This window comes from Massilia sp. YIM B02443 (assembly GCF_030411955.1).
Classification (GTDB): Bacteria; Pseudomonadota; Gammaproteobacteria; order Burkholderiales; family Burkholderiaceae_D; genus Telluria.
Genome location: NZ_JASNRA010000020.1, coordinates 1 through 56522 on the forward strand (window position 1 = coordinate 1; position 56522 = coordinate 56522).

A 56522-nucleotide genomic window follows, 5' to 3' on the forward strand; every position below is an offset into this window, starting at 1 on the left:
GCGCCGGCCACCGACATCGATGGCAAGGCGCGCGGCGGCGCGATCGACCTCGGCGCGTATCAACACTAAGCAACACCAGCACCGCCAGCCGGGCAGGCGCCCGGCGACAATCGACTGACTGATGGGCCGACGCCCGTACGTGAACAACGTACGGGCGTTTGCTATTCGGTCTCGGCGTCGTCCTCGAGCGGCTGCGCGATCTCGGGTCCGCCGCTGCCGGCGCGGTTCACGCGCGTGCTGACCTTGTGCCACTCGAAGGCGTCGGCGGGCAGGGCGCTGCGGCGCGCCAGCTCGAGGGCCGCGTCGGGCGTCAGCGAAGGATCGAGCCACAGCTCGGCGTCGCGCGCTTCGAGCACGACCGGGCGCCGGTCGTGGATGTCGAGCATGCCGCCGGTGGCGTCGTCGGTCACCAGCACGAAACCGGCCTCGGCGCGGTTCTCGGTGAAGCCGCCGAAATTGGCCAGCGCCAGCATGTACAGCGGCGCGCGGTCCTTGCGGTGGATGTGCCAGGGTTGCTTGTGACCCTTTTCGCCGGTCCATTCATACCAGCCCTCGGCCGGCACGATGGCGCGGCCCGACTTGAGCAGGCCGCGCCAGTAGCGGTTGGCGAGCTTGTCCATCCGGGCATTGATCGTCACCGGCACCTTGTCCCTGGCCCAGCGCGCCTGATAGCTCCAGTACACGTCGTCCACCCGGCGTTCGCCGTCCTGGATGTGCATTACCGGGCGATAAGTCCCTGGCGGCACATTGAAAGCCGGTTCGGACTCGCTGTCGTACAGCGCGTCGGCCCAGCCGAATACGCTGGCGTAGTAGCGAGCCGTCTGGCTCTGGTCAAATCGTCCACACATGATTCGATGGTAGCGCAAGGACCCGAACAACGGCACGCGGCTGGACGCTGTGGTGCTGATGTTTCGTTCAGGAAAATAATTTGTTCAAATGCTTTTCTTGAATCGGTAACAATGATACTGTGCCGATCAAATAATCCCGCAAAACCAACTCCGCGACTGCCTGCCGCCGGACCCGCCACGCCATGCAAACAAAACTCAGCCGCTCATCCATCGCCCGACTGCTGCGCCCGCTGGCGCTATTCCCGGTGCTGCTCATGGTGCTGGCGCTCGGCTTCGCCCGTCCGGCAGCGGCGGCGTGCACGACCACCGGCGCCTGCCTGTCCGCCGGCCCGCGCTTGCTGAGCGTCGACAGCACCCAGAGCGTGCTCCTGAATTCGCTGCTGGGCGGCCTGCTCGGCACCAGCCTGAACCTGACGGCGGCGGACTGGAACACGCTGGCCCAGGGCAACGTCAACCTGCTGTCCTTCCTGACCCAGCTGCAACTGCAGACCGGCGTCTCGAGTCCGTCCCAGGCCCTGAACGCCAACGTCACGCTGGGCCAGGTCACCGCCGCCCTCGGCGTACAGGCGCAGGCGCAGGCGAACCTCAGCCTGCGCAGTGCGCTGAACGCCCTCGGCGCCCAGCTGGGCGCCGCCGGCGCCAGCGTGCGCCTGGGCGATCTGGTGAAAGTGTCGGCCGACGCCGGCGCGCTGGCCAGGACCACGGTGAACTCGCTCGACATGCTCACCGGCCTGATCCAGCTGTACAACCGCCGCAACGTGCTGAGCACACCAATGCCGATCGGCGTTTCCGGCGGGCTGCTGGGCGCGCTGGGCGTGGTCAACAACCTGCAGCTGTACGCCCAGGTGATCGAACCGACCGTGTACATCTGCGGTCCGGCCGGTTCCACCTTCCACAGCGCCGCCATGCGCGTCAAGCTCAAGCTCGACCTGGTCACGCTGGCGCCGGTGACTTCGCTCCTGACCGCGCTGCTGGGCGAGACCTCGATCGCGATCGGCCAGCTCGATGTGTATGCCGAAGTGGCGCGCGGCGAGGGCGTGCTGCAGGCGGTCGACGGCATCAGCCGCGCCGTGACGCTGCAGGCGCTGCCGGGCGTGGCCGACATCTACCTGGGCGCGATCGACGACGGCGTGTTCTTCAACCGTTCGCGCGCGATCGACCCGGCACGCGACCTGGCCTACGGCAAGATCGGTTCGCTGACGCTGGCCGGCCTGTCGGTGCTCGACATCGAGGTCAAGAGCTGGGCTCGCGGCCAGTCGCCGTTCGCCAGCACGGTGACGATGTCGGGCAACTTCCCGCAGACACGCACGGTGAGCACCAGCACCGCCTTCGTGAGCACGCTGGCGAACGACCTGGTGTCGAACCTGAGCCTGCGCATCCCGCTGCTCGACCTTGGCCTGCTGAACCTGGTGACCGACGTCGTGGTCGGGCTGGTCAAGACCATCGTCACCGGCGCGCTGTCGCCCGTGCTCACGCCGGTCCTCACCGGCCTGGTCGACCCGCTGCTGCAACTGCTCGGCATCGGGCTGGGGCAGGTGGTGGTGACGGTCAAGGGCATCTGCGAAACCTGCGACGCGTTCAGCCTGAGCACCGCGGTGGACAAGCTCGACGCCATGCCGTCGACCGTGCTGACCTACACCATCACGTATGCCAACACCGGCAGCACCACGCTCACGGACGTGAAGATCGTGAATCCGACGCCGGCCTACACCAGCTTCGTGGCCGGCGCCTGCGGCAAGCTGGCGCCGGGGCTGAGCGATTGCGCCGTGAAGAGCAGTCCAGAGCCCGGCACCACCGGGACGGTGACGATGGACGTGCTGGTCGAATAGCCTGCTCGCCTGCTGGCCGCGCGCGTGCGCCGTTTGGTCATGTTGTCCCGCAATGGTATGCTCCGGGATAACATTAAACGGTTAACGAAACGACAAGGAGCAGGTATGGCAGCAGGCTGGTGGAGTGTATTGAAAACCGTCCCTTGGAGCGAAGTGATCCACGCCGCGCCCCAGGTCGCGAGCGGCGCGCGCCGCCTGTGGGACACGGTCAACCGCAAGCAGGGCGCGATGCCGGCCGACGACATGGCGCCGGAAGCCTACGCCCGTGAAGAAGACGTGTTCGGCGCCGTGGTGGCGCGCATGGAACACAACGAAGCGGTGCTGATCGACCTGCACAACCAGATGCGCTCGGCCTCGGAACTGATCGCCAACCTGGCCGACCAGAACGCGCAGTTGATCGCCAAGGTCGATGTTCAGCGCACCAGGATCGCCTGGCTGGGCGCGGCCGCCGGCCTGTCGTCGCTGCTGGCGCTGGTGGCGCTGGTGCTGGTGTCGGTGCGCACCTGAGTGCGCATTGCAGTAGCTGAAGGAAGTCAATGAAAGCAGTACTGATTGTCGCGACCCTGTTCATTTTCGTATCGATGCTGATGAACGGGGCGCGCCGGCGCGGCAAGCTCAACGAGCAAGCCAACCGCGCCGTGACCGGCCTGGCCAACTCGATGCGGTATTTCGTCTACGGCCTGCTGGTCTTTGTCGGCATCGTCTGCCTGGCGATGGCGTGGCATATGCTGGGGCCGTTCTAGGGTCTGCCATGCTACTGGCAATTCCGGAGAATTCCGGTATCATCCGAATAGTTTCCTAAAATCAATTTATTGATCTCACTTCAATAAGTTGGCCAATTATTCGCGATCCGTGATTTCAACCATCCAAGAATCTCTCGGGCTCTCCGACCGTGTCCTGAACCTGCTCGATTGCGGCGTGATCGTGCTCGACGCCGAAGCGCGCATCGTGGTCTGGAACGGTTGGCTGACGCCGCGTTCGGGCCGCGGCGCCGCGCGCGTGCAGGGCCAGCCCCTACTCGACGTGTTTCCCAACCTGCGCGGTTCGCGGGTCGAGGCCGCCGTGCTGGCGGCGCTGACCGAGGGCAGCATCACCAATGTCCCGCCATCGTCGGGCCGCTCGCCGTTTCCGCTGCGCCAGGCCGGCAGCTTCGACGGTGCGCCGATCGAGCAGGCGGTGACGGTGACGCCGTTCCGCGAGGACGGCGAGTGCTATTGCCTGGTCGAGATCCGCGACGTCAGCGGAATCGCCGAGCGCGAGCGGCGCCTGCTCGACCATGCCGAATCGCTGCGCGCCCGTTCCTACGTCGACGGCCTGACCGGGATCGCCAACCGGCGCCACTTCGACGTGGCGCTCGAGCGCGAGCTGCGCCGCGCCCAGCGTGGGCATGGCGCGCTGGCCTTGCTGCTGGTGGATATCGATTCGTTCAAGGCGTATAACGACCACTTCGGCCACCAGCAGGGCGACAGTTGCCTGGCGACAGTGGCGCAGGCGGTCAGCACCATGCTGCGGCGGCCGGCCGACCTGGCGGCGAGATATGGCGGCGAGGAATTCGCGGCCATCTTGCCGGACACGACGTTGGCGCAGGCGCTGTCGGTTGCAGAAACCATCCGCGCCCACATCGCCGGCCTGAACCTCGAGCAGGCGCCGGCCGCCGTACACCGCCAGGTGACGCTGAGCATCGGCGTGGCCGCCTATGACCGCACGCGCCTGAGCGATCCGGCGGCCCTGATCGAGGCCGCCGACAAGGCCTTGTACGCGGCCAAGCGTGGCGGACGCAACCGTGTGGTGGCGGATGCGGATGCAACGATGCCGGCAGTGCCGGCGTTGTAAAAAACCGTTTGGACGCCGTCGGGAAGACGGCGCCATCCTCTCGTCAAACTGCGAGCGGCAGCTTGTCCAGCAGCTTGTCGAGCGTGACCGGATAGTCGCGCACGCGCACGCCGGTGGCGTTGTAGATCGCATTCGCCACCGCGGCGGCAACCCCGCACAAGCCCAGTTCGGCGATGCCCTTGGCTTTCATCGGCGACGAATACTCGTCGGCCTCGTCCAGGAAGATCACGTCCTGGTGCGGGATGTCGGCGTGCACCGGCACCTCGTAGGTGGCGAGGTCGTGGTTGGCGAAGAAGCCGCGTTGGGTGTCCACCGCCAGGTGTTCCATCAGCGCGGCGCCGACGCCCATCGTCATCGCTCCGATCACCTGGCTACGCGCCTGCTTCGGGTTCAGGATGCGGCCGGCCGCGCACACGGCCAGCATGCGCCGCACGCGGGTCTCGCCGGTGATGGGGTCCACCGCTACTTCGACGAAGTGGGCGCCGAAAGTCGACAGCTGGTGCTTTTTTTCCAGGTCGCCGAATTCGATCTTGTCCTCGGCCACCAGTTCGCCGCCGCTCGCGGCCTGCGCCAGCGGCTGGCTACGTCCACCGGCGCGCACATTGCCGTCGATGAATTCGGCCTCGCGTTCGTTGACGCCAAGCCTGGTGGCGATCTGCTCGCGCAGCTTGACGCAGGCAGCGTACACGCCGGCGGTCGCACTGTTGGCGCCGAACTGGCCGCCCGAGCCGGCCGAAACCGGGAAGTCGGAATCGCCCAGTTTCACCTGCACCCGCTCGAGCGGCACGCCCAGCATCTCGGCGGCGGTCTGGGCGATGATGGTGTAGCTGCCGGTGCCGATGTCGGTCATGTCGGTTTCCACCGTCACGGCGCCGTCGCGGCCAAGCCGCACGCGCGCGGCCGAGGTTTTCACCGGGCTGTTGCGGAAGGCGGCGGCCATGCCGTGGCCGATCAGCCAGCGGCCTTCGCGCCGCTGGCCCGGCTTCGGATTGCGCTCCTTCCAGCCGAAGCGTTCGGCGCCGGTGCGCAGGCACTCGATGAAGCGGCGCTCGGAAAACTTGCGGATCGGCTTTTCCGGATCGACCTTGGTGTCGTTCAGGATGCGCAGCTGCACCGGGTCGATGCCGAGCTTTTCGGCCATCTCGTCCATCGCGATCTCGAGCGCCATCATGCCCGGCGCTTCACCCGGCGCGCGCATCGAATTGCCTTCCGGCAGATCGAGCTCGGCCACGCGGGTCGCCGTCATGCGGTGCGCGCCGGCGTACAGCAGGCGGGTCTGCTGGGTCGCGACTTCCGGTTTGCCCTCCGGCAGGTTGCCGTTCCAGGTCTCATGGCCGATGGCAGTGATGCGGCCGTCGCGCCCGGCGCCGATGCGGATGCGCTGGATGGTGGCGGGACGGTGGGTGGTGTTGTTGAACACCTGGTGCCGGTGCAGGGCCACCTTGACCGGGCGCCCGGCGGCGCGCGCGCCCAGTGCCGCCAGCACGGCGTCGGCGCGCAGGAACAGCTTGCCGCCGAACCCGCCGCCGATGAAGGGCGACACCACGCGCACGTTTTCCTTGGGCATATTCAAGGTCTTGGCGAGGTCGGTGCGCCACCAGTCGATCATCTGGCTCGAGGTCCAGACCGTGAGCTTGTCGCCATTCCATGCAGCGGTGGAGGCGTGCGGCTCCATCATCGCGTGCGACTGGTCGGGCGTGGTGTAGGTGGCGTCGAGCTTGACGGGCGCCAGCTCGAAGTTGCGCTCGAACTGTCCGACGCGGGTATCCGGTTCGTCGCCTTCGGCTTCCGGCTTCCTGGCCCGGTCCTTGTTGGCGGCCAGGTCGAATTTGCCCTTTTCTTCGGCGTACTCGATCCTGACCAGGGTGGAGGCGGCGCGCGCCTGCTCGAAGGTGTCGGCCACCACCAGCGCGACCGCCTGGTGGTAGTGCTCGATCTTCGGTCCGCCGAGCAGGGTGGCGACGTTCTTTTCGCCCTTGCCGAGCTTGCCGGCGCTGTCGGCGCTGACGATCGCCAGCACGCCCGGTGCGCGGCGCGCCGCCTCGGCATCGATCCTGACGATGCGGCCTTTCGGGATCGCGGACCCGATCATGTAGCCGTGGGCGGCGTTCGGCACATCCTTGTGGTGCTCGTAGGCGTAGGTTGCGGTGCCGGTGACTTTCAGCGGACCGTCGATGCGGTCGTAGGGGCGGCCGACGTGGCGCTGGCGGTCGATGGGATTATTGGTGGCGGGTGGGGTGAATTTCATGGGATCAGCCTTTCTTGGCGTCCGCCATGGCGGCGGCCAGCGTGCGGTGCACCAGCGGCACCTTGAACGCGTTGTCTTCGGTGGTGCGGGCGCCGGCCATCAGGCGGTCGGCCACGGCTTTGGCGCCTTGCGTCCATTGCTGCTCGGCGGCCTCGACGCGCCACGGTTTATGCGCGACGCCGCCGACGGCGATGCGGCCCGTTCCGTCCGGCAGGATCACGGTGGCGACCGAGACCAGGGCGAACGCATAGGAGGAGCGGTCGCGGATCTTGCGGTAAGCGTGTACGCCGCCGAGCGGCTTGGGCAGCTTCACCGAGACGATCAGTTCGCCGGGCTCGAGGCCCGTCTCGATATGCGGCGTGTTGCCCGGCAGGCGGTGGAAATCGGCGATCGGGATGGTGCGCATGCTGCCGTTGGCGCGCACGGTCTCGACTTCGGCGTCGAGCAGGCGCATCGCGATCGCCATGTCGCTCGGGTGGGTGGCGATGCAGGCCTCGCTGGCGCCGACCACCGCGTGGTGGCGCGTGTAGCCGCCGAGCGCGGCGCAGCCGCTGCCCGGTTTGCGCTTGTTGCAGGGCTGGTTGGTGTCGTAGAAATAGGGGCAGCGGGTACGCTGCAGCAGGTTGCCGGCGGTGGTGGCTTTATTGCGCAGCTGGGTCGAGGCGCCGGCCAGCAGGGCGCGCGACAGCACCGCGTAATGCTTGCGCACGCGCTCGTCGGCGGCCAGGTCGGTATTGCGCACCAGGGCGCCGACGCGCAGGCCGCCATCATCGGTCGGTTCGATCTTGTCGAAGCCAAGACCGTTGACGTCGATCAGCGCGGCCGGTGTCTCGATTTCGAGCTTCATCAGGTCGAGCAGGTTGGTGCCGCCGGCGATGAAGCGCGCGTTCGGCGTGCGCGCCGCGGTGGCGGCCGCTTCGGCGGTCGAGCTGGCGCGTTGATAGGTGAATGCCTTCATGCCTTGCCTCCATTCTGCTGGCCGGCGACTTCGGTGATCGCTTCGACGATATTCGAGTAGGCGCCACAGCGACAGATGTTGCCGCTCATGCGCTCGCGGATCTCGTCGACGCTCAGCAGAGGTTTGACGTTCAGGTCGCCCGTGACGTGGCTCGGGATGCCCTGGCGGATCTCGTCGATGACGGAGACGGCCGAACAGATCTGGCCCGGGGTACAGTAGCCGCACTGGTAGCCGTCGTGCTTGACGAAGGCGGCCTGCATCGGGTGCAGCTTGTCGGGCGTGCCGAGGCCTTCGATGGTGGTGATCTGCGCGCCATCGTGCATTACCGCCAGCGACAGGCAGGAATTGATGCGGCGGCCGTCGACGATGACGGTGCAGGCGCCGCACTGGCCCTGGTCGCAGCCCTTCTTGGAGCCGGTCAGGTGCAGGTGCTCGCGCAGCGCGTCGAGCAGCGTGGTGCGGGTGTCGAGTTCGAGCTTGACCGGCTTGCCGTTGACGGTGAAATTGACGCTGCTGGTAACGGTCCCGGGGTGGGCGTCGGCCGGGGCGTTGGCGCCGTTGGCCGGCTGGGCGCCGGCGTGCGGCACTGACATGGTGGTGGCCGACACGGCGCCTGCGATCAGCAGGTCGCGCCGGGTGAGCTTGAGGTCGCGGATGGGTTCCATGCTGGACGATTCCTTCTCTTCGATTGCGTTGGTCCGCGTCCGGGCCCGGCGTCAATACCGCGGCGCCGGGACAGGCGGGAGCGTGATTCCATTGTCAATTTGATTCTAGTTCAGCATGGATAGGAGCCGCGTTCGCTTGAAGTCTGAACGGTCTGCGGCTGGATGACGAGGCGAAAAAAAAGACCAGCCGTGGCTGGTCCTGCGTTCATGCGATGCCTGCCATTGACTCAGGCATGCGTGCCGCCATCGACGTTCCGCATCGTCGCAATGATCTGCCGGGTCGCCGGGCCGCCGGGCTGCCGGTGCGGTTCATCGCGCGTGCCGCAGTCACGCCTGCAACACATAGTTGCCGGGCGCGGCCGGCGCATTGGCCGGCGGCGCCGGCGGCGCCACCTGCGCCCCGGCATGGCGCGCCAGCCAGCCTTCCCAGGCCGGCCACCAGCTGCCGTTCACCTGCGGCACGCGCGCCTGCCAGCTGTCCGGGTCGACGTAGGGTGAGTCATGTCCATGCACCGCCACCTGGTAGCTGCGCCGCATGCTTCCCGGCGGCGACACCACGCCGGCGTTGTGTCCGCCGCTGGTCAGGATGAACGTGATCTCGGTATCGGTCAGCGGAATGATCTTGTACACCGAACGCCAGGGCGCCACGTGGTCGGTGAGCGCGCCGACGGCGCACACCGGCACGTCGATGTCGCTGAGCGACACCGGCCGCCCGCCGACCAGGTAGCGCGCGCTGGCCAGGCTGTTCCTGAGGAACAGCCGGTGCAGATACTCGGCATGCATGCGGTAGGGCATGCGGGTGGCGTCGGCGTTCCACGACATCAGGTCGGTTTCCTGGTCGGGCAGGTCGAGCAGGTAGTGACGCAGCCGGCGCGACCACACCAGGTCGTTCGAGCGCAGCAGCTGGAAGGCGCCCGCCATCTGGCGCGTATCCAGGTAACCCTGCTGCCACATGGCCGCTTCCAGGAAGCTGACCTGGCTGTCGTCGATGAACAGCGACAGTTCGCCCGGCTCGGTAAAGTCGACCTGGGCCGCCAGCAGCGAGATGCTGGCCAGCCGGTGATCGTGGTCGCGCGCCATCGCCGCCGCCGCGATCGCCAGCAGCGTGCCGCCTAGACAGTAGCCGGCCGCATTCACCTGGCGCGCGCCGGTCTGCGCCAGGATGGCGTCGATGGATGACATGATGCCCAGCTGGCGGTAATCGTCCATGGTCAGGTCGCGGTCTTCGGCCTGTGGATTCTTCCACGACACCATGAACACCGTGTGCCCATGCTCGACCAGGTAGCGCACCAGCGAGTTCTGCGGAGAAAGGTCGAGGATGTAGTACTTCATGATCCAGGCCGGCACGATCAGGAGCGGCGTCGCGTGCACGGTCGGCGTGACCGGATCGTAGCGCAGCAGTTCCACCAGCCGGTTTGCCATCACCACCTTGCCGGGCGTTACGGCCACTTCGACCCCAGGCCGGTAGCCGACCGGTCGCGCCCGGCCCGCCAGCGCGTCGTGGGCGTCGCGCATGGCGCGCAGCGAGCCGCGCACCAGGTTCATGCCGCCGCTGGCGAGGGTGGCTTGCTGCACCACCGGATTGGTCGAGACGAAATTCGACGGCGCCACGCCGTCGAGCAATTGCCGCGCGACGAAGGTAACCACGTCGGCGTGATGCGGCGCCACTCCGCGCACGGTGGAGGTGGCGCGGTGCCACCATTGCTGGCCCATCAAAAAGGCTTGGCTCAGCTGGTGCCAGGGCCAGGCGTTCCAGGCCGGATCGCTGAAGCGTTTGTCCTGCGCCAGCGGGCGCACCGGATCGGCGCCGTGGTGGCTCGGATCGGTGACGTAGGTCCACCAGCGCTGCCAGCCCATCATGGCGTCAATGAACAACTCCTGCTGCTTGTCGGGCAACATCATCAGGTGACTGGCCCAGTCGAACCACGCCATGCCGAGCGCGGCCGGCGACAGGTGGCCGGTCATGCGCCCGAGCGCCGCCCACAGGATCAGGTCGGTGTGATGCTTGCCGCCCGCCACCCGTGCATGGCGGTGGATGCCGCCTTGCCAGGCGCTGCCTTCGAGCCGGCGTTCACTGTTGGCAGGGTCGGGACGCGCATCGGGACGCGCATCGGGACGCGAATCGGGACGCGAATCGGGACGCGAATCGGGCGCCATGATGCGGATCGCCTCAGTGCGCCAGCAACAGCGGCGTGCTGCTGGCGCCCAGCAGCGACCGTGTGACGCCGCCCAGCACGAATTCGCGGTAGCGGCTGTGGCCGAAGGCGCCGGCCACCAGCAGCCCGGCGCCTTCGCGCCGCGCCACGCCCATCAGCGCGTCGCCGGTGGCGCCGCGCGACTGCTCCAGCACCACCTCGACCTTCACGCCGTGGCGCGCCAGGTGCAGGGCCATGTCGGCGCCCGGCTCTTCGCCATGGACGTCGGCCATGGCGTCCGGATTGACCAGGGTGAGCTTGACCGCATCGGCCTGCAGCAGCAGCGGCAGCGCGGCCGAGATGGCGCGGATCGCCTGCATGCTGCCGTCCCAGCCGGCTACCACCGTGCCCGGGAAGTGCTGCGCTTGCCAGCCGGGCGGCACCACCAGGATCGGCCGCGCGCCGTGCAGGGCGATGTATTCCGGCAGCGCCCGGGCCTGCGCCGGCACGCCGAGGACGGCGACCGGTTCGGATTCGCGGCTCACTACCACCAAGTCGGCGTAGCGCGATTCGAGCAGCAGGGCGAAACGGGCATCGTCCTCGAGCATGCGGGTCTCGTACGAGGCCACGCCGCGGCGCTGCACCGCTGTGCCGAACTCGTCCAGGCGGGCCCGTACCGCGGCGCGCATGCCGCTGAAGTCGGACTCGGGCATCATCGGCGCGCCCATGGAGCCGATCAGCAGCGAATAGTCGAACCAGGAAATGCCGGTGGCCGCGCTGCCGATCAGGTGGGCGTCGAACAGATTGGCCAGCAGGGCGCCGGCGCGCACCCGCGATTCCTGTTCGGGACTGCCGTCGACGTGCACCACGATGGTCTTGTACATGCCGGTTCCTTTCGCCTGGATAAAGCGGCGCGTGGGCCAATGGCCGCGCAGGACGCGCGGGCGGCATGGCTACCTACTTGGATCGGTGCGCGGCTGCTTCATTCCCGGATGGGATCGGCGTTCGGGTTGAATTTGATGCGGATCAAAGGACTGTGGCTGCGTAACGCTACTGGGAAAGATTTCCAATGATCATATGACAAAGCAATATGTACGAATTTTCCGACGTGACGGCGCGATTCCGATTACCCGTCCCGGCACTTGTGCGCGGGGTCGATGGCCTCATACTAATAACCGTTACCGGCGATGTGGTCGGTTCTCTTGTGTCTCCATCTCAGCATGGCTGAGGATTCGGCCGCTGTCTGCTTCGTGCGACAGCGGCATTTTTTTTCGCGGAGTCAGGGAGCGGAGGTGAAGGGCAGGTAACGGTAGTGCCCGACCATCTTGAACGCGAACAGGATGTCCTCGACCTGGGTGCCGGCGCCGATATTGTGGATGACCAGCGGCGTGCCGTTGGCCGAGCGCTCGTCGGCCACGATCCCGATGTGCGGCAGGTGCGGCGGCAGCAGCCAGGTAACGATGTCGCCCGGCTTGTAGTCTCCCGCCCGCTCGCTGAGCGGCAGCGCGCTGCCATGGCGCCGGAAAAACACTTCCAGGTTGGGCACGCGGCGGTGGTCGATATTGGTGTCGGTCGACTTCAGGCCCCAATGCTTGGGATACGCCGACCATGCCGCGCGCATGTCGCGGTTCACCAGCGCCTGCAGGTCGATGCCGAGCTTGCGGTAAGCGCGGATCACGACGTCGGTACAGACGCCGCGGTCGGGCGGCACGTCGCCGCCGGGAAAGGCGAGCTTGCGGTAAGCAGGATCGTAGCCCGTCGTCACGCCGACCTGGGTGCGCGCAGCCTTGACCAGGTCTTTGGCAGATCGGGCATCCGCAAAAGGGACGCACAGGAATAGAAACACGGCAAGCAAAGGACGCATGAACACTCCGTAGCTGAAGTGAAACCGCCAGATTGACCGGTCGAACGTGAAACGGATTGATGAGCGTCAGTGCTGCGTAGACGCTCGGAACGAGCGTGCTGAAGATGGTGCCCGAAGCCGGGATCGAACCGGCACGCCATTGCTGGCACGGGATTTTAAGTCCCGGGTGTCTACCAGTTTCACCATTCGGGCAGCGGCAGAATTCTAGCACACGCATGCTGTTGCCGGAGCATAACTGCAATTTTGCTCTCCCGACATGCTTGATCATCGGCCACTGGGAAGGGCCAAGGTTTTGGCACCCCTGCCGGGATGGTGTAGCATGCCGGACGGCACCCCCGAACCCGAGGCGGTGCCCGTGAAGCACGAGGAAAAGAATTGAACATCATTATCAACGACGAACTGCGTTCCTTCGTCGATCCGCTGACCGACATCGAATACGCCGCCCTGGAGCGCAGCCTGCAGGCCGAAGGTTGCCGCGACGCGCTGGTGCTCTGGCAGGACACCCTGATCGACGGCCATAACCGCTACGAAATCTGCCGCAAGCACAATATCGAATTCCGCACCGTCCAGAACAACAGCTTCGCCTCGATCGAGGACGTGATGTTGTGGATGATCGACAACCACCTGGCGCGCCGCAGCGTGTCCGATTTCCAGCGCGGCCTGCTGGCCCTGCGCAAGAAAGAAATCGTGACCGCGCGCATGGCGCAGAAGATGGCCGAGGAGCCGCCCGAGCCAAGCCCGGACGACATCGATTCGCGCCCGCCGCCGCCGTGGAACACGCGCGAGGAGGTGGCCAAGGCGGCGCGGGTGTCGAGCAATACCATCAGCCAGATCGAACGCATCCAGAAGGCGGCCACGCCGCAGCTGGTGGAGGCGGTGCGCACCGGCGCCATCTCGATCAATGCCGCCGCGAATGTCGCCCAGCTGCCGCAGGAAGCGCAGATCGCGGCCGTGGCCGGCGGGCGCAAGGAATTGCAGCAGGCCGCGCGCCAGGTGCGCGAGCAGAAGATGGCGACCCGTCCGCGCAAGGAAAAGGAAGCGACCGAAGGCGGCGGCGACGACGTCGCCTCGCTGCGCAAGGAGATTGCCGCGCTCAAGGACCGCATGGCGACCTTGCTGACCGAGAACGAACGCCTCAAGCAGCGCCTGATCAACGCCGGTCTCGACGACGCCTGATCCGGCACGGCGCATAACACGGAGAAAAAAAGATGCCCCTGTCACGCTCGTCCATTGCACTCCTGACCGGCGCCATGCTGTTCGGCGCTACCGCCAGCGCGTCCCCGCAGGCCGTTGCGCCGAAGAAGACGCCGGTGGTTGCCGGCGCCGCCCAGAAACCGTTCAGCGCCGAAGAAATCGCGCGCTGGAAAAAGACGGCGGGGGCGGTGACGATCATGCGCGACAAATGGGGCATCCCGCACGTGTTCGGCAAGACCGACGCCGACGCCGTGTTCGGCATGCTGTACGCCCAGGCCGAGGACGATTTCAATCGCGTCGAACTCAACTACATCAATGCGATGGGACGCCTGGCCGAGGTCGAAGGCGAGGGTGAAATCTGGCGCGACCTGCGCATGAAGCTGTACATCCAGTCGGACGATATGCGCGCCAAATATGCCGCCAGCCCGGAATGGCTCAAGCAGCTGATGATCGGTTTCGCCGATGGCCTGAACTATTATCTGTACACCCATCCGGAAGTGAAGCCGAAGCTGATCACCCGTTTCGAGCCCTGGATGGCGCTGACCTTCAGCGAGGGCAGCATCGGCGGCGACATCGAGTCGATCGAACTGAAAGACCTGGAAGCCTTCTACGGCAAGCCGCAACACGCCGCCGCGCAAAAAGTGGCAGGGCTGGACAAGGGTTTCGACACCGAGCCGCGCGGCTCGAACGGCTTCGCGATCGCGCCCAGGCTGTCCGCCAGCGGCCACGCGCTCTTGATGATCAACCCTCACACCTCGTTCTACTTCCGCCCAGAAATCCACATGGTGAGCGAGCAGGGCCTGAACGCCTATGGCGCCGTGACCTGGGGCCAGTTCTTCATCTACCAGGGCTTCAACGACAAGCTGGGCTGGATGCATACCTCGGGCGGCGGTGACGTGATCGATGAGTACCTGGAAACGGTGACCGAGCGCGACGGCAAGTTCTTCTACCGGTACGGCAAGGAACAGCGCCCGCTGCGCGCGGTGCCGATCGCGCTGCCATATAAGAAGACTGACGGAACAATGTCCAGCCGCGTTGTCACAGCATACTTCACCCACCACGGCCCGGTGGTGCGCAGCCAGGACGGCAAATGGGTGTCGGTCAGGATGATGGACGAGCCGCTCAAGGCGCTGACCCAGTCGTATATCCGCACCAAGGCGCGCGACTTCGCCGCGTTTACCAAGGCGATGGAGCTGCGCACCAATTCGTCCAACAACACGGTATACGCCGATGCCAAGGGCAATATCGCCTATTTCCACGGCAATTTCATCCCGAAGCGTAACCCGGCCTATGACTGGACCCGTCCGGTCGATGGCAGCACCCCCGCCACCGAATGGCAGGGCCTGCACGCGATCCAGGACACCATCACCCTGTTCAACCCGGCCAGCGGCTACCTGCTGAACACGAATAACTGGCCGTGCACCGCCGCCGGCGCCAGCAGCCCGGTGTGCAAGAACTATCCGGCCTACATGTGGTCGCTGCCCGAGAACGCACGCGGGCGCAACGCGGCGCGCGTGTTCAAGGAAGTGCAGGCAAACAAGGGCGTGACCATCGACAGCCTGATCGCGGCGTCCTACGACACCCGCCTGCAAGCCTTCGAACCGCTGGTGCCGAAGGTGGTTGCCGACCACGAGGCGCTGCACGCGAGCGATCCGCGCCAGGCCAGACTGGCCGGGCAGATCGCCGCGCTGCGCGGCTGGAACATGCGCTACGCCGCCGACTCGGTCCCGACTTCGCTCGCGATTTACTGGGGCCAGGAAATGGTGAAGCAGCATGGTGCACGCGCGCGGGCCGAGCGCATTCCGGTCGTGGACTACATCGGCGAGCGCCTGAGCCCGGCTGAGCGCCTGGATGCGCTGGTGCGAGCGTCCGACAAGCTGACCGCCGACTTCGGCAGCTGGCGTACGCCATGGGGCGAGATCAACCGCTTCCAGCGCATCAGCGGCGACGTCGACCAGCAATACGACGACAGCAAGCCGAGCTGGCCGGTGGCTTTCCCGTCGGCCAACTGGGGCTCGCTGGCCTCGTTCGGCATGGTGGCCAAGCAAAAGACCAAGCGCATCTACGGCGATCGCGGCAACAGCTTCGTCGCTGCCGTCGAGTTCGGTCCGAAAGTGCGCGCCAAGAGTATCCTGGCCGGTGGCCAGAGCAGCGACCCCAAGTCGCCGCACTTCGACGACCAGGCCGCGATGTATGCGCGCGGCGAATTCAAGGACGTGCTGTTCTACAAGGAAGACATCGAACGCAAGCTGGAACGCAAGTACCATCCGGGAATGTAAAGGAAACCATGGATTTGACTGAAAAGCAGAAGATGCTGGCCGGGATGCAATACCACGCCAGCGATCCGGAACTGCGTGCCGAACAGGCCGCCACCGGCGCCTGGCTGGCGCGCTACAACGCGGCGCTGGGCGACCCCGCCAGCTGGCACACGCTGCTGCTCGAACGCATTGCGCGCGCCGGGCAGGGCGCCACGCTGCGTCCGCCGTTCCACTGCGACTATGGCTGGCACATCACGCTGGGCGCGCGCGTGTTCATCAACTTCGATTGCGTATTTCTCGACGTGGCGCCGATCACGATCGGCGACGATACCCGTATCGGTCCTGGCGTGCACATCTATACTGCCGAGCATCCGCGCGACCCGTCGCTGCGCCGTGCCGGCTTCGAATCGGGCAGGGCGGTGACGATCGGACGCAATGTCTGGATCGGCGGCGGCGCCATCATCCTGCCGGGCGTAACGATCGGCGACGACGCCATCGTCGGCGCCGGCAGCGTGGTCACGCACGATGTGGCGGCGGGCAGCCAGGTGGCGGGCAACCCGGCGCAGCCGATTGGCTGAACTGCGGCCTTGGCCCCGCATTCAGCGCTGGCGGCCACAGTTTCCTGCTTGATATAATCCCGCACTTCGTTTCACCATCTCACGCGGTTTTCACGCACTCGGCAAGGCAGGACAGGCAGTGGCCAAACTCTATTTCAGGTACTCGGCGATGAACGCCGGCAAATCGACCGCCTTGCTGCAGGTCGCGCACAACTATGAAGAGCAGGGCCAGCAGGTCAAGCTGTACACGGCCGCGATCGACAACCGCTACGGCGTCGGCCTGATCACCTCGCGCCTGGGCGCCCAGCGCAGCGCCGAGGTGTTCGATGCCGACACCAGCTTCCTCGAAACCGTGCCGGACGTCGCCTGCGTGCTGGTCGACGAATCGCAATTCCTCTCCACCGCCCAGGTCGGCCAGCTGCACCAGTTGGCCCAGGTGCGCGGCGTGCCGGTGATCTGCTACGGCCTGCGCAGCGATTTTCGCGGCGAACCGTTCCCCGGCTCGGCCTACCTGCTGGCGCTGGCCGACGACATCGAAGAGATCAAGAACATCTGCACCTGCGGCAAGAAGGCGACCATGAACATCCGCGTCGACGAACAGGGCCGCCGCATCCGCGAAGGCGAACAGGTCAGCATCGGCGGCAACGAAAGCTACCGCCAGGCCTGCGGGCGCTGCTTCTACGCCAAGTAACTCGCGATGGCGTCGCTGCTCTCCTGCAGCGCCTGGCTCCCGGCGCTGGCTTGCGCCCAGGCCCCATCGGTCCTCGACATGCTGCTGTACCTGGCGCCGTCGATGGCGCTGGCGCTGCTGCTATGGATCGGCGCCGCGGCCCATCCCGGCTTCTTCGTGTTCACCGCGGTCGGCACGCTGTTCCATGAACTGGCGCATTTCTCGGCCGGCCTGCTGACCAATGCCGAGCCGATCGGGATGAGCGTGATCCCGCGCCGCATCAAGCGTGCCAAGGGTGCGCAAGGGCGGGGGCATAACTGGGAGCTGGGCTCGGTCACCTTCGCCAACCTGCGCTGGTATAACGCTGCCCCGGCGGCGCTGGCGCCCTTGCTGGTGCTGCTGCTCCCGTTCGCCGTGGCCTGGTGGCGCACCCGCCACGGCTGGGTGTTCGAGCCGCTCGACCTGGCCTTGATGCTGGTGCTGGCGCCGCAGTTCCTGTCGTTCTGGCCGTCCCCGGTGGACTGGAAGCTGGCGGCGCGCTCGTGGCCGTGGGCGCCGCTGCTGGCGGGGCTTGGTGCGCTATGGACGTGCCGCGATGCGCTGCTCGGTCTCGTAAATGGATGAATCGAGGCGCACTAGCCGGTCGCGGCTGACTTACGCCAGCCTTAATATTTCGCTTTCGACCATATTCAACAGGGGTAAGCCGGCTCTGCACCGCTGCTTCATCCTGTAGAATGGACCGCAAAGCGCGGAACGTCGGGCTTGCCGCCCGCGTCCCGGAACCGCAACAGGATCCCCGTTCGGAGAAACATAGAATGAAGAAGCACGTGCTCATCGCCGCCGTGGCATTTGCCATGTCGGCCCATGTGGTGACCGCGCAGCCCGAGAAGACGGCTGCCGTCGTGCAGCCGGCGGCGCCCGCCAAGCCGGCCGAACCTGCCAAGCCCGCCAAGCCGAACCCGGGCGGCACGCCTGCCGCAGCCCAGATGAAGCCGATCGCCGCCCAGACCCAGGCCGCGCTGTGGGCCTCGCGCGTGCTGGGCCGCTACCACTACAAGGCGGTGCCGCTGGACGACGCGATGTCGGTCAAGATCTTCGACAACTACTTCGATTCGCTGGACAGCGAAAAGCTGTACTTCGTGCAGGGCGACCTGGATCGCTTCGCGCCGCAGCGCACCAGGATGGACGACGCGATCAACAACGAAGACCTGACGGTCCCGTTCGAGATCTACAACCTGTACCAGCAGCGCTTCGCCGAGCGCATGGCGTATGCGCGCGGCCTGCTCAAGACCAAGTTCGATTTCAATACCGACGAATCCCTGCAGCTCGACCGCGAAAAAGCCCCGTGGGCCAAGAGCGAGGACGAGATCCGCGACCTGTGGAGGAAGCGCGTCAAGAACGACTGGCTGCGCCTGAAACTGGCCGGCAAGGACGACAAGGCGATCCGCGAGACGCTGGATAAGCGCTACGAGAACTACGTCAGCCGCATCCGCAAGCTCAACAACGAAGACGTGTTCCAGATGTTCATGAACGCGTACGCCACCGCGATCGAGCCGCACACCAATTACCTGGGCCCGCGCTCGGCCGACAACTTCGACATCGCCATGCGCCTGTCGCTGGAAGGCATCGGCTGCGTGCTGCAATCGCGCGACGACTACACCGTGATCCGCGAAATCGTGCCGGGCAGCCCGGCCGACAAGTCGGGCAAGCTGAAGGTGGGCGACCGCATCGTCGGCGTGGCCCAGGGCAACGGCCCGTTCACCGACGTGCTGGGCTGGCGCCTGGACGACGTGGTGGCGCTGGTACGCGGCGAGAAAGGCTCGACCGTGCGCCTGGACGTGATCCCGGGCGACGGCGGCGTCGACGCCAAGCACGTGGCGGTGTCGATGGTGCGCAAGAAGATCAGCATGGAAGAGCAGGCCGCCAAGAAATCGATCATGAAGGTCAAGGAAGGCGGCGTCGAGCGCCGCATCGGCGTGATCTCGCTGCCGACCTTCTACCTCGACTTCGAGGCGCGGCGCCGCGGCGACAAGGACTTCCGCAGCGCCACCCGCGACGTCGAGCGCATCCTCACCGAACTCAAGAAAGAGAAGGTGGACAATGTTCTGATCGACTTGCGCAACAACGGCGGCGGTTCGCTGACCGAGGCAATTGAATTGACTGGTCTCTTCATCGACAAGGGCCCGGTGGTGATGCAGCGCACCGCCGAAGGCCGGGTCGAAGTCGAGAGCGACACCAGGGCCGGACTGGCCTGGGACGGTCCGATGGGCGTGCTGATCAACCGCGGTTCGGCCTCGGCTTCCGAGATCTTCGCGGCCGCGATCCAGGATTACGGCCGTGGCCTGGTGATCGGCGAACCGAGCTTCGGCAAGGGCACCGTGCAGACCCTGATCGACCTCGACCGCTTTGCACCGAACGAGAAGATGCGTTACGGCGAGCTGAAGATGACGATCGCCCAGTTCTTCCGTATCAATGGCGGCACCACCCAGCTGCGCGGCGTAACGCCGGACATCAAGCTGCCGGTGCTGGCCGACATCGAGAATTTCGGCGAATCGTCGTACGACAACGCGCTGCCGTGGGTGTCGATCAAGCCGGCGCAGTACATGCCGCTGGGCGACCTGAAGGAGCTGGTCGGTCCGCTGCAGAAGCGTCACGAAGCGCGTATCGCCAAGGACAAGGATTTCCAGTTCCTGCAGGAAGACATCGCCGAGGTGCTGAAACTGCGCAAGGAAAACGCGATCTCGCTGAACGAAGCGGTGCGCCGCAAGGAACGCGACGCCCAGGATGCCCGTTCCAAGATGCGCGAAGCGCGCCTGGCCGGCAATTCGGCCACGCCGGACGAGCCGGCTACCGGCCCGGGCAGCAAGGAAAAGCGCGCCGAGGCGCCGGATCCGACCAAGGCCGAGAAATCGGTGGTGGCCCTGCGCGGCACGCCGCGCCAGGACGACGGCCTGCAGGCGGACGAGCGCAACCTGGCGGCGGAACTGGCGGCCGAGAAGGCGGCCAAGGATGCCAAGGACGTGATCCTGCAGGAAGCGGCCAACATCCTGGCCGACGAGGCCGGCATGCTGAAGACCGATACCCGCCTGGCCCTGCGCGCCATGCCGTACATGACCAACGCGACGGCGAAAGCCAACTGATCGTGCAGCGAGGCCGGCGCATGGTGTGCCGGCCGGTGCTGTCGGCGGACGGCCGCATCCCCTTGGATGCGGCCGTTTTTCTTGGGATTGAGCGTCTGCACTGCGCTTGCTTTTCGGCATGCAGCGAAAATGCATCAAAAGCACCGTTCACGCGTAAAAAGTCTTGCAGGCGATTCCACGGACAACTGGATGGATGCTTTTCCGTGTCAGTACAAAATGCAAGATAAATATACTTCTTATAATATTTATTTGGCATGTCCATGCTATAACTCAACAATACGGGCGCACGCACGGTTCGACTCCTGAGAAAAGTTAAGGTTTTTGGCATTATGCTACGATTAATTGTAGTTGTAAAAAGAATAACGCCAACTTATCTTAGGAGTTTCTCCCATGTCAATTCGCCACCTTGTTGTTGCTGCTCTGCTGGCAAGCGCCGGCGCTGCCCAAGCGGATGTGGTCAGCACCGCGTCGCAACCCACTTTCGTCAACGGCTGGACCGCCAACGGCACCAACATCATCGGCTCGGGCGTGCTCGGCGCCGATGTCAGCCTCGTCGGCGGCATCGCTCACAGCACGGGTAACAGCGCCGCCCTGACCTCGACCCTGGTCGGCAACACCAGCGCCTACATGTCGTCGAGCGACGCCCAGAAACTGTTCGTCCAACAAGGCATCGACGCCAGCTACGTGCTGAGCGCCGGCAACGGCCTGCTGGCTGCACGCTACGGCAACTCGACCTCGGTCATCAACGACGGCGACGGCGTCAAGATCGTGGTTGGCGCCACCCCTGGCGCCGGTGCGGCAATCCCGGGCGCCGGGGGCGCAGTCGGTGGTGGCGGCGCAGTCGGTGGTGGCAGCGCAGTCGGTGGCGGTGGCGCCATCGGCGGCGGCGTCGTGATCGGCGGCGGCACTGGTGGCAACGCCGGCGGCAGCACCGGTGGCGGCAATGCGACCCAGCCGGGCACCGGTACCGGCGGCGGCAACGTCGCCCTGCCTGCGGCCGATCCGATCATCTCCCTGCCTGACCAGATCGCCGCCGTGCCGGAACCGGGCACCGTGGCTCTGATGCTGGCCGGCCTGGTTGGCGCCGGTTCGCTGAGCCGTCGTCGCAGCAAGCGCTGAGCGGCACTGCACGTCGTTCAGTACAGACGCAACGACTGTACTGACCACCGCGGGCGCCGTCATGGCAGGCGCCCGCGGGCACCCACCGCCTGGCTTGCTTGGCGGCGTACATCATTCAGGTACAATTCCGGGAACCATAGCTGCCACGCAGTGACTTTCCCGGATATGACATGGTCCTGAACTCCGGCGGGGACCCGGCTTTCGCCGGCCTGGTCCGCGTTTTTTCTTCTTCTCCCTCAGCGTTTTTGCCGAACCGTGCCGGGTGTCCGCACGGGGATCGTCGACGCCGTTCCGATTGGTGGCGCCGGGCTTCGCAATCCGCATGAGCACCACCACCATCGCGCTCGATGCGCTGGCGCCGCTGGTCGGCGCCGAGGTGGCGCTGTCCGGCTGGTTCGAGGTCGGCCAGGCGCGCATCGACGCCTTTGCCGACGCCACCGACGACCATCAATGGATCCACAACGATCCCGAACGCTGCCGCCGCGAGTCGCCCTGGGGCCGGCCGGTGGCGCACGGCTTCCTGACGCTGGCGCTGTTGCCGGCGATGCTGGCCGACGCCGTCACCATCGCGGGCATGCGCATGGGCGTCAACTATGGCCTGGACAAGGTGCGCTTCCCGGCGCCGCTGCCGGCCGGCAGCCGGGTGCGCGCGCTGGACGCTGCGCCGCGCCGAACCGGTCGCGGGCGGCTGGCAGCTGGCCTGGGAAGCGGCGCTGGAGGCCGAAGGCCAGCCGAAGCCGGTGTGCGTGGCCGAATTCCTGTTCCGCGCCTACGTATGAGGTGTCGTTGCCGCGTGCGTCCCGACGGCGTCAGCGCGCCGCGATGGACGCGGCGTCGTCCGCCATCCGGTACTGGTTGCGCCCGCCGGCCTTGGCCTGGTACAGCAGGGCGTCGGCCGCCGCGAACAGGGCCTCGTGCCCCTGTCCTTCGCGCGGCACCATGCTGCACAGGCCCATGCTGACCGTGATGTGCGGGGCGGTTGGCGAAGCCGCGTGCGGCAGATCGAGCTGGGCCAGCTCTTCCAGCAGGCGGTGCGCCACCCCTTCGGCGCCGAGCGTGTCGAGCTGCGGCAGCAGGATCGCGAACTCTTCGCCGCCGTAGCGCGTGACCAGGTCGTGGGTGCGGCCGGCGCCGCGCCGCAGCGCCGCCGCCACCTGCACCAGGCAGGCGTCGCCGCCCTGGTGGCCGTAATGGTCGTTGTAGGCCTTGAAGTGGTCGACGTCGACCAGGATCAGCGCCACCGGCAGCCCGGCGCGGGCGCAGCGGCGCCACTCCGCTTCCAGCCGTTCGTCGAAGGCGCGGCGGTTGGCCACGCCGGTGAGCGGATCGGTCAGGGTCAGGGCGCGCAGGGCGTCGGCCTGGCGCTTGACGGTGAGCTGGGTGCGCACGCGCGCGCGCACCACAGCGGCATTGACTGGCTTGGTGATGAAGTCGGCGGCGCCGGCTTCCAGCGCGCGGGTCTCGTCTTCCGGGGTTTTCAGGGCAGTGACGAAGATCACCGGGATGTCGCGCGTCTCGGGCGCGGCGCGCAGCAGCTGGCACACGGCGTAGCCGTCGATGTCGGGCATCACGGCGTCGACCAGGATCAGGTCGGGATGCTGGGTGCGGGCCAGCTCGAGCGCGCGCGCGCCGTCGAGCGCGAACAGCACTTCCTGCTCGTCCTGCAGCGCCGCGTGCAGGATCTGGACGTTTTCCATCGCATCGTCGACCACGAGGATGCGGCCGTTCAGGGCCATTTCGGTCCAGCTCATCACGTCTCCTTCATCAATCCATCCACCAGGCGCAGCGCTTCGCCGAAGCGCAGGGTGGCGACGGCGTCGAACAGCGCGTTCGCGGCCTCGGCGCCCGCTTCGGCCGCCAGCAGCGGCCGCAGGGCGTCGGCGTCGGCCAGCGCCTTCATATTGTTATTCTCCAGCAGGTGGCGCAGGCGTGCCAGCGATTCGTGCAGTGCGGCGCCGTCACCCGCGCCGGGTAAGCCGGCACCTGCTTCGGCAGCCATGTCCGCGACCGGACGCGCCAGCTGGCGCGCCGACCCGGCCAGCACCTCGAGCGCGCGCCCCAGCTCGGCCACGCGCAGCAGCACGGTGCCGGCATCGGCATCGTGCAGCGCGCCTTCCAGCGCCTGGGCGGCGCGCGCCGCGTCCAGCGCGCCGAGGTTGGCCGTGACCCCGCGCAGGCGGTGCGCCAGCTGCCAGGCGGCGTTGCGGTTGCCGGCTTCGGCTTCCTGGCGCAGTTCGGCGAAGGTCGCGCCCTGGCTGTCGGCGAAGCGCACGAACAGGTCGACGAAGCGCTCGACGCTGCCGGCGAAACGGGGCAGGGCCGAGGCCAGGTCGATGCCGGGGATGTCGACCGGGGCGTCGGCGGCCGCCGGCGCCGGCAGCAGGGGCGCCGGCAGGGCCGGAACCGGCGTGGCGCCAGGCTGCGCCGGCGGCGCCAGCCGCGACAGCGTGGCCACCAGCTCGTCGACGTCGATCGGCTTGGACAGGTGCGCCTGCATGCCGGCCGCCAGCGAGCGCCGGCGGTCCTCGTCCAGGGCGTTGGCGGTCATCGCCACGATCGGCAAGGTCAATCCGGCGGCGCGGATCGCGGCCGCCGCCTCGAAGCCGTTCATTACCGGCATCTGCAGGTCCATCAGCACCACGTCGTAGTCGGCATGCTCGCCCAGCATGGACAGCGCGGCCTGGCCGTTGCCAGCGATCGCCACCAGCGCGCCGGCGCGCGCCAGGATGTAGCTGGCCACTTCCTGGTTGATGGTGTTGTCCTCGACCAGCAGCACGCGCAGCCCGGGCAGGCTGCCGGCCAGCGGCGTGGCCGCCAGCGCCGGCGGTGGCATCCCCGGGGAGGCGCTGTCACCCTGCAGGCGCGCGGCCGCCGCCTGCAGGGTGGCGGCGGTGAACGGCTTGCCCAGCACCGTGGCCACGCCCAGCTCGGCGGCCAGTTCGGCGTAGTGCTCGAGTTCCGGATCGGCGGCCAGCAGGCACACGCGCGGCAGCGCGCCGCCGATCTGCCGGCGCGCGGCGGCGAGCAGCGCCACGCCGTCCAGGCCCGGCATCGCGCTGTCGAGGAAGGCGTAGTCGTAACGCGCCGCGCCCATGCGTTCGAGCGCGGCCTGGCCGCCGTCGGCCGTGTCGACGCGCCAGCCAAAAGCGGCGCAGGCGGCGGCCAGGGCCTGGCGCGCGCTGGCGTTGTCGTCGGCCACCAGCACCAGCGGCGCATCCGCGCCGGCAGCCACGGCGGGAGCATCTTCCAGCACCGGGAAATCGAGCTCGAAATGGAAGGTGGCGCCGGCGCCCGCTTCGCTCTCCAGCGCCAGGCTGCCGCCGCTGAGCTGCACCAGGCGGCGCGCGATCGACAGGCCCAGGCCGGCGCCGCCGTACTTGCGCACGGTGGAGCTGTCGGCCTGGGTAAAGACTTCGAAGATGCGCGCCTGGGCCTCGGGCGCGATGCCGATGCCGGTGTCGCGCACCGAGAAGCGCAGGCGCACCGTGTCGCCGTCACGGGCGGCGAGCGCGATGGCGAGCACGATCTCGCCGCGGTCGGTGAACTTGATGGCGTTGCCGAACAGGTTGAGCAGCACCTGTTCCAGGCGCAGGGCGTCGCCGCGCAGCAGCGCCGGCACGCCGGGGTCGAACGCGAACACCGGCTCCACGCCCTTGGCCCAGGCGCCCGGGGCGCTCAGCACGGCGACGCTGGAGAGCACGTCGTCGAGCCGGAACGGGATCGCTTCCAGCGTCAGCTGGCCGGCCTCGATGCGGGAAAAGTCGAGCAGGTCGCTCAGCATGCCCAGCAGCGAACGGGCGGCGGTGCGCATGCGCGCCACGTAGCTGCGCTCGCGCGGACCGAGCTGGCCTTCTTCGAGCAGGCGCGCCAGGCCGACGATGGCGTTCATCGGCGTGCGCAGCTCGTGGCTCATATTGGCCAGGAACTCGCCCTTGGCGCGGCTGGCCTGTTCCGCCTGGTGCAGGGCATCCTTGAGCTGCTCGCCGGTGGCGCGCAGCGCGGCTTCGGCCGCGACCCGGGTGCTGATGTCGCGGATCGTCACCTGCATCATGCCGACCCCGCCGATGTCGACCCGCGTGAGCAGCACGTCGGCATGGAACACGGCGCCGTCGACGCGCTGGTGCAGCCACTCGAAGGCGGCGCGGCCCTGTTCCAGCGCGCAGCGCATATAGTCGAGCGCCGCTTCGCTGCTGGGGCGGCCGTCCAGCTGCAGCAGCGGCGACAGGCTGGCCGGCGATTCGTCCTGCAGCGCCTGCGGATCGGCAAAGCCGAACAGGGTGGCCGCGGCCTGGTTGGCGCTGACGTAGCCGGCGCCGTAGGCCACCAGCAGGTGGGCGTCGCCCGAGGCTTCGAACAGGGCGCGGAACATCTCCTGGTGGTCGCGTTCGCGCTGCTGCAACAGCTTGCGCTCGGTGATGTCGAGCACCACCGCGCTGACCCCGACCAGGGTGGCGTCCGGGCCGTACACCGGGAAGTAGCTGGCGATCCAGTGGCGCATGTGGCCCGGCGCGCTGGGCGCCTCGGCGCTGGACTCGACTTCGACCATCGGCCGTCCGGTCTCGGCCACGCGCCGGTAGCACTGTTCGTATTCCTCGCCCAGCGGCCCCAGGATCTCGGACAGGGCGCGCCCGGCGTGCTCGCGCGCCGGCCGGCCGTTGATGTCGGCCAGGTAGTCGTTGACCATCACCACCCGCATCTCGGTGTCCATGAAGCACAGGCCGACCGGGGCCGAGGCGTACACCGTCTCGAGCTGGGCCTTGGAGCGTTCCAGCTCGCGGGTGCGCTCGGCCACCAGCGACTCCAGCCCGTTGCGGTAGTCCTGCAGCTCGGCGTCGACCTGGCGCAGGGCGTTGGCCACCGCATCGACTTCGCGGATGTCGCTCGGGGGCAGCACCAGCGGCTCGCCGCGCCCCAGGCGCTCGGCCGGCTCGGCCAGCGACTGCACCGAGCGCGCGATGTTCCCGCCCAGTGCCCAGGCCAGGCCAAGGCTGATCGCCAGCAGGGCGCCGACCACCGCCAGCGTGGCGCCGAGCGACTGCCCGAGCAGGGCACGCGCCGCGTCCTCGGGATAGCGGATCGCCACCACCCAGCCGTGCGCGGTGGAGCGGGCGAAGGCGGCGTAGCCGGGATTGCCGGCCGCGTCTTCCACGCGCACGCTGCCGGTGTCGTGGGTGCCGGCCGCCTCGTCGAGCGCGGCAATCATCGGCGCGCCCAGGTGCTTGCCGGCGTCGGCGCTGCGCGAGACCATCTGGTGGCGGCGGTCGTAGATCTCGGCCACCCAGCCCTCGGGCAGGTGCTGGCTGTCGAGCAGTCCGGCCATGCGGCGCGGGCGCAGGTGCACCGACAGCACGTAGCGCACCTTGCCGTCCTTCCACACCGGGACGTCGACCGACAGCGCGAACTGGCCGCCGGCGTCCAGCCGGTGCAGGCTGGAAGCGACCGTGTCGCCGGTGGCCCCGACGCGCCGGATGTCGTCTTCGTTGCCGCTGCGCGGCAGGCTGGAGCCGAACGGGTAGCGGGTATTCACCAGCGGGGTGCCGTCCGGCGCGCTCAGCACGAAGGCCTGGGCCGGGAATTCGGGGCGCAGCATGCGCCGCGTGACGCGGTGCACCGCCTCCAGGTCGCCGTTGTCGACCATCGCGGTACTGGCCAGCACGCGCGCGGCCGTCTCGCCGCTCTCGATGTCGCGGTCGACCGCCGCCGCCAGCACCTCGGCCACGGTCTGGGCGTCGCTGGCCACGTGGGCACGCTCGCGCAGCGCGGCGTCGCGCGCCAGAAAGAAGTAGCCGACCAGGATCGGCAGCGCGCATGCCAGCACCAGCACGTACAGCTTGGCGCGGATCGAGGGCAATGGCAGGCGGGCGAACGACAAGGGGGCTCCGGTAGAGGGTAAAGGTGCGGGACGGCAAAACGCGCCCACCCGTCATGGTAGCGAACCTTACCCTTGCCGCATAGCATTGTGGCGCCGCTGACGGTCGAGGCCGTCATTACGCCGCAACATGGCGGTTTGACATTTTTGGCGTCGGCTGCAGCGCCGGCGCGGCATGGCGGCAACACCAGTGCAAAGGATTGATGATGCCAAACGTTAATTTTGATGCTTTCTGGCATAAAATCGACCCCTCAAGAAACAACGGTAGGGGAAAGCATGGCAAGGCCAGAAAAAGTCCGCCTCGGCGAAGTGCTGATGCAGCAGAAACTCCTGAGCGAGGAGCAGCTCGAGCAGGCGCTGGCCGACCAGAAGCGTACCGGCCGCAAACTGGGGCGCGTCTTCGTCGAGAGCGGCTTCGTGACCGAAGACCAGATCTCGGGCGCGCTGGCGCGCCAGCTGAACATCCCCTACATCAACCTCAAGTTCTACAACATCAACGCCGACCTGGTGCGCCTGCTGCCGGAGACCGCGGCGCGGCGTTTCCGCGCGCTGGTGCTGGAAGACCGGCGCGAGACGCTGCTGGTGGGCGTGTCGGACCCGACCGACCTGTTCGCCTACGACGAGATCGCGCGCCTGCTCAAGAAGGCGGTCGAACTGGCGGTGGTCAACGAGACCGAAGTACTGGGCGCGATCGACCGCATCTACCGCCGCACCGGCGAGATCACCGGCCTGGCGCGCGAGGTCGAGGCCGACCTGGGCGACGCATCGATCGACTTCGGCGCGCTGGCCGCCAACCCCGGACTGGAAGAAGCGCCGATCGTGAAACTCCTGCAATCGGTGTTCGACGACGCGGCCCAGGTGCGCGCCTCGGACATCCACATCGAGCCGCAGGACGGCCGGCTGCAGATCCGCTTCCGCATCGACGGCGTGCTGCACCTGCAGACCGAGGCCGACCTCAAGGTCGCGACGCCGCTGGCGCTGCGCCTCAAGCTGATGGCCGACCTGGACATCTCGGAAAAGCGCCTGCCGCAGGACGGCCGCTTTGCGGTCAAGGTGCGCAACCAGCGCATCGACGTGCGTATCTCGACCATGCCGACCCAGTACGGTGAATCGGTGGTGATGCGTCTCTTGAACCAGGCCGGCGCCAACCTGCGCCTGGACGCGATCGGCATGCCGGCGCGCCTGGTCGAGCGCTTCCGCCAGATCGTGGCCCGTCCCAACGGGCTGGTGCTGGTCACCGGGCCCACCGGCAGCGGCAAGACCACCACCCTGTACAGCGCGTTGTCGGAACTGAACTCGGTCGAGAAGAAGCTGATCACGGTCGAAGACCCGGTCGAGTACCGGCTGTCGGGCATCAACCAGGTGCAGGTCAACGACAAGATCGATCTGAACTTCGCGCGCGTGCTGCGCTCGGCGCTGCGGCAAGACCCGGACATCGTGCTGGTGGGCGAGATGCGCGACCAGGAAACCGCCCAGATCGGCCTGCGCGCCGCCATGACCGGCCACCTGGTGCTGTCGACGCTGCACACCAACGACGCTGCCTCGACTCCCTTGCGCCTGATGGACATGGGCGTGCCGCGCTATATGGTGGGCGGCTCGCTGCAGGCGGTGCTGGCGCAGCGCCTGGTGCGCGTGATCTGCGAGAGCTGCAGCACCGAGTACGCGCCGGCCGCGAACGAGGTCGACTGGCTGCGCTCCGAACTGCGCGAGCATGCCGGGTCGACCCGTTTCTTCCACGGCAAGGGCTGCTCGCACTGCAACGGCACGGGGTATCGCGGCCGCACCGGGGTGTACGAACTGCTGGAGATGACGCGCCCCGTGACCGATGCGGTGAACCATCCCGACCCGTCGCATTTCCTGAAAGTGGCGCACGCCGAGATGGGCGGCGAGACGCTGCGCCGCCACGCGGTCAGCCTGGCGGTGCAGGGGCGCACCACGGTGGCCGAGGCGATGCGGGTCAGTAACCAGCTGGATGATTGAGACTTAGCTGATGCCGTTCTTCGCTTATAAGGGCCGCGACGCGCGCGGCGCCCTGATGCAGGGCGTGCTGGAAGGCGCCGACAGCGCGGCGGTGGCCGACCAGCTGTTCGGCGCCGGCGTGACGCCGGTCGAGATCACGCCGACGCGCAAGGCCAGCACCGGCGCCGGCGGCGCAGGCGGTGACCTGCGCGGCTGGCGCGAGCACCTGTTCGAGAAAAAGGTGACGTCGCTGGACGTGCAGCTGTTCAGCCGCCAGATCTACACGCTGTTGAAATCCGGCGTGCCGATCATGCGCGGACTGGCCGGGCTGCAGGAGTCGGCGATCAGCAAGTCGTTCGCGCGTGTGATCAAGGACCTGCGCGAGTCGCTCGACGCCGGGCGCGAGCTGTCGATCGCGATGGCGCGCCATCCGGCCGTGTTCACGCCGTTCTACCTGTCGATGGTGAAGGTGGGCGAGATGACCGGACGCCTGGAGGAAGTGTTCCTGCGCCTGTTCGACCACCTCGAGTTCGAGCGCGACATGCGGGAGCGGGTCAAGACGGCGCTGCGCTATCCGGGCTTCGTCGTGATCGCGATGGTCATTGCGATGACGGTGGTGAACGTCTGGGTGATCCCGCAGTTCTCCAAGGTGTTCGCCTCGTTCAATGCCGAGCTGCCGCTGATGACGCGCATCCTGCTCGGCGCGTCCAATTTCACGGTCGCCTGGTGGCCGGCGCTGGCGGCCGTCGCCGCAGGGGCGTTCCTGGGTTTGCGCGCCTGGACCGGTACCGCCAGGGGACGCCTGACCTGGGACCGCTACAAGCTGCGCCTGCCGATCGCCGGCAAGATCATCCACAAGGCCACCATGGCGCGCTTCGCGCGCAGCTTCGCGCTGTCGCTGCGCAGCGGGGTGCCGATCGTGCAGGCCCTGAGCGTGGTGTCGCAGACCGCCGACAACGCCTACCTGAGCATGCGCATCGAGCAGATGCGCGACGGCGTCGAGCGCGGCGACAGCATCCTGCGCACCTCGACCGCGGCCAGCGTATTCACACCGATGGTGCTGCAGATGATTGCGGTGGGCGAGGAATCCGGTTCGCTCGACGACCTGATGGACGAGATCGCGCAGATGTACGAGCGCGAGGTCGACTACGAGCTCAAGACCCTGTCGAGCCAGATCGAGCCGGTCCTGATCGTGTTCCTGGGCGCGATGGTGCTGGTGTTGGCGCTCGGTATTTTCCTGCCGATCTGGGACCTGGGACAGGCGGCGCTGCGACCGAAAGCCGGGTGAGTGTGGCAAATAAGCTGGAAAGCGCCAGTTTTTGCCTTCAGGACATTTAATTTCCCAAGGTTCAATGTAGAATTGCCGCGTATCTCTCCCTCGGCAGTGTGCGAGGTGGGGAGCTCAGGGGAGGAAGCCCGGAAGCCCGGGTTACGACCGTCCCCATCGACAGAGTCTACAGCGGTCGTTCGCACACACTTCTTACGGAGAGAAAAATATGAACAATGGTATGAAAATGAAAGCGCAAGGCGGCTTCACCCTGATCGAACTGATCGTCGTCATCGTGATCCTCGGTATCCTGGCCGCGACCGCGCTGCCGAAGTTTGCCAGCCTGAGCGGCGACGCACGTGCTGCCAGCCTGCAGGCGGCACGCGGCGCAATGGCCGCCACCTCATCCATGGCGCACGGTAAGTATCTGATCAAGCCGAGCATTACCACGCTCACCGTTGAAGGCGTCGAGATGACGATGAAGGATGGCTACCCGGCCGGCGATACGCCGTTCGCCCGCGCCGCCGGCCTGGCCGACACCGACTACAAGGTGACTGCCGCCAACGGCGCCGTGACGGTCGTGCCGCTGAACGTTACCGCTGCGATCGAGGGCACCTGCTTCGTGCGCTACACCCAGGCAGCTTCGCTGAACGCCGCACCGACCTTCACCCAGGATCTGAGCAAGTGCGAGTAATCCTGGCCTGAGCCGGCACAGCGGACACGGTCGCCTTATGCGACCGTGTCCGTTTTACGTTAACCGCTTTGCAGCTTCGGGGCGCAGCTACCGGTGCGCGAATGCGACGTCGACACACTGCTTTTGCCGGATCGGCGACATTTTGTGATTCCCGGAGTCAGTCTTGTCTATAATCAAGTCTTGATTCGCATCATTTCGTTCGTACCGACGTTATCGGCTCATGCGCCTGTTCAAAAAAACAAAGAAAAAAGAAGGCTGGCTGACCATCGCGATTGGACGCGAGGGCATCGCGGCTGCGAGCGTCGAACGCGCCGCCGGCGCCTTGCCCCGTGTGCGCTTCGTGCAGTTCACCGAGGAGAAAGCCGGAGCCAATGCGCTCGACAAGCTGGCGCGTGACGGCCTGGCCGCCGCGCGCCGCTGCACCACGTTGCTGGCCGGCGGCGAGTACCAGATCATGAACGTGGAAGCGCCCAACGTCCCGCGCGAGGAAGTCAAGACCGCCGTGCGCTGGCGCCTGAAGGACATCCTCGACTTCCCGGTAGCTGAAGCCACCATCGACGTGCTCGACATCCCGCTGGATGTCAATGCGCGCGCCCAGCAATCGCTGTTCGTGGTCGCCGCCAAAAACAGCGTGATCGCCCTGCGCCAGAAGCTCTTCCTGGACGCCAGGGTCGACCTCGACGCGATCGACATCCCCGAGATGGCCCAGCGAAACGTCTCGGCCATGCTGGAGCCGGAAGGGCGCGGCGTGGCCATGCTGTCGTTCGGCGACGACGGCGGCCTGCTCACCGTCTCGTATCGCGGCGAGCTGTACCTGTCGCGCCGCTTCGACGTGACGCTGGCGCATTTGCTGGAACCCGACCACGATCGCAAGCACGCCAGCTTCGACAAGATCACCCTTGAACTGCAACGCTCGCTCGACCATTTCGAACGCCAGTACTCCTTCATCAGCGTGTCCAAGCTGGTGCTGGGGCCGTCCACCGTGAGCGGGCTGGAAGAATACCTGTCGAGCAATCTGTACACGCCGGTCGAGACGCTCGACCTGGCCACCGTGTTTGATCTCGACGCCGTGCCCGAGCTGGCCGACAAGGCGCTGCAGCAGCGCTTCCTGCTGCCGCTGGGCGCTGCCCTACGCCAGGAGACAGGGGCGGGGAAAAGCGCATGAGCCAGCAGATCAACCTGTTCAACCCGGCGTTCCAGCCGCAGAAGCAGATCCTGTCGGTCGCCACCATGGGACTCGGCCTGGGCGTGCTGGTGCTGGGCATCGCCGCGCTGGCGGGCTTCGGCGCCATGCAAAGCGCCGAGCTGCGCCAGCAGGCGGCCGCCGGCGCAGCACGTCTCGAACAACGGCAAGCGCGCCTGGCCGCCGCCAACACCGAATTCGCGCCGCGCCGCAAGGACGAGACGCTGGAAGCCCGGATCGGCGACGCCGAACGCAAGCTGGCATCGCTGCGCCACATTGCCGGCGCGGTCGAGCGCGGTGAACTGGGCGACACCGCCGGTCTGTCGGGATACTTCCGGGCGCTGGCGCGCCAGAGCGTGCAGGGCCTGTGGCTGACCGGCGTCACGGTAGCCGCCGGCGGCAGCCAGATCGGCATCAAGGGCCGCACGGTCGATGCCGCATTGGTGCCGGGTTACCTGAACCGCCTGACGCAGGAGCCGCTGATGCAGGGTAAGACCTTCGCCAGCCTGCAGATCGACCAGGCCGCGCCGCTGAGCGTGGCCGGGGGCGACGGCAAGCCAGTGGCGGCGGCCGCGCCCTACGTCGAATTCAGCCTGCAGTCGGTGCCCGAGACGCCGGCCCAGGGGGCGCGGCCATGAAGGCGCAGCTGCTGCAACTGAAGGCGCGGATCGAGGCCTTGAGCCTGCGCGAGCGCGCCATGGTGTTCGCCGCCACCGCCGCCGTGATCGTATTCGCCGGCCATGCGCTGGTGCTGGCGCCGATGTTCGCCGAGCAGGCCGCGCTGCGCACCCAGGTCGCGCAGCAGCTCGACGCCGCGACCGCGACCGATGCGGAAATCGCGGCGCGGGTGCAGGCGTTCCAGGTCGATCCGGACGCCGCTTCGCGCGCGCGCCTGAACAGCATCAACCAGGAACTGGGCCAGCTCGGCCAGCAGCTGCTGGCGATCGAGCACGGCCTGGTGCCGCCGGAGCGCATCGCGCCGCTGCTGGAATCGATCCTGCGCGCCAACGGCAAACTGAAGCTGGTGTCGGTGCGCACGCTGCCGGTCGAGCCGCTGTCCGGACCACCGGGCGCCACGCCTGCGCCGGCCGCACCAACTGAAGCTGCGCCGGCCACGGCGTCACCCGCGGCGGCTGCCGCGCCCTTGCTGTACCGCCACGGCGTCGAGCTCACCGTGCGCGGCAATTATCTCGACATGGTCGACACCATGAGCGCACTCGAGGCGCTGCCGACCCGGATGTTCTGGGGCCGCGCGCAGCTCGACGTGGAGGAGTATCCCGCCGCGCGCCTGACGCTGACCCTGCATACCCTGAGCCTGGACCGACAATGGATGAAGCTGTGAAAAAATTGATCCTCACCGTGAGCGCGGGCCTGGCCCTGGCCCATCTGCCTGCCAGCGCGCAGGCGCTGCTCGACCCGACCCGCCCACCGGCCGGCATCGGCCAGACCGCGGGCGAGGCGGCCGCCAGCAGCGGCCCGCGCCTGCAGTCGATCCTGATTTCGCCGCGCGCCGGCGGACGCCACGTGGCGATCATCGACGGCGACACGGTGCGCCTTGGCGACACCTGGAAGGGCGCGCGCGTGGCCGCCATGACGCGCAACGAGGTGGTGCTGGTGCGCGGCGCCGAGCGCCAGGTGCTGCGCCTGGACGGACCGGTCGACACCGTGGCCGGCATGACGCCGGCCGCACAGTAAGCTGCATACGACACCACGATGAAGACGCTACTTCCCAAGACCGGCGCATTGGCCGCCGCCCTGATCCTGGCCGGCTGCCAGAGCGCGCCGCAGAACGCGACCTACGACGAGGTGCGAAAGGAACTGGCCAAGGCAGCCAGCCAGCCGGCCGCCGCGCAGGCGGTCGACGAGGCGGTGGCCAACGCGCTGCTGCCGCCGGCCGGCGCGCTGGCCGCCCAGTTGCCGAAAGCCAGGCCGGCGCTCGAGGAGCGCTTCAACGTCGCCTTCAACAACGTGCCGGCCCAGCAGTTCTTCCGCTCGATCGTGGCCGGCACCCGCTACAACATGCTGGTCCATCCGGACGTGGGCGGCACCATCTCCGCCAACCTGAAGGACGTGACGATCGCCGAGACGCTGGAAGCGATCCGCGAGATGTACGGCTACGACTACAAGATCGACGGCACCCGCATCACGATCCGGCCGCTGACCATGCAGACCCGCATGTTCCAGGTGAACTACCTGACCGCGGCGCGGCGCGGCGTGTCGAACCTGCGCGTGAATTCGACCTCGGTCGCCAACGCCGGCAACAACAATAACAATAACAACAATAACAACGGCGGCCTCGGCAACAACGGAGGCCTGGGCAACAACGGCAACAACGGGGGCAACCCGAACGACCCGACCCAGAACAACGGCGGTAACGGCATGCAGCTGAGCAGCACCGACGTGCGCACGCTGTCCGACAACGACTTCTGGCGCGAGTTGAAGGATGCGATCGACGCCATCGTCGGTCCGAAAGAGGGCGGCCGCAGCGTGGTGGTCAGCCCGCAGTCGGGCGTGCTGGTGATCCGCGCCATGCCGGATGAACTGCGCAGCGTCGACGCCTACCTGAAGGCGACCCAGCTGTCGGTGGATCGCCAGGTGATCCTGGAAGCCAAGATCCTCGAAGTGGAGCTGAACGACAGCTTCCAGAGCGGCATCAACTGGGCCTCGTTCGCCTCGTTCCGCGGCTCGCATCCGAACCGGGTTTCGGGTGGCATGATCTCGCCCGGCGCCAACCTGGCCCCGCTGCCGTACGACGGCGGCCAGCCGGCGGTGATCGCCAACGGCCAGGGCCTGTCGGCCAGCACCGGCTTCTCGCTGTCGAATGCGGCCACCGCCGCCGGCTCGCTGTTCGGCTTCGCCTTCCAGACCAATAATTTCGCGGCATTGATCACGTTCCTCGAGTCGCAGGGCACGGTGCACGTGCTGTCCAGCCCACGGGTGGCGGCGATGAACAACCAGAAGGCGGTGCTCAAGATCGGCACCGACGAGTTTTTTGTTACCGGCGTGACCAACACCATCAACAGCACCGACAACGGCACCATCGTCACCCCGAGCGTGACGGTGCAGCCGTTCTTCTCGGGCGTGCTGCTCGACGTGACGCCGCAGATCGACGACAAGGGCAACATCCTGCTGCACGTGCACCCGTCGGTGAGCCAGGTCTCGACCGTCAACAAGGACGTCGACCTCGGCACCGGCGGCACGCTGCGCCTGCCGCTGGCCGCCTCCAGCACCTCGGAACTGGACAGCATCGTGCGCGGCCAGAACGGGCGGGTGGTGGCGATCGGCGGCTTGATGCGCCAGGCCTCGACCGGCGACACCGACCAGCTGCCGGGCGCCGACCGGGTGCCGGTGCTGGGGGCGCTGTTCCGCAACCGCACGCGCGTGAACCAGAAGCGCGAGCTGGTGGTCCTGATCAAGCCGACCATCGTCGACGGCGCCAGCGACTGGAGCCAGGACCTGCTGGACGCCACGCGCCGCGTGGACAGCCTTGACCCGCGCAGCAGAGGCAGCAACTGATGTACACGGCGCACTTCGGCCTGCACGAGCTGCCGTTCGGGATCACGCCCGACACCAGCTTCTTCTTCGGCAGCCCGCGTTCGCAGGAAGCCCTGAACACGCTGCTGATCGCGGCGCGCGGCGGCGAAGGCTTCATCAAGATCACCGGCGAAGTCGGCACCGGCAAGACGCTGCTGTGCCGCAAGTTCATGGCCACGCTGGGCGACGGTTTCGTCACCGCCTACATCCCGAACCCCTACCTGGAACCGCGCACACTGATGCTGGCGCTGGCCGACGAACTCGAGATTCCTTTGGCACGCGACGTCGACCAGCACCAGTTGCTCAAAGCGATCAACCTGCGCCTGCTGCAACTGGCGGCGCAGGACCTGCGCGTGGTGTTGTGCCTGGACGAGGCGCAGGCGATTCCGGTCGAGAGCCTGGAAGCGCTGCGCCTCTTGACCAATCTGGAAACCGAGAAGCGCAAGCTGCTGCAGATCGTGCTGTTCGGCCAGCCGGAACTCAACCGCAAGCTGGAGAGCGAATCGATCCGCCAGCTGGCGCAGCGCATCACCTTCCACTATCACCTCGGCCCCCTGAGCCGCGACGACCTCGATTACTACGTCGCGCACCGCCTGCGCGTGGCGGGCTTCGGCGGCTCGCGCCTGTTCACGCGCGGCGCGATCCGCGGCCTGTATAAAGCCAGCGGCGGCGTGCCACGCCTGGTAAACATCATGGCGCACAAGGCGCTGATGCTCAGCTACGGGCAGGGACGCCAGCAGGTCGGCGGCGGCCACGTCGCCATCGCCGCGCGCGACACGGTGGGCGTGAACCGCACCATCCGGACCTGGCTGGCGGGTGGCGCGGTGGTTGCAAGCCTGGCGGCAGGCGTGGCCTGGATGGTGGCGCCATGAGCCTGATTAACAAGATGCTGCAAGACCTCGATGCGCGTGCCGGCAAGCCCGGCGCCGCGCCGTTGCCGGGCGACGTCAGGCCGGTGCTGGCGGGCGGGGAGCGCGCACCATGGGGGCGGCCGGTCACGTTCGGCGCTGTCGCGGTGGTGCTGGTGGGCGTCGGCACGTGGCTGGCGCTGGAACGCCGTCCGGCGCCGGCGGCGCCGCAGCCGGTCACGGTGGTGGCTGCGCCGGTGGCGGCGCCGCCGGTCGAACTGGTCTCGGTCGCGCCGGTGCAGGAAGCACCGCAGCCGGCGCCGGAGCCGGCGGAGCCGCTAACGCCCGAGCCGCCGGCACCCGGGCCGGAACCGGAAGCCCCGGCGCCGAAGCCGGCCCCGCGCGCGGAACGCGCGAAGCCGGCCGTCGCGGCCAAGCCGCTGGTGCGCAAGGCCGAACCGGTCGCAAAACCGGTGCCGGCCAGGGCGCCTGTGTCCGGCCGCACCGAGACGCCGGCCCAGCGCGCCGACAACGCGTATAAACGCGCGCTCGGCGCGCTCGAAGACGGCCGCGTGACCGAGGCCATCGCCACTTTGCAGGCCGGCCTGCGCGCCAATCCGAAGCATGAAGCGGCGCGCCAGACCCTGGTCAGCCTGCTGATCGAGGCCAAGCGCCCGGACGAAGCGATGCGCCAGCTGCAGGCCGCGCTGACGCCCGATCCGCGCCAGCCGTCGCTGGCAATGCTGCTGGCGCGCCTGCAGCTCGAACGTGGCGGCCCGGCGCTCGAGACCCTGAATCGCACCTTGCCGCATGCGGCCGGCAATGGCGAGTATCACGCCTTCTTGGCCGGTGTACTGCAGCGCGAAGGGCGGCCGCGCGAGGCGGCCGAGCACTACCGGCAGGCGCTCAGGACGGCGCCGCAGAATGGCGTGTGGTGGATGGGGCTGGGGATCTCGCTGCAGGGCGAGAAGCGCGATGGCGAAGCTGTGGAGGCGTTCCAGCGGGCGCGCGACAGCGGGACCTTGTCGGCCGAGCTGCAGGGCTTCGTCGAGCGCCGCCTGAAGCAGCTCGGGCGCTGATCCGATTGCGCACGGGCTTATAGCGCCGCCAGCCGCTCCAGCGCCACCTGCAAGGTCTCATCGCGCTTGGCAAAACAGAACCGCACGACGCCCGACTCCTTCGGCTGTCCGTAGAATGCCGACACTGGAATTGCCGCTACTTTCACTTCGCGCGTCAGCCATTTGGCAAATTCCGCTTCCGGCAGGTCCGAGATCGCTCCATAGCGCACGCACTGGAAATAGGTGCCGTCCGCCGGCAGCAGCTCGAAGCGGCTGCCGGCCAGGCCGGCGCGGAACAGGTCGCGCTTGTTCTGGTAGAACGCAGGCAGGTCGCGCCACGGCGCCGGGTCGGCCATGTAGGCGGCGATCCCGTGCTGCATCGGCGCGTTGACGCTGAAGACGTTGTACTGGTGGACCTTGCGGAACTCCACCGTCAACGCCGCCGGCGCCGCCACGTAGCCGACCTTCCAGCCGGTCACGTGATAGGTTTTGCCGAAGCTCGAGACCACGAAGGCGCGCTCTGCCAGCAGCGGGTGCGAGGACGCCGACGCATGCGGCTGGCCGTCGAACACCATGTGCTCATAGACCTCGTCGGACAGCACCAGAATCCGGGTGCCGTCGACGATCGCGGCCAGCGCATCGAGGTCGGCGCGGCGCAGGATGCTGCCGGTCGGGTTGTGCGGCGTGTTGATGACCACCATGCGCGTGCGCGCCGTGACGGCGGCGGCAACCTCGTCCCACGGCACGCCGTAGCCACCTTCGCCGACGCGCATCGCCACCGGCACCACCACGCCGCCTGCCAGGGTCACCGCCGGCGCGTAGCAGTCGTAGGCCGGCTCGATGACGATCACTTCGTCGCCCGGATGCACGGCGCACAGGATCGCGGTCATGATGCCCTGGCTGGCGCCGGCAGTGACGGTGATCTCCGCGGCGCTGTCGTAGCAGTGGCCGTACAGCGCCGCGATCTTGGCGGCGACCGCTTCGCGCAGGACCGGGGCGCCAGTCATCGGCGGATACTGGTTATGCCCGGCGTGCATCGCTTCGGTCACGAAGTCGACCAGCTTCGGGTCGCAATGGAAGTCGGGGAAGCCCTGGCCCAGGTTGACGGCGCCGTGTTCGATGGCGAGCTGGGACATCTGCGTGAACACGGTGGTGCCGACAGCGGGCAGGCGCGAGGCGATGCGTGGAGTGGTCATGGTCGAAGGTCTGCGATGGGCAATGGAGAACTTCTCATTCTAACGTGCCGGCGGCGCGCGCCTTCAGCCATGCCTCGGGCAGCATGATGCGGAACAGCCCGGCCTGAGACGTCTTGCGGTTCAGCTTGAGCAGGGCTTTATCTTTGCTGATCAAGACCGTGGCGCCGGCGTCGCGCGCCAGTTCCATGAATTTCTGGTCGTCGCGGTCGGTGCATACGGGCAGGCGCACGTGTTTTGGATCGGGCGCGACCAGCTGCAGCAGGGCGTCGAAACGGGCAGCGGCTTGTGCCCGGCGCTCCTCATCGAGCGGCAGGTGCGGATACTTCAGCACGGCCAGGTATTCGTCGCGGCAGTCGGCGCGGGTCAGCGCCAGCACCTCGCCGCGCTCGATCGCGGCGAGCAGCTCGGCCCAGCGCGGATCGTGGAAGACGAACAGGTCGAGCAGCACATTGGTGTCGATGACGATGGGTTTGGCGGAAGCGGGTATCATGTCGGTTGTTTATTCGTAGAAATTTTTTGTCTGCTCTTTTCGTTTGCCCATGCTGATTGTCCTGTCGCCCGCCAAGTCCCTCGATCTCGAGTCCCCCAGCTCCACCGAACACCATACCAACCCGGAATTCATCGAGCACGCCGCCGAGCTGATCGACGTGCTGCGCGGCTATTCGCCGGCCGGCATCGGCGAACTGATGAAACTGTCGGACGCGCTGTCCGTGCTCAACGTCGGCCGCTACGCCCACTGGCAACCCGATCACAGCGAAGCGCGCCAGGCCGTCATGTCGTTCAACGGCGACGTATATGCCGGCTTCGACGCCCGTTCGCTCGATGCGGCGGCGATCGACTATACGCAGGCGCGGGTGCGCATCCTGTCCGGGCTGTACGGTCTGCTGCGTCCGCTGGACCGCATGCATCCGTACCGGCTCGAGATGGGCACCAGGCTAACGAATGCGCGCGGCAAGGACCTGTATGCGTTCTGGGGCGAGATCGTCACGGATGCGCTCAACCGGCAACTTGCCGCGACCGGGTCGACGGCGCTGGTGAACCTGGCGTCTGAAGAGTACTTCAAATCGGTCAAGCCCAGGCTGCTCGATGCGCCGGTGATCAATCCCGTATTCGAGGACTGGAAGGGCGGCAAGTACAAGATCATTTCGTTCTACGCCAAGCGGGCACGCGGCCTGATGGCGCGTTATGCAGCGGCGAACGGGATCACGGATCCGGAAGGACTGAAGGAGTTCGACGTGGACGGGTATGTGTTCGAGCCGAACTTGTCGAGCGAGTCGGATTGGGTGTTCAGGCGCCGCGTCGAGGTGTAAGCGTTACGGCTGTTCACGCCAAACCCGGGTTCTTCGCGCAGGCGCGAACCCGGGTTCGCACCGTAGCCTGAAACCTCGGGCTACGGACGCGAGCTTACTCCACCGCATCCTTCGGCGACGGCTTCGGCCCGCTCTTGGCCCAGAACTTCCACCACGGCGCCTCACGCGACGCATTCGGATTCAGGAAGCGGCTGTTCGGATAGTTCATGGTGAACACGCGCTGGGTATCGTCGCGCAGCAGCGGCTGGCCGAGCTTGTCATACGAACGCATCATGATGAACAGCGCTTCCTCGCGCGCCGGGGCGTCGGTGTAGTTGGTCACCGCTTCCTGGGCGCGGTTCAGCGCTGCCAGGTAGGCGCCGCGGCGATAGTAGTAGTTCGCCACGTGCACTTCGTACTGCGCCATCGCGTTGATCAGGTAGCTCATGCGCGCGATCGAGTCCGGCGCGTATTTGCTGTTCGGGAACTTGTCGACCAGGACCTTGAACGCGGTGAAGGCTTCGCGGGTGGCGCGCGGGTCGCGCTCGGTCGGATCCTGTTCGTAGATGAAGCTGAAGAAGCCCAGCTGGTCATTGAAGTTGATCAGGCCGCGCAGGTAGTACATGTAGTCGACCTGGGCGTGGTTCGGGTGCAGCTTGATGAAGCGTTCGACCGCGGCCAGCGCCTCGGCCTGGTCCTGCGACTTGTAATGGGCGTAGGCGATCTCCATCTGCGCCTGGGCAGCGTAGGTACCGAACGGATAGTTGGATTCGAGCCGCTCGAACAATTTGATCGCGGCTTCGTAGTGCCCGCCGGCCATCTCCTCGCGCGCCTCAGCGTATAATTTCTCCGCCGACCAGTTTTTGGTTTCGTCGCCGGCTTTCGGCAAGATACTGCATGCCGACAGACCGACGAAGGCGCAAGTTGCGACCAACACAGACAATTTTTTTTGCATAGCGTTTTGCAAGAAAGTTTTACCTAGATTCAACGAACGGCTGATTATAGCCGATGGGACTGACGTGATATTAACTCCTGCGCCGGATTCGGCGGAACACCTTGAAGACAATGACTTGGACGACGAGCTGGAGGCGGGGTTCACCGCCCCGTCCGGCATCGATTTGTCCCCCATCACCCTTGCGCTGAACGAGGAACACTGCGGCCAGCGCCTGGACAAGGTGGTCGCCACCCTGGTGCCGCAATTCTCGCGCAGCCGCCTGCAGCTGTGGTTCGAAAGCGGCCACATCACCGTCGACGGCAAGCCGGCGCGCGGCAAGGACACGGCCTACGGCGATGAGGCCATCGTCATCGCACCGCAAGCCGCGCCCGAAGACACCGCCTTCACGCCGGAAGCGATCGCGCTCGACATCGTCTACGAGGACGACGACATCATCGTCATCAACAAGCCGGCCGGCCTGGTCGTGCATCCGGGCGCCGGCAACTGGACCGGCACGCTGCTCAACGGCCTGCTGCACCATTGCCCGCAACTGGTGGGCGTGCCGCGCGCCGGCATCGTGCACCGCCTGGACAAGGATACCAGCGGCCTGATGGTGGTGGGCAAGACCCTGGCCGCGCAGACCGACCTGGTGCGCCAGCTGCAGGCGCGCACCGTCAAGCGCGAGTACTTCGCGCTGGTGTGGGGCACGCCGCGCGCCTCGGGCACGATCGACAGCCCGATGGGACGCGATGCGAAAGACCGCGTCAAGATGGCGGTCTCGAGCAGCCCGTTCGCCAAGCCGGCGATCACCCACTACGAGCGCGTCGCCACCGGCGAACTGGATCGCCGTCCGGTGTCGCTGGTGCGCTGCCGCCTGGAAACAGGCCGCACTCACCAGATCCGCGTGCACATGCAGTCGCTCGGCTTCTCGCTGGTGGGCGATGCGGTGTACGGCAAGCGCCACCTGACGCCGGTGTTCCACCGCCAGGCGCTGCAGGCGCGCCGCCTCGGCCTGGTCCATCCGGGCACGGGCGAGGATTGCGAATGGACCGTGCCGCTGGCCGACGACTTCGCCGAGCTGATCGCCAAGGCCGGCATCGACGAGCCGCAGGATGGCGACGTCCAGGGCGAGTTCGACGATGACGACGACGGCGACGTCGTGGTCGAATACCGCGCATGAGCGAACGGGAACTTGCCGCGGCGGACCTGGTCTGGCCTGACTGGCCCGACCTGCCGGCGGGCGTCGGCGCGCTGGCCACCAGCCGCGACGGCGGCGTCAGCGTCGGTCCCTACGACGATGGCAAGGGCGGCGGCGGCCTGAATCTCGGGCTGCACGTGCAGGACGACGCGGACAGCGTGCGTGCCAACCGCGCGCGTTTGCAGGCGTTTGTGCCCGGCGTTCCGGCCTGGATCGCCCAGGTGCATGGCGCCGCCGTGGTCGATGCGGCGACCGTTGGTCCCGGCCAGCCTGCCCGTACCGGCGACGCCAGCATCGCCACGACCCCTGGCGTGGTGTGCGCGATTCTGACCGCCGATTGCCTGCCGGTGCTGTTCGCGGACCTCGACGGCGAGGTGGTGGGCGCGGCCCACGCCGGCTGGCGCGGCCTGGCCGGCGGCGTGCTGGGCCAGACCGTGGCGGCGATGCGCGCCGCGGGCGCGGGCGAGATCACGGCGTGGATGGGGCCGGCCATCGGTCCCGAGGCCTTCGAAGTGGGAGCGGACGTGATCGAGGCGTTCATGGAGGCGCTGCCCGGCGCCGCCACGCGCGCCTGCTTCACCGACTATCCCGATCGTCCCGGTAAGTACCTGGCCGACATGTTCACGCTGGCGCGCCTGATGCTGGCGCGCGACGGCGTGACGCGCGTGCATGGCGGCGGCATGTGTACCGCCAGCGCGCCCGAGCGCTTCTATTCGTATCGGCGCGATGGCATCACCGGCCGCCAGGCCAGCCTGATCTGGCTGAAATAAGTCCGGCGGCGGCGCTTGCCCGACGCCGCAGCGGCGCTTCTCACGGCGCTGCCGCGAACCGATCAAAACCCCGCGGCGACTTCATTGACGATTTCACGAAGCCAGCGCTGCGACGCGTTGGCGTCGTTGCGCCGGTGCCAGATCATGTGGAAGCTGATCGCCGGCAGGGGGAGCGGCGGCGGGAACATCATCAGGTCGCCGGCGTGCGCCGAATGCAGTGCGACCCGGCGCAGCAGCGTGGCCGCCAGATCGGTATCGCGTAGCAGAGCCGGCACGGCGAACATCTGTGGCAGCGTTACCTGCACGCTGCGCTGCAGGCCACGATCGGCCAGCGCCTGGTCGACCACCCCGTGGCGGTTGCCTTCCGGCGATACCAGCACGTGGCGCATGCGCAGAAAGGCTTCCAGATCGAGCATGCGGCGCGCCGGCCTGGCGTCGCGCCGTACCAGCGTCACGAATTCGTCGCTCAGGATCTGGCGGCTCATGATGCGGCTTTCCTGCACGCTTGGGGCAACGCCGATGGCGAGATCGATCTTGCCGGCATCGAGTAATGCGACGGCATCGTCGCGCGCGACAAACGTGTGCACATCGATCTCGGCGCCCGGCGCCTTGCGCGTCAGCGCCGCGAGCAAGCTGGGCAGCAGGATGAAGGCCGGGTAGTCGGACACTCCCAGCTTGAAGCGCAGCGCCGCCGTGCCGGGGTCGAAATGACCGGCCGGGGCGAGCAGCGACGCAATCTGTTGCAAGGCGCGCCCGACCGGTTCGGCCAGTTCGTTGGCGCGCGGCGTCGGCAGCAGTCCCGCCGAGCTGCGCTGGAACAGGCGGTCGCCGAACAGGGTGCGCAAGCGGCCCAGGGCCGCGCTCATGGCCGGCTGGCTGACGTTCATGCGCGCGGCGGCGCGCGTGACGTTACGTTCCTGCATCAGTGCGTCAAAAGCAGCGAGCAGATTCAGATCGGCCCCATTAAAATCCATATTTTGTATATTGCCGTATTCGTGGTATTTGTTGGACGAATTCTATACTGCTTTCATAATCTTTCCCATGCACCGGACGATCCGGTGCCTCACAGGAAAGATGGTATGCATTCAGAAGATTTTCATGACCACAACGGCCGCTTGGCCGTCGAGCGCCGCGCCGTGCAGCGCCTGTACGACGCCTTCAGTACCCAGGATCCCGACCTGATCGACGACGCGGTCACGCCGGATTGGCAGGACATTCCGCTGGCGCCAGGGAAGGGCACGGGGCCGGACGGCATGAAGCCGGTCATCCGCAGCGTCATCGCCGCATTTCCCGACGTGCGCATCGTCATCCACGATCTGCTGCAGCTGCCCGGGAAGATTGCCGTGCGTGGCGAAATCACCGGCACCCATCGGGGCGAACTGTTCGGTATAGCGCCCACCGGCAAGGCGGTGAGTTTTCGCATCCATGAATTCCATGCGCTCGACGGAAACCGCATCACGACCACCTGGCATATGGAAGACTGGTTCAGCCTCTTCCTCCAGCTCGGCCGCTTTCCCGCCATCTGACCCGGCAAGGAGCCAACCATGCAAGCAGCAATGATTCAACGGTTTGGGCCGCATGCGGAGGTCGCGATCGAGCAGGCCGCACTGCCCGTGCCTGGCGCGCAAGAGGTGGTCGTGCGGATCGAGGCAGCCGCCGTCAATCCGCTCGACGTCAAGATCGTCGCCGGCCATATGGGCCAGGTCTTCCCGGCCGAATTGCCGTACACCCCGGGATGCGACTTCAGCGGCGTCGTGACGGCGGCCGGGCCGCTCGCCGGCAGCGTCAAGGTCGGCGACCGGGTCGCCGGGCGCAGCGATCCGGTGCGTGGCGGCGCGTTCGCGCAAGCCATCGTGGCGCACCCCGATGCGCTGGTCGTCATCCCGAGCGCCATGAGTTACGAGCAGGCAGCAGCCTTGCCCAGCGCCTTCGGCAGCGCGCACCATGCGCTGTTCGATGTTGCCGCCCTGCGGGCTGGCCAGCGCGTGCTGATCCATGCCGGGGCGGGCGGTGTGGGCAGTTTCGCGATCCAGCTGGCCAGCCAGGCCGGCGCCCGCGTCAGCGCGACCGCCTCGGCCGCCAACCTGGGCCTGCTGAGGGAGCTGGGCGCGGACGACGCGATCGACTACCGCGCCGACGACTTCACGCGCCTGCCGGCGTTCGACGTGATCCTCGACACCGTGGGCGGCGCCACGCTCGAGCGCTCATGGCAGGTGCTGCGTCAGGGCGGCATCCTGGCAAGCCTGGTCGACTTCACCATCGCGCCGCGCGACGGCCGCCGCGGCACGTCCGTGTTCTTTACGGAAGCGACGGCGGCGCTGAAGCAGGCGGTCGCGCTGTTTGGCGCAGGCAAACTGGAGATCGTCATCGACTCGCTCTACGCCTTCGACGAGACGGGCGCTGCCCTGGCCAAGGTCGCCTCGGGCCACGCGCGCGGCAAGGTGGTGATCCGCATTATGCGCTGAATGGATGACGCGACGGGCCGCCTGCGGATCACGGCCGCGTCGCTGTTGCGTTCCTGTCACTGCGGCCGGCGCGCGCCGGGACACCGTCCCGGGTTGCGTTCATTCACCATCCGCCCCGCGCTTGCCGGAGCGACGCCGGCGGTCGCGGCGGCGTCTTGCGCCCGAAATGTAAAAAAGAAGAGATAATGGCAGGGCACAATAGAACAAGAAGGTCATGACGCCGCCCACCACGGTCGGCTCGGTCGCCGCCATCAGCACGACGACATAGATCCAGGCGATGGCGACGATCCACATGACTATCCTTTCTGGTGATTAGACGAGACCCTGACAACGGATGCCCACATGAACATGCCTGACCCGCAAGCTTTCGCCGCCAACTGGCTGTCCCAGTTCACCGATCCTTCGGCCTGGCAGGGCTGGATCAACATGATGCCGACGGTGCCCGGCATGCCAGCCATGCCGGCAATGCCAGCCATGCCGGCGGTCGGCAACATGGCCCCGATGCTCGACTTCCTGAAGAACGCCGGCGCCGGTATCGCGCCGGGCAAGCTGGAAGCGATCCGCGACGATTATCTCAAAAAGGGCGCCCGGCTGTGGCAGGAGTTTATCTCTGGCAAAACGCCCGAACTGCACGACAAGCGTTTCTCGGCCTCCGAGTGGACCAGCAATCCGATGTCCGCTTTTTCCGCCGCGTCCTACCTGTTGAACTCCGAATTCTTGCTGGCCATGGCCGATGCGGTCGAGGCCGGGGCGCGCGAAAAGCAGAAGATCCGCTTCACGGTGCAGCAGATGGTCGATGCCATGTCGCCCGCCAATTTCTTCGCCACGAATCCGGAAGCGCAGAAGAAGATGATCGAGACCAAGGGCGAGAGTCTGACCAAGGGCCTGTCGAACATGCTGGCCGACCTGCAGAAGGGCCGCATTTCGCAGTCGGACGAATCGGCGTTCGAGGTCGGCGTCAACGTCGGCGCCACACCGGGCCAGGTGGTGTACGAGAACGCGCTGTTCCAGCTGATCCAGTACACCCCGACGACGCCGAACGTGCGCACGGTGCCGCTGGTGATGATTCCGCCGTGCATCAACAAGTTCTACATCCTCGACCTGCAGCCGGAAAATTCCCTGGTGCGCTACGTGGTAGAGCAGGGCAATACCGTATTCATGGTCTCGTGGCGCAACCCCGGCCGCGAACTGGGCAATCTGACATGGGACGACTACGTCGAGCAAGGCGCGATCCGCGCGCTCGACGTCGTGGGCGAGATCACCGGCCAGGACAAGGCCCACGTGTTCGGCTTCTGCGTTGGCGGCACCATCGCCGCTACCGCACTGGCAGTGCTGGCCGAACGCGGCCGCCATCCGGCCGCCAGCCTCTCGCTGCTGACCACGCTGCTCGACTTCTCCGACACCGGCGTGCTCGAAGTATTCGTCGATGAAACCCAGGTGGCGCTGCGCGAGCAGCATCTGGGCGCGGGCGGCCTGATGCCGGGCCGCGACCTGGCCACCACCTTCTCGGCGCTGCGTCCGAACGATCTGGTGTGGAACTACGTGCAGCAGAACTACCTCAAGGGCAAGGAACCGCCGGCCTTCGACCTGCTGTACTGGAACGCCGACAGCACCAACCTGCCGGGGCCGATGTTCTGCTGGTACCTGCGCAATACCTACCTGGAAAACAAGCTGAAGGTGCCGGGCGCGCTCACCGTCTGCGGCGTGCCGGTCGACCTCGGCAACATTGAGGCGCCGGTGTTCATCTATGGCTCGAAGGAAGACCATATCGTGCCGTGGCAGGCGGCGTATGCCTCGATGGGTCTGCTCAATCCGAAGAACCCGAGGGCGAATCGCTTCGTGCTGGGCGCTTCGGGCCATATCGCCGGCGTGATCAACCCGGCCTCGAAGAACAAGCGCAGCTACTGGGTCAACGACGGCGCCGCCAAAGGCAAGGGCAAGGCGAAAGTGAAGAGCGACCTCGAGTGGTTAGATGGCGCGACCGAGAACAAGGGCAGCTGGTGGCCGGAGTGGGCCAGATTCCTGGCCGAGCACGGCGGCGCCGAAATGGCCGCGCCGGCCCAGGGCAGCGAGCGCTACCGGCCGTTGGAGCCGGCGCCAGGACGTTACGTCAAGGCGCGCGGCGATTGAGCAGCGAATGCGTGTCGACCTGACTTGTTGATAAAAAGTATAGATTAGTGATAAAACCGATAATTGCTGCACCTGCGTGGATTGCATGGTATGGTGCTCGGTGTCCGGCTGCTGACTTGATGGAACGTCCAGCGGCAGGCCGGACAGGAGATAAACCGGCGCTTGAGTGAACATCGTCCGGTGAACATAATCATAAGTGCGTGGAGACGAGGGCGCCTGCCCCGGACGCCGCGGCGCAACCAATGGAACGAGAGATGAGCAGTGTGAAGAAAAGTACGGAACGCCTGATCAAGAAGTATCCCAACCGTCGCCTGTACGACACCCAGACCAGTTCTTACATCACTCTTTCCGACGTCAAACAGCTGGTGCTCGACGCCGACGAGTTCACGGTGGTCGACGCCAAGACCGGCGAAGACCTGACCCGCAGCATCCTGCTGCAGATCATCCTGGAAGAAGAAGCCAACGGCATCCCGATGTTCTCGAGCTCGGTGCTGGCGCAGATCATCCGCTACTACGGCCACGCGATGCAGGGCATGATGGGCTCGTACCTGGAAAAGAACGTGCAAGCCTTCACCGACATCCAGAACAAGTTCACCAGCGGCGCCGCCGGCGCGCTGGAAGGCAAGCCGTTCAGTCCCGAGATGTGGACCCAGTTCATGAACGTCCAGGGCCCGATGATGCAGGGCATGATGAACAACTACATCGACCAGAGCAAGAACCTGTTCATGCAGATGCAGGAGCAGATGCAGAACCAGAGCAAGGCGATGTTCGGGGCGTTTCCTTTTCCGGGGATGACGCCGCCGCCGACGGACAAGAAGTAAACGTGCACCGAACCCGTCCCCCGTTCGCGTGGGGGCGGCGGGTCAAAATGACGTTCGGGCCAGGCGATAGCGCGCTGCAAGCAACAGTCGGCCCCCTCGCTCCCACCGCTTCACCACGTTCCTGTACAATCGCGGATTGCCCAAATCATTTGTCGTCCGCCCATGCACGAACTTCGTCGTAACCCTTCCGCCAACAACAGCAGCATCGCCGCAGCCGCCGCAGCCCCCGCCGTGATCATCCCGGCGCCGGCCCCGGGCAGCGTGGCGCCGAAAGTCGGCTTCGTTTCGCTCGGCTGCCCGAAGGCGCTGGTCGATTCGGAACAGATCCTGACCCAGCTGCGCGCCGAAGGCTACCAGACCGCCAAGTCCTACGACGGCGCCGACCTGGTGATCGTCAACACCTGCGGCTTCATCGACGCCGCCGTGCAGGAGTCGCTCGACGCCATCGGTGAAGCGCTGGCCGAGAACGGCAAGGTGATCGTCACCGGCTGCCTGGGCGCCAAGAAAGACGCCGCGGGCGACGACATCATCACCAAGGTGCACCCGAAGGTGCTGGCCGTGACCGGCCCGCACGCGGTGACCGAGGTGATGGAATCGGTGCACCTGCACCTGCCCAAGCCGCACGACCCGTTCGTCGACCTGGTGCCGGACCACGGCGTCAAGCTCACGCCCAAGCACTACGCCTACCTGAAGATTTCCGAAGGCTGCAACCACCGCTGCAGCTTCTGCATCATCCCGTCGATGCGCGGCGACCTGGTGTCGCGCCGCATCGATGAAGTGCTGGTCGAGGCCGAGAACCTGTTCAAGGCCGGCGTCAAGGAACTGCTGGTGATCTCGCAGGACACCAGCGCCTATGGCGTCGACGTCAAGTTCCGCACCGGTTTCTGGAACGGCCGTCCGGTGAAGACCCACATGACGCAGCTGGTCGAGATGCTGGGCCAGCTGGCGCGCCAGTACGATGCCTGGGTGCGCCTGCACTACGTGTATCCTTACCCGCACGTCGACCAGATCATCCCGCTGATGGGCGACGGCCACGTGCTGCCTTACCTCGACATCCCGATGCAGCACGCGCATCCGGACGTCCTGAAGCGCATGAAGCGCCCGGCCAGCGGCGAGAAGAACCTGGACCGCATCCTCAACTGGCGCCGCATGAATCCGGACCTGACCATTCGCTCGACGTTCATTGCCGGCTTCCCGGGCGAGACCGAGGCCGAGTTCGAATACCTGCTCGACTTCCTGCGCGAAGCGCAGATCGACCGCCTGGGCTGCTTCGCCTATTCGCCGGTCGAAGGCGCCACCGCCAACCTGCTGGACAATCCGGTGCCGGAAGCGGTGCGCGAAGAACGCCGCGCGCGCGTGATGCTGCTGCAAGAGGAAATCTCGGCCAAGCGCCTGCAGGCCAAGGTCGGCAAGACGTTGCGCGTGCTGGTCGACGAAGTCGGCGCGCGCGAAGCGATCGGCCGCTCGAGCGCGGACGCGCCGGAAATCGACGGCGTGGTGCACATCAAGCGTCCGCTGGTGCCGGGCAAGCAGAAGATCGCGGTCGGCCAGTTCCTCGACGTGACCATCACGCATGCCGACGCCCACGACCTGTGGGCCTCGCCGCTGTAAGCGTTTTTTACCCAAGCCCGGCGCCATGACCAAGAAGTCGATCCAGACCACCCTGATCCACAGCGACTACGTCGCACCGCCGGGCTTCGATGCCTTCCCGCCCGGGATCCACCATGCGTCGACGGTGCTGTTCCCGAACGTGGCGGCGATGCGCTCGACCGAGTGGAAGGACAAAGAGGCGTACACCTACGGCCTGCACGGCACCCCGACCACCTTCGCGCTGGAAGGCAAGCTGGCCGAGATCGAGGGCGGCAGCCACTGCCTGCTGACGCCGTCCGGCCTGGCCGCGATCGCGATGATCGACTTCGCGCTGCTCAAGAGCGGCGACGACGTGCTGCTGCCGGATAACGTCTACAACCCGAACCGCGAACTGGGCCGCTGGCTGACCCAGGATTTCGGCGTCAGCGCGCGCTTTTACGACCCGATGATCGGGGCCGGCATCGCCGAACTGATCCAGCCGAACACGAAGCTGATCTGGACCGAGTCGCCCGGCTCGGTGTCGATGGAAGTGCCGGACCTGCCGGCGCTGTGCCGCGCCGCGAAAGAGCGCGGCGTGCTGGTCGCGCTGGACAACACCTGGTCGGCCGGGCTGGCGCTGCGCGGCTTCGAGCTGGGCGTGGACATCATCATGCACGCGCTGACCAAGTACCAGTCGGGCGGCGCCGACCTGTTGATGGGCGCCGTGATCACGCGCGACCGTGCGCTCAACGACCGTATCGCCCAGGCGCACATGCGATTGGGGATGGGTGTCGGCGCCGACGACGCCTACCTGGTGCAGCGCGGGCTGCCGACCATGAAGCTGCGCTTCGAGCGTCACGACGCCAGCGCGCGCGAAGTGGCCGCCTGGTTCAAGGCGCGGCTGGAAGTGAGCAAGGTGCTGCATCCGGCGTTCGAGGATTGCCCGGGACACGCGCACTGGAAGCGCGATTTCACCGGCGCCGGCGGCCTGTTCTCGGTGGTGTTCAATGCGCGTTACAGCGAAGAGCAGGTCGACCGCCTGGTCGATGCCTTGGCGCTGTTCGGGATCGGCTACAGCTGGGGCGGGCCGAACAGCCTGGTGATGCCGTACCGGATCAAGACCATGCGCCGGCAGTGGGATGGCGGGGTGCTGGTGCGCTTCAATATCGGGCTGGAAGATCCGGCCGACCTGATCGCGGATCTGGAGCGGGCGTTCGGCCAGCTTGGATGAAAGAATGGGGCCGGCGACCCCATTTTTTTGTGTGTGCTGCTTGTTTGCCTGCTTACACCGGCATTGCCCGGTTGCTGTTCAGGTCGAGGAAGCCGCGCACCAGACGGTAGGCCTTCCATACCCAGACCACGAACCACAACAGCCACGCGACCGGAATCAGGATCAGCGTAATCCACATCACGCCGCCCACGGCCATCCAGACCGCGTACCACCAGAACGAACGGATCATCCAGGTGTGATGGCTATGCACCATCGTGCCCGCGGTTTCCGGTCGTTTGACGTAGTTGACGATCACCGGAATGATCGACAGCAGGCCGAGCGAAAAGAAGAAGGTCAGCGCATGGATGATGTACAGGATGCGCGCCCAGTGCTTGGCGTCTTCGACGCCGCGTTCCATAACCAGTTCTTGCGACATGATGGCTCCTTTATGCGGGGCAGTTCCGCGAAATCGCTTGATTTGTTGCCATTGTAGCAGCGCCTCCGGGCAGCCTGGCGCGCGCCGTGACCGCCTGCTTCAGCGCACCTGCTGCTGTACCCAGGCCACCAGCCGTCCGGCATCCATGGCGCCGGCCTGGCGCGCGATCTCGCGCCCGCCCCTGAACAAGGCAATGGTCGGGATGCTGCGGATCGCGAAGCGCGCCGCCAGGTCTTGCGAGCGTTCGGTATCGACCTTCAACAGGCGCAGGGCCGGCTCCAGCCGGCCGGCAGCCTGGGCATAGGCCGGCGCCATCATCTTGCACGGGCCGCACCATTCGGCCCAGAAGTCGACCAGCACCGGGATGTCGTTGCGCGATACGTGCCGCTCGAAGCGCGCGCTGTCGACGTCCAGCGGGCGGCCACTGAACAGGGCGTTGGCGCATTTGCCGCAGGTGGGCGCATCCTGCAGGCGCGCCTGCGGCAGGCGGTTGACGGCGTCGCAGTGCGGGCAGACGATGTGGAGCGGCTCGGTCATGGGGATCCTCCTTGCATGTTCAACGACGTGTTTCCGATGGCGTGATTGTAATCGGCGTGCGCGGAGCGCGTCGCCGCCCCAGCCATGCGACGCGTCGGCGCCGACTTTCGTAGAATTGTAGAAACGATACGATCTTCGAGCCAGCGATGTCAGAGACACCCTTTACAGCGGACAGAATCCGCAGCGACGCCCATGGTGACAGCGGCAGCGGCAGCACCGGCAGCCTGCTGGTCGGCTGCGCCGGCTGGAGCCTGCCGAAAGCCTGCGCCGACGCCTTCCCCGTGGAAGGCAGCCACCTCGAGCGCTACGCCGCCGTGTTCCCGACCGTGGAAATCAATTCCTCGTTCTACCGGCCACACAAACCCGAGACCTATGCGCGCTGGGCAGACAGCGTGCCCGCCGACTTCCGCTTCGCAGTGAAAGTACCGCGCGCCATCACCCATGACGCGCGCCTGGTCGACGTCGACGCACTGCTGGACCGGTTCCAGGGCGAGGCCGGCATGCTGGGGGAAAAGCTCGGCTGCCTGCTGGTGCAACTGCCGCCGCGCTTCGGCTTTGTCGACGCCCCGGCGCACGCTTTCTTTGACAATCTGCGTGCGCGCTTCGGCGTCACCATCGCCTTCGAGGCGCGCCACCCGAGCTGGTTCTCGGAACCCGCCAGCGCGCTGCTGCGCGAATCCGGCGTGGTGCGCGTGATCGCCGACCCGGCCGCTGGCCAGCCGGGCGAACACGAGCCGACCAGCGACGAGGCTGTCTACGTGCGCCTGCATGGCGCGCCGCGCATCTATTATTCGCGCTATCCGCGCGAGGAGATCGACGCCTGGCGTGCCGGGCTCGAGGCGCAGGCGGCAGCCGGCCGCACCGTCTGGTGCGTGTTCGATAACACGGCTGAAGGCGCGTCGGTGCCGAACGCGCTCGAGCTGATGGGCAAGGGCGGCTGCGCCCCGGTCGCGTCGGAGCATTGACGCACGGACAGCGTGCGCATGCCGGTCATGAATATGCCAAGCTGCCGCTCATCATGGTGACCGCGACCTTCCGCTTCCATCAGGCGTTGAACAACTTCCTGCCGCGCGAGCGGCGCGAGCGCAGCTTCGCGGCCGAGTGCGCGCGCCGGGCCACGACCAAGCACATGATCGAGGCGCTCGGCGTGCCGCATACCGAGGTCGAGGCGGTGCTGGTGAACGGTGAACCGAGCGGCTTCGAGCGCATCCTGGCCGAGGGCGACCATGTCGATGCCTACGCGCGCTTTGCGCAGGCGGGAGAAACCGGTGGCGCGCTGCCCGCACGGCCGCGCGAACGCATGCGCTTCGTCGCCGATTCGCACCTGGGCGGCCTGGCGCGCCTGCTGCGCATGGCCGGCTACGACACGCTGTACGACAACCATTATCACGACGATGAGGTCGAGGCGCTGGCCACGGACGACGACCGCATCGTGCTGACGCGCGACCGCGAATTGTTGAAGCGCCGCGGCATCGTGCACGGCTGCTACGTCCACGCGCTCGATCCCGAGCAGCAGCTGGGCGAGCTGTTCGCGCGGCTCGGGCTGGCCCCGGGTGCGCGGCCGTTCTCTCTGTGCCTGCACTGCAATCTGCCGCTGCGCGCGGTGGACAAGGCGAGCATTCTGGAGCGCCTGCCGGAATCGGTGCGCGTGCTGCACGACAGCTTCACCACCTGCGACAGCTGTGGGCGGGTCTACTGGAAAGGCTCGCACACCAAACGCATGGCGGCGTTGCTCGACGCTGTTGCCGGCGCGCAGCCGCCGCCATCCGACGCCGTGGCCGGGGTAGAATCGTCGGACGACACCGACCTCCCTGGACGCGCGTGAATACTCCCGTTTTGCCTTCACCACTGCCGGCCGACTTGCCGCTGCGCGTCGAATGCCCGCCCGGCGCCTGCGTCTGCGAGCGCGAGCGACTGCTGGCCGATCCGCAGGCGGACATGCGCCCGCTGCTGCTGACGCGCCAGCAGGAACAGAAGCTGATCGAACGCATCGAGCGGGTCGACAGCTATGCCGACCTGCAGCACGTGCAGGGACTGATCCGCAAGAACCTTGGCGCCGAGCTGCGCATCCTGCCGGGGCCGAACGAGGTGCGCACCGTGCGCGGCATCGTGATCGTGCTCGAGGAACGACCGGGCTTGTGCAAGAAGGTGCGCCAGTCGGTGCCGGCGGCGGTACGGCGGCGCCTGGCCGAGCGGCTCGACATCGCCTACGCCATTCTTGACGCCCACGACCTGTTCGGGGCGTCCTAGGGTTTCTGGCGTTTTTGCACGCGGATCGCTTGGCTCTTATACAATCGTTGTCAGTGCGGTGATCGCCGCCTGTGAACCACCGCGTTCGGCCATCGGCCAAGCGCTGCATTTTTGGAGAAACGAGATGTCGGGCTACAGCATCAATATCGAAGAAAAAACGCTCGCTGGAAACAACTTCCGCGAAGTCCTCTACACCACCCAGCGCAGCCAGCTGGTGATCATGACCCTGCAGCCGGGCGACGAAATCGGCGTCGAGCGCCACGAAGGCCACGACCAGTTCATCCGCGTCGAAGCGGGCGAGGGCGTGGCGCTGCTGGACGGCGAAGAGCACAAGCTGGAAGACGGCGTCGCGGTCGTGATCCCGGCCGGCACCGAACACAACGTCATCAACACCTCGAAGACCGAACCGATGCGCCTGTACACGCTGTACACGCCGCCGGAGCATCCGGATGGCATCGTGCATGCGACCAAGGCCGAGGCGGACGAGTACGAGCGTCAGCACCGGCATTGATCCAGTGTGATAGCAGCTGGCGGTTAATCCAACGCCAGCGCAAAAACGTCATCCCCGCGAAGGCGGGGATCCAGGTTTTCCTGGCGAACCGACCACGGTTATCGTTGGCCGCTACGCGAAAGAATTGGATCCCCGCCTTCGCGGGGATGACGTCTTTTTTTTTGGGGGGGTAACACTCGGGTCGAGGTTGGCGTCCACCACAGCCTACGCGGACGACCTTCCACCGACCAGCACCACAAGAATCACGCGCTCAGCGACGATACGGGAACCGCGTCCCAATACTGCCGCCCCAGCCCCGATGGCGATGCCCACCCCAGCCGCGGCCGAAGTCGAAGCCGAGTCCGATCGAGATCGGCGGATACCAATAGTTCGGCTCCTGCACATAGACCGGTTGCGGTACGTACACTGGCTGCTGCACATACACCGGCGTCTGCTGCACAATCACCGGCTGCGATGTGATCGGCGTTGAATAGGTCACGTTCGGCGACATGGCCGGGCTGCTCGCCGAGGCCTGGCCGGCGGCGGCGTGCTGGGCTCCGGTCCCGATCGGCACCGGCGTCACGGACACCACGCGCCACTGGCTCGGATCGCCCGGCTGGGCGTAGGCAGTATTCACATAATTCGGGCCCGGCGTGGCGCAACCGGTCAGTGCGGCAAGCGCGCCCAGCGACACAATAACGATGGCAAATTTCTTCATGACGGTCCTCCTGATCCAGCCATGATACGAATTTCCGTGCAACCGTGGTCAGGAATTACACCTCGTTACACAGTGCCGCTCAGCAGCGCCGCCAACGGCGCCAGCGGCACCGCCGCCGCCAGCGCCTCGTACCCGGCGTCGTTCGGATGCAGGTGGTCGCCGCTGTCGTAGGCGGCGCGCAGCCGTTGCGGGGCGCCGGCATCGCGCAGCGCCAGGTCGATATCGGCCAGAAGATCGAACGGCGCCGCGCTGCGCATCCAGGCATTCACCGCCTGCCGCACCGCCTCGCGCGCCGGCGTGTAATAGACGAAGCCGGAGAAGGGCGGCAGCGTCGCCCCCATCACCGGCAAGCCGTGCAGGCGGGTGCGCTCGATCAGCTGGCGGTAGCCGGCGATCAGGGCGTCGGCCGGCAGCGGCGCCGAGGCCGGGCTGTAGACGATGTCGTTGATGCCGATGAGCAGGGCCAGCCCGGCCACGCCGGCGGTGGCCAGCACGTCGCGGTCGAAGCGCTCCAGCAGGTCGTTGCCGGCCACCATGGCGGACTCGGTATCGGCCAGCATGCGGTTGGCGCTGATGCCGCGATTGACCACGGCGATGCGGCCATTGCTCAGCTCAGCCTGCAGCCGGCGCGCCAGATAATCGGGCCAGCGGCGGTTGGCGCCCGAGGTGCTGCCGACGCCGTCGGTGACCGAATCGCCCGCCGCCACCAGCACCGGCGCGCCGGCGTCGACGTCGACCTCGGTCAGGAAGGGCCAGGAGGCGAACGAACGCTGCACCGG

At 66.9% G+C, this 56522-nt stretch carries 52 protein-coding genes, 1 tRNA gene and 1 pseudogene (1 of these 54 running past the window's edge); 35 read left to right on the forward strand and 19 right to left on the reverse strand.

From position 1 onward, the window contains the following. Nucleotides 1–161: 161 nt before the first annotated feature. The gene (locus QPK27_RS18715; RefSeq protein ID WP_290419685.1) at nt 162–848 is read right to left on the reverse strand and encodes an SOS response-associated peptidase; all 687 of its coding nucleotides are present in this window, start codon (nt 846–848) and stop codon (nt 162–164) included. A gap of 182 nt (nt 849–1030) precedes the next feature. Here QPK27_RS18715 and QPK27_RS18720 point away from each other — a divergent pair, with 182 nt between their 5' ends. The 4 genes from QPK27_RS18720 (at nt 1031) to QPK27_RS18735 (ending at nt 4510) form a co-directional block, all read left to right on the forward strand. Beyond that, nucleotides 1031–2677 (forward strand): hypothetical protein, encoded by a 1647-nt coding sequence (locus tag QPK27_RS18720; protein ID WP_290419686.1) that lies wholly within the window; start codon nt 1031–1033, stop codon nt 2675–2677. A gap of 129 nt (nt 2678–2806) precedes the next feature. Beyond that, nucleotides 2807–3184, forward strand: a complete 378-nt coding sequence (locus QPK27_RS18725) for a hypothetical protein (RefSeq protein ID WP_290419687.1) — start codon at nt 2807–2809, stop codon at nt 3182–3184. A gap of 29 nt (nt 3185–3213) precedes the next feature. After that, nucleotides 3214–3420 carry a hypothetical protein gene (locus tag QPK27_RS18730; protein WP_290419688.1) on the forward strand — a complete coding sequence of 69 codons (207 nt, stop codon included), beginning with the start codon at nt 3214–3216 and terminating at the stop codon, nt 3418–3420. A gap of 109 nt (nt 3421–3529) precedes the next feature. After that, nucleotides 3530–4510: a GGDEF domain-containing protein gene (locus QPK27_RS18735; RefSeq protein WP_290419689.1), complete on the forward strand. Its 981-nt coding sequence runs from the start codon at nt 3530–3532 to the stop codon at nt 4508–4510. 43 nt (nt 4511–4553) lie between these two features. On the opposite strand, the gene paoC is transcribed toward QPK27_RS18735, so the two are convergent. From paoC to QPK27_RS18770, 7 genes are all read right to left on the reverse strand, one after another. Beyond that, entirely contained in the window at nt 4554–6758 is a 2205-nt protein-coding gene (gene paoC / locus QPK27_RS18740; protein ID WP_290419690.1) for an aldehyde oxidoreductase molybdenum-binding subunit PaoC, read from the reverse strand. 4 nt (nt 6759–6762) lie between these two features. Further along, a complete protein-coding gene (locus tag QPK27_RS18745) occupies nt 6763–7716 on the reverse strand; it encodes a xanthine dehydrogenase family protein subunit M (RefSeq protein WP_290419691.1) in 954 nt (317 codons plus the stop codon). Further along, complete coding sequence (paoA, locus tag QPK27_RS18750) at nt 7713–8381, reverse strand: aldehyde dehydrogenase iron-sulfur subunit PaoA (protein WP_290419692.1); 669 nt, start codon at nt 8379–8381, stop codon at nt 7713–7715. The genes QPK27_RS18745 and paoA overlap by 4 nt, the downstream gene beginning before the upstream one ends. Nucleotides 8382–8708: 327 nt before the next feature. Further along, on the reverse strand, nt 8709–10538 hold the full coding sequence (locus QPK27_RS18755; RefSeq protein ID WP_290419693.1) for an alpha/beta hydrolase: 1830 nt from the start codon (nt 10536–10538) through the stop codon (nt 8709–8711). A gap of 13 nt (nt 10539–10551) precedes the next feature. Further along, the gene (locus tag QPK27_RS18760) at nt 10552–11400 is read right to left on the reverse strand and encodes a universal stress protein (protein ID WP_290419694.1); all 849 of its coding nucleotides are present in this window, start codon (nt 11398–11400) and stop codon (nt 10552–10554) included. Nucleotides 11401–11795: 395 nt separating this feature from the next. After that, nucleotides 11796–12380: a DUF1287 domain-containing protein gene (locus QPK27_RS18765; protein ID WP_290419695.1), complete on the reverse strand. Its 585-nt coding sequence runs from the start codon at nt 12378–12380 to the stop codon at nt 11796–11798. Nucleotides 12381–12485: 105 nt separating this feature from the next. Then, nucleotides 12486–12572 (reverse strand) — tRNA-Leu (locus QPK27_RS18770). Between the two features lie 183 nt (nt 12573–12755). Between QPK27_RS18770 and QPK27_RS18775 the strand changes: the two genes are divergently transcribed. From QPK27_RS18775 to QPK27_RS18810, 8 genes and pseudogenes are all read left to right on the forward strand, one after another. Further along, nucleotides 12756–13556 carry a hypothetical protein gene (locus QPK27_RS18775; RefSeq protein WP_290419696.1) on the forward strand — a complete coding sequence of 267 codons (801 nt, stop codon included), beginning with the start codon at nt 12756–12758 and terminating at the stop codon, nt 13554–13556. A 32-nt stretch (nt 13557–13588) separates the two neighbouring features. Continuing rightward, nucleotides 13589–15853 carry a penicillin acylase family protein gene (locus QPK27_RS18780; protein ID WP_290419697.1) on the forward strand — a complete coding sequence of 755 codons (2265 nt, stop codon included), beginning with the start codon at nt 13589–13591 and terminating at the stop codon, nt 15851–15853. Nucleotides 15854–15861: 8 nt separating this feature from the next. Further along, the gene (locus tag QPK27_RS18785) at nt 15862–16410 is read left to right on the forward strand and encodes a sugar O-acetyltransferase (protein WP_290419698.1); all 549 of its coding nucleotides are present in this window, start codon (nt 15862–15864) and stop codon (nt 16408–16410) included. Nucleotides 16411–16528: 118 nt separating this feature from the next. Next, nucleotides 16529–17080 (forward strand): thymidine kinase, encoded by a 552-nt coding sequence (locus QPK27_RS18790; RefSeq protein ID WP_290419699.1) that lies wholly within the window; start codon nt 16529–16531, stop codon nt 17078–17080. A 6-nt stretch (nt 17081–17086) separates the two neighbouring features. After that, complete coding sequence (locus QPK27_RS18795; protein ID WP_290419700.1) at nt 17087–17683, forward strand: hypothetical protein; 597 nt, start codon at nt 17087–17089, stop codon at nt 17681–17683. Nucleotides 17684–17874: 191 nt separating this feature from the next. Further along, nucleotides 17875–20199 (forward strand): carboxy terminal-processing peptidase, encoded by a 2325-nt coding sequence (locus tag QPK27_RS18800; RefSeq protein ID WP_290419701.1) that lies wholly within the window; start codon nt 17875–17877, stop codon nt 20197–20199. Nucleotides 20200–20589: 390 nt separating this feature from the next. Then, a complete protein-coding gene (locus QPK27_RS18805; protein WP_290419702.1) occupies nt 20590–21318 on the forward strand; it encodes a PEP-CTERM sorting domain-containing protein in 729 nt (242 codons plus the stop codon). 322 nt (nt 21319–21640) lie between these two features. Continuing rightward, nucleotides 21641–22097 (forward strand): annotated as a pseudogene (locus QPK27_RS18810) (MaoC family dehydratase). A gap of 30 nt (nt 22098–22127) precedes the next feature. On the opposite strand, the gene QPK27_RS18815 reads toward QPK27_RS18810, so the two are convergent. Then, nucleotides 22128–23069: a diguanylate cyclase domain-containing protein gene (locus QPK27_RS18815; RefSeq protein ID WP_290419703.1), complete on the reverse strand. Its 942-nt coding sequence runs from the start codon at nt 23067–23069 to the stop codon at nt 22128–22130. Further along, on the reverse strand, nt 23069–27190 hold the full coding sequence (locus tag QPK27_RS18820; RefSeq protein ID WP_290419704.1) for a response regulator: 4122 nt from the start codon (nt 27188–27190) through the stop codon (nt 23069–23071). Before QPK27_RS18820 ends, QPK27_RS18815 begins: the two co-directional genes overlap by 1 nt. A gap of 273 nt (nt 27191–27463) precedes the next feature. On the opposite strand from QPK27_RS18820, the gene QPK27_RS18825 reads away from it, so the two are divergent. The 10 genes from QPK27_RS18825 (at nt 27464) to QPK27_RS18870 (ending at nt 37751) form a co-directional block, all read left to right on the forward strand. Continuing rightward, nucleotides 27464–29167, forward strand: coding sequence for a GspE/PulE family protein (locus QPK27_RS18825; RefSeq protein ID WP_290419705.1), 1704 nt, complete (start codon nt 27464–27466; stop codon nt 29165–29167). Nucleotides 29168–29177: 10 nt separating this feature from the next. Then, complete coding sequence (locus tag QPK27_RS18830; RefSeq protein WP_290419706.1) at nt 29178–30434, forward strand: type II secretion system F family protein; 1257 nt, start codon at nt 29178–29180, stop codon at nt 30432–30434. A 208-nt stretch (nt 30435–30642) separates the two neighbouring features. Next, nucleotides 30643–31107 carry a type II secretion system protein gene (locus tag QPK27_RS18835; RefSeq protein ID WP_290419707.1) on the forward strand — a complete coding sequence of 155 codons (465 nt, stop codon included), beginning with the start codon at nt 30643–30645 and terminating at the stop codon, nt 31105–31107. Nucleotides 31108–31327: 220 nt separating this feature from the next. Next, entirely contained in the window at nt 31328–32272 is a 945-nt protein-coding gene (locus tag QPK27_RS18840; RefSeq protein WP_290419708.1) for an agglutinin biogenesis protein MshI, read from the forward strand. Beyond that, the gene (locus tag QPK27_RS18845; protein ID WP_290419709.1) at nt 32269–32928 is read left to right on the forward strand and encodes a hypothetical protein; all 660 of its coding nucleotides are present in this window, start codon (nt 32269–32271) and stop codon (nt 32926–32928) included. Before QPK27_RS18840 ends, QPK27_RS18845 begins: the two co-directional genes overlap by 4 nt. Beyond that, nucleotides 32925–33632, forward strand: a complete 708-nt coding sequence (locus tag QPK27_RS18850) for a hypothetical protein (protein WP_290419710.1) — start codon at nt 32925–32927, stop codon at nt 33630–33632. The genes QPK27_RS18845 and QPK27_RS18850 overlap by 4 nt, the downstream gene beginning before the upstream one ends. Beyond that, on the forward strand, nt 33629–33985 hold the full coding sequence (locus QPK27_RS18855; protein WP_290419711.1) for a hypothetical protein: 357 nt from the start codon (nt 33629–33631) through the stop codon (nt 33983–33985). The genes QPK27_RS18850 and QPK27_RS18855 overlap by 4 nt, the downstream gene beginning before the upstream one ends. Nucleotides 33986–34003: 18 nt before the next feature. Then, on the forward strand, nt 34004–35806 hold the full coding sequence (gene mshL / locus QPK27_RS18860) for a pilus (MSHA type) biogenesis protein MshL (RefSeq protein ID WP_290419712.1): 1803 nt from the start codon (nt 34004–34006) through the stop codon (nt 35804–35806). Next, nucleotides 35806–36696: an ExeA family protein gene (locus tag QPK27_RS18865; RefSeq protein ID WP_290419713.1), complete on the forward strand. Its 891-nt coding sequence runs from the start codon at nt 35806–35808 to the stop codon at nt 36694–36696. The genes mshL and QPK27_RS18865 overlap by 1 nt, the downstream gene beginning before the upstream one ends. Continuing rightward, nucleotides 36693–37751, forward strand: coding sequence for a tetratricopeptide repeat protein (locus QPK27_RS18870; protein WP_290419714.1), 1059 nt, complete (start codon nt 36693–36695; stop codon nt 37749–37751). Before QPK27_RS18865 ends, QPK27_RS18870 begins: the two co-directional genes overlap by 4 nt. Before the next feature lie 17 nt (nt 37752–37768). On the opposite strand, the gene QPK27_RS18875 is transcribed toward QPK27_RS18870, so the two are convergent. Both QPK27_RS18875 and QPK27_RS18880 read right to left on the reverse strand, forming a co-directional pair. Beyond that, nucleotides 37769–38926, reverse strand: coding sequence for a pyridoxal phosphate-dependent aminotransferase (locus QPK27_RS18875; RefSeq protein WP_290419715.1), 1158 nt, complete (start codon nt 38924–38926; stop codon nt 37769–37771). Nucleotides 38927–38960: 34 nt separating this feature from the next. Next, nucleotides 38961–39416 carry a putative toxin-antitoxin system toxin component, PIN family gene (locus tag QPK27_RS18880; RefSeq protein ID WP_290419716.1) on the reverse strand — a complete coding sequence of 152 codons (456 nt, stop codon included), beginning with the start codon at nt 39414–39416 and terminating at the stop codon, nt 38961–38963. A 49-nt stretch (nt 39417–39465) separates the two neighbouring features. On the opposite strand from QPK27_RS18880, the gene yaaA reads away from it, so the two are divergent. Continuing rightward, on the forward strand, nt 39466–40236 hold the full coding sequence (yaaA, locus tag QPK27_RS18885; RefSeq protein ID WP_290419717.1) for a peroxide stress protein YaaA: 771 nt from the start codon (nt 39466–39468) through the stop codon (nt 40234–40236). A gap of 94 nt (nt 40237–40330) precedes the next feature. Here the strand turns inward: yaaA and QPK27_RS18890 are convergent, their stop codons facing one another. Continuing rightward, the gene (locus QPK27_RS18890; RefSeq protein ID WP_290419718.1) at nt 40331–41170 is read right to left on the reverse strand and encodes an outer membrane protein assembly factor BamD; all 840 of its coding nucleotides are present in this window, start codon (nt 41168–41170) and stop codon (nt 40331–40333) included. Nucleotides 41171–41285: 115 nt separating this feature from the next. On the opposite strand from QPK27_RS18890, the gene QPK27_RS18895 reads away from it, so the two are divergent. After that, nucleotides 41286–42329 (forward strand): RluA family pseudouridine synthase, encoded by a 1044-nt coding sequence (locus tag QPK27_RS18895; protein WP_290419719.1) that lies wholly within the window; start codon nt 41286–41288, stop codon nt 42327–42329. Continuing rightward, on the forward strand, nt 42326–43117 hold the full coding sequence (pgeF, locus tag QPK27_RS18900) for a peptidoglycan editing factor PgeF (RefSeq protein WP_290419720.1): 792 nt from the start codon (nt 42326–42328) through the stop codon (nt 43115–43117). Before QPK27_RS18895 ends, pgeF begins: the two co-directional genes overlap by 4 nt. 62 nt (nt 43118–43179) lie before the next feature. Here the strand turns inward: pgeF and QPK27_RS18905 are convergent, their stop codons facing one another. Beyond that, nucleotides 43180–44091: a LysR family transcriptional regulator gene (locus QPK27_RS18905; protein WP_290419721.1), complete on the reverse strand. Its 912-nt coding sequence runs from the start codon at nt 44089–44091 to the stop codon at nt 43180–43182. A gap of 105 nt (nt 44092–44196) precedes the next feature. On the opposite strand from QPK27_RS18905, the gene QPK27_RS18910 reads away from it, so the two are divergent. Next, a complete protein-coding gene (locus QPK27_RS18910; protein WP_290419722.1) occupies nt 44197–44643 on the forward strand; it encodes an ester cyclase in 447 nt (148 codons plus the stop codon). A gap of 18 nt (nt 44644–44661) precedes the next feature. Next, nucleotides 44662–45582 carry an NADP-dependent oxidoreductase gene (locus tag QPK27_RS18915; protein WP_290419723.1) on the forward strand — a complete coding sequence of 307 codons (921 nt, stop codon included), beginning with the start codon at nt 44662–44664 and terminating at the stop codon, nt 45580–45582. 99 nt (nt 45583–45681) lie between these two features. On the opposite strand, the gene QPK27_RS18920 is transcribed toward QPK27_RS18915, so the two are convergent. Continuing rightward, nucleotides 45682–45876: a hypothetical protein gene (locus QPK27_RS18920; protein ID WP_290419724.1), complete on the reverse strand. Its 195-nt coding sequence runs from the start codon at nt 45874–45876 to the stop codon at nt 45682–45684. Between the two features lie 48 nt (nt 45877–45924). On the opposite strand from QPK27_RS18920, the gene phaC reads away from it, so the two are divergent. The 4 genes from phaC to QPK27_RS18940 all read left to right on the forward strand — a co-directional run bounded on the left by phaC (nt 45925) and on the right by QPK27_RS18940 (nt 51333). Continuing rightward, nucleotides 45925–47712 (forward strand): class I poly(R)-hydroxyalkanoic acid synthase, encoded by a 1788-nt coding sequence (gene phaC / locus QPK27_RS18925; protein WP_290419725.1) that lies wholly within the window; start codon nt 45925–45927, stop codon nt 47710–47712. A gap of 254 nt (nt 47713–47966) precedes the next feature. After that, on the forward strand, nt 47967–48533 hold the full coding sequence (gene phaR / locus QPK27_RS18930) for a polyhydroxyalkanoate synthesis repressor PhaR (protein WP_290419726.1): 567 nt from the start codon (nt 47967–47969) through the stop codon (nt 48531–48533). 162 nt (nt 48534–48695) lie between these two features. Then, the gene (gene rimO, locus QPK27_RS18935) at nt 48696–50144 is read left to right on the forward strand and encodes a 30S ribosomal protein S12 methylthiotransferase RimO (protein WP_290419727.1); all 1449 of its coding nucleotides are present in this window, start codon (nt 48696–48698) and stop codon (nt 50142–50144) included. 25 nt (nt 50145–50169) lie between these two features. Beyond that, nucleotides 50170–51333, forward strand: coding sequence for a cystathionine beta-lyase (locus QPK27_RS18940; RefSeq protein ID WP_290419728.1), 1164 nt, complete (start codon nt 50170–50172; stop codon nt 51331–51333). 52 nt (nt 51334–51385) lie between these two features. On the opposite strand, the gene QPK27_RS18945 is transcribed toward QPK27_RS18940, so the two are convergent. Both QPK27_RS18945 and trxC read right to left on the reverse strand, forming a co-directional pair. Next, on the reverse strand, nt 51386–51748 hold the full coding sequence (locus QPK27_RS18945; protein ID WP_290419729.1) for a hypothetical protein: 363 nt from the start codon (nt 51746–51748) through the stop codon (nt 51386–51388). 99 nt (nt 51749–51847) lie between these two features. Then, nucleotides 51848–52285, reverse strand: coding sequence for a thioredoxin TrxC (gene trxC, locus QPK27_RS18950; protein WP_290419730.1), 438 nt, complete (start codon nt 52283–52285; stop codon nt 51848–51850). 146 nt (nt 52286–52431) lie between these two features. Between trxC and QPK27_RS18955 the strand changes: the two genes are divergently transcribed. The 4 genes from QPK27_RS18955 to QPK27_RS18970 all read left to right on the forward strand — a co-directional run bounded on the left by QPK27_RS18955 (nt 52432) and on the right by QPK27_RS18970 (nt 55046). Beyond that, the gene (locus QPK27_RS18955) at nt 52432–53250 is read left to right on the forward strand and encodes a DUF72 domain-containing protein (protein ID WP_290419731.1); all 819 of its coding nucleotides are present in this window, start codon (nt 52432–52434) and stop codon (nt 53248–53250) included. 53 nt (nt 53251–53303) lie between these two features. After that, nucleotides 53304–54110 (forward strand): Mut7-C RNAse domain-containing protein, encoded by an 807-nt coding sequence (locus tag QPK27_RS18960; protein WP_290419732.1) that lies wholly within the window; start codon nt 53304–53306, stop codon nt 54108–54110. After that, complete coding sequence (locus QPK27_RS18965; protein WP_290419733.1) at nt 54107–54535, forward strand: hypothetical protein; 429 nt, start codon at nt 54107–54109, stop codon at nt 54533–54535. The genes QPK27_RS18960 and QPK27_RS18965 overlap by 4 nt, the downstream gene beginning before the upstream one ends. A 124-nt stretch (nt 54536–54659) precedes the next feature. Further along, a complete protein-coding gene (locus QPK27_RS18970; RefSeq protein ID WP_290419734.1) occupies nt 54660–55046 on the forward strand; it encodes a cupin domain-containing protein in 387 nt (128 codons plus the stop codon). A gap of 250 nt (nt 55047–55296) precedes the next feature. On the opposite strand, the gene QPK27_RS18975 is transcribed toward QPK27_RS18970, so the two are convergent. After that, on the reverse strand, nt 55297–55743 hold the full coding sequence (locus QPK27_RS18975; RefSeq protein ID WP_290419735.1) for a hypothetical protein: 447 nt from the start codon (nt 55741–55743) through the stop codon (nt 55297–55299). Nucleotides 55744–55808: 65 nt separating this feature from the next. Next, on the reverse strand, nt 55809–56522 hold the 3' portion of the coding sequence (locus QPK27_RS18980; protein WP_290419736.1) for an SGNH/GDSL hydrolase family protein. It continues 582 nt past the right edge of the window; 714 of the gene's 1296 nt are visible here — the last part of the coding sequence; its start codon lies beyond the right edge, outside the window; it ends in the stop codon at nt 55809–55811.

Coding starts and splice junctions, on each gene's coding strand:
- QPK27_RS18825 (WP_290419705.1), top strand. CDS start 27,464: ATGGCAAGGCCAGAAAAAGTCCGCCTCGGCGAAGTGCTGATGCAGCAG.
- QPK27_RS18910 (WP_290419722.1), top strand. CDS start 44,197: ATGCATTCAGAAGATTTTCATGACCACAACGGCCGCTTGGCCGTCGAG.
- QPK27_RS18730 (WP_290419688.1), top strand. CDS start 3,214: ATGAAAGCAGTACTGATTGTCGCGACCCTGTTCATTTTCGTATCGATG.
- QPK27_RS18920 (WP_290419724.1), bottom strand. CDS start 45,876: ATGTGGATCGTCGCCATCGCCTGGATCTATGTCGTCGTGCTGATGGCG.
- QPK27_RS18970 (WP_290419734.1), top strand. CDS start 54,660: ATGTCGGGCTACAGCATCAATATCGAAGAAAAAACGCTCGCTGGAAAC.
- QPK27_RS18945 (WP_290419729.1), bottom strand. CDS start 51,748: ATGTCGCAAGAACTGGTTATGGAACGCGGCGTCGAAGACGCCAAGCAC.
- QPK27_RS18840 (WP_290419708.1), top strand. CDS start 31,328: ATGCGCCTGTTCAAAAAAACAAAGAAAAAAGAAGGCTGGCTGACCATC.
- QPK27_RS18760 (WP_290419694.1), bottom strand. CDS start 11,400: ATGTACAAGACCATCGTGGTGCACGTCGACGGCAGTCCCGAACAGGAA.
- QPK27_RS18720 (WP_290419686.1), top strand. CDS start 1,031: ATGCAAACAAAACTCAGCCGCTCATCCATCGCCCGACTGCTGCGCCCG.
- QPK27_RS18835 (WP_290419707.1), top strand. CDS start 30,643: ATGAACAATGGTATGAAAATGAAAGCGCAAGGCGGCTTCACCCTGATC.
- QPK27_RS18845 (WP_290419709.1), top strand. CDS start 32,269: ATGAGCCAGCAGATCAACCTGTTCAACCCGGCGTTCCAGCCGCAGAAG.
- phaC (WP_290419725.1), top strand. CDS start 45,925: ATGAACATGCCTGACCCGCAAGCTTTCGCCGCCAACTGGCTGTCCCAG.
- QPK27_RS18875 (WP_290419715.1), bottom strand. CDS start 38,926: ATGACCACTCCACGCATCGCCTCGCGCCTGCCCGCTGTCGGCACCACC.
- QPK27_RS18960 (WP_290419732.1), top strand. CDS start 53,304: ATGGTGACCGCGACCTTCCGCTTCCATCAGGCGTTGAACAACTTCCTG.
- QPK27_RS18800 (WP_290419701.1), top strand. CDS start 17,875: ATGAAGAAGCACGTGCTCATCGCCGCCGTGGCATTTGCCATGTCGGCC.
- mshL (WP_290419712.1), top strand. CDS start 34,004: ATGAAGACGCTACTTCCCAAGACCGGCGCATTGGCCGCCGCCCTGATC.
- QPK27_RS18830 (WP_290419706.1), top strand. CDS start 29,178: ATGCCGTTCTTCGCTTATAAGGGCCGCGACGCGCGCGGCGCCCTGATG.
- QPK27_RS18785 (WP_290419698.1), top strand. CDS start 15,862: ATGGATTTGACTGAAAAGCAGAAGATGCTGGCCGGGATGCAATACCAC.
- QPK27_RS18715 (WP_290419685.1), bottom strand. CDS start 848: ATGTGTGGACGATTTGACCAGAGCCAGACGGCTCGCTACTACGCCAGC.
- QPK27_RS18880 (WP_290419716.1), bottom strand. CDS start 39,416: ATGATACCCGCTTCCGCCAAACCCATCGTCATCGACACCAATGTGCTG.
- yaaA (WP_290419717.1), top strand. CDS start 39,466: ATGCTGATTGTCCTGTCGCCCGCCAAGTCCCTCGATCTCGAGTCCCCC.
- QPK27_RS18755 (WP_290419693.1), bottom strand. CDS start 10,538: ATGGCGCCCGATTCGCGTCCCGATTCGCGTCCCGATTCGCGTCCCGAT.
- QPK27_RS18780 (WP_290419697.1), top strand. CDS start 13,589: ATGCCCCTGTCACGCTCGTCCATTGCACTCCTGACCGGCGCCATGCTG.
- QPK27_RS18865 (WP_290419713.1), top strand. CDS start 35,806: ATGTACACGGCGCACTTCGGCCTGCACGAGCTGCCGTTCGGGATCACG.
- paoC (WP_290419690.1), bottom strand. CDS start 6,758: ATGAAATTCACCCCACCCGCCACCAATAATCCCATCGACCGCCAGCGC.
- QPK27_RS18795 (WP_290419700.1), top strand. CDS start 17,087: ATGGCGTCGCTGCTCTCCTGCAGCGCCTGGCTCCCGGCGCTGGCTTGC.
- QPK27_RS18805 (WP_290419702.1), top strand. CDS start 20,590: ATGTCAATTCGCCACCTTGTTGTTGCTGCTCTGCTGGCAAGCGCCGGC.
- paoA (WP_290419692.1), bottom strand. CDS start 8,381: ATGGAACCCATCCGCGACCTCAAGCTCACCCGGCGCGACCTGCTGATC.
- QPK27_RS18815 (WP_290419703.1), bottom strand. CDS start 23,069: ATGAGCTGGACCGAAATGGCCCTGAACGGCCGCATCCTCGTGGTCGAC.
- QPK27_RS18890 (WP_290419718.1), bottom strand. CDS start 41,170: ATGCAAAAAAAATTGTCTGTGTTGGTCGCAACTTGCGCCTTCGTCGGT.
- pgeF (WP_290419720.1), top strand. CDS start 42,326: ATGAGCGAACGGGAACTTGCCGCGGCGGACCTGGTCTGGCCTGACTGG.
- QPK27_RS18870 (WP_290419714.1), top strand. CDS start 36,693: ATGAGCCTGATTAACAAGATGCTGCAAGACCTCGATGCGCGTGCCGGC.
- QPK27_RS18850 (WP_290419710.1), top strand. CDS start 32,925: ATGAAGGCGCAGCTGCTGCAACTGAAGGCGCGGATCGAGGCCTTGAGC.
- QPK27_RS18975 (WP_290419735.1), bottom strand. CDS start 55,743: ATGAAGAAATTTGCCATCGTTATTGTGTCGCTGGGCGCGCTTGCCGCA.
- phaR (WP_290419726.1), top strand. CDS start 47,967: ATGAGCAGTGTGAAGAAAAGTACGGAACGCCTGATCAAGAAGTATCCC.
- QPK27_RS18955 (WP_290419731.1), top strand. CDS start 52,432: ATGTCAGAGACACCCTTTACAGCGGACAGAATCCGCAGCGACGCCCAT.
- trxC (WP_290419730.1), bottom strand. CDS start 52,285: ATGACCGAGCCGCTCCACATCGTCTGCCCGCACTGCGACGCCGTCAAC.
- QPK27_RS18905 (WP_290419721.1), bottom strand. CDS start 44,091: ATGGATTTTAATGGGGCCGATCTGAATCTGCTCGCTGCTTTTGACGCA.
- QPK27_RS18940 (WP_290419728.1), top strand. CDS start 50,170: ATGACCAAGAAGTCGATCCAGACCACCCTGATCCACAGCGACTACGTC.
- QPK27_RS18745 (WP_290419691.1), bottom strand. CDS start 7,716: ATGAAGGCATTCACCTATCAACGCGCCAGCTCGACCGCCGAAGCGGCC.
- QPK27_RS18765 (WP_290419695.1), bottom strand. CDS start 12,380: ATGCGTCCTTTGCTTGCCGTGTTTCTATTCCTGTGCGTCCCTTTTGCG.
- QPK27_RS18915 (WP_290419723.1), top strand. CDS start 44,662: ATGCAAGCAGCAATGATTCAACGGTTTGGGCCGCATGCGGAGGTCGCG.
- rimO (WP_290419727.1), top strand. CDS start 48,696: ATGCACGAACTTCGTCGTAACCCTTCCGCCAACAACAGCAGCATCGCC.